This is a genomic window from Micrococcus sp. KRD070 (genome assembly GCF_017168435.1).
GTDB lineage: Bacteria > Actinomycetota > Actinomycetes > Actinomycetales > Micrococcaceae > Micrococcus > Micrococcus luteus.
This window is the reverse complement of record NZ_JABFNH010000021.1, coordinates 54,166-100,181: the sequence shown is the minus strand read 5'-3', so window position 1 is coordinate 100,181 and position 46,016 is coordinate 54,166. Positions and strand designations below refer to the sequence as shown.

General features: G+C 72.5%; 43 protein-coding genes. 17 read left to right on the top strand and 26 right to left on the bottom strand.

Translation table 11 applies throughout. The features are described 5' to 3' along the window. Nucleotides 1-196: 196 nt before the first annotated feature. The 4 genes from J1M38_RS07545 (at nucleotide 197) to adhP (ending at nucleotide 4,783) form a co-directional block, all read left to right on the top strand. On the top strand, nucleotides 197-628 hold the full coding sequence (locus J1M38_RS07545; protein WP_145015940.1) for a DUF779 domain-containing protein: 432 nt from the start codon (nucleotides 197-199) through the stop codon (nucleotides 626-628). Beyond that, nucleotides 625-2,052 carry a helix-turn-helix domain-containing protein gene (locus J1M38_RS07540; RefSeq protein WP_036316757.1) on the top strand — a complete coding sequence of 476 codons (1,428 nt, stop codon included), beginning with the start codon at nucleotides 625-627 and terminating at the stop codon, nucleotides 2,050-2,052. The genes J1M38_RS07545 and J1M38_RS07540 overlap by 4 nt, the downstream gene beginning before the upstream one ends. A 121-nt stretch (nucleotides 2,053-2,173) precedes the next feature. Continuing rightward, nucleotides 2,174-3,697 (top strand): aldehyde dehydrogenase family protein, encoded by a 1,524-nt coding sequence (locus J1M38_RS07535; RefSeq protein WP_036316755.1) that lies wholly within the window; start codon nucleotides 2,174-2,176, stop codon nucleotides 3,695-3,697. A 54-nt stretch (nucleotides 3,698-3,751) separates the two neighbouring features. Continuing rightward, nucleotides 3,752-4,783 carry an alcohol dehydrogenase AdhP gene (adhP, locus tag J1M38_RS07530; protein ID WP_206481690.1) on the top strand — a complete coding sequence of 344 codons (1,032 nt, stop codon included), beginning with the start codon at nucleotides 3,752-3,754 and terminating at the stop codon, nucleotides 4,781-4,783. 154 nt (nucleotides 4,784-4,937) lie between these two features. On the opposite strand, the gene J1M38_RS07525 is transcribed toward adhP, so the two are convergent. Then, entirely contained in the window at nucleotides 4,938-5,843 is a 906-nt protein-coding gene (locus J1M38_RS07525; RefSeq protein WP_206481692.1) for an alpha/beta fold hydrolase, read from the bottom strand. 61 nt (nucleotides 5,844-5,904) lie between these two features. Between J1M38_RS07525 and J1M38_RS07520 the strand changes: the two genes are divergently transcribed. Then, a complete protein-coding gene (locus tag J1M38_RS07520; protein WP_098094116.1) occupies nucleotides 5,905-6,345 on the top strand; it encodes a hotdog fold thioesterase in 441 nt (146 codons plus the stop codon). Next, nucleotides 6,342-6,659 (top strand): putative quinol monooxygenase, encoded by a 318-nt coding sequence (locus J1M38_RS07515; protein ID WP_061866781.1) that lies wholly within the window; start codon nucleotides 6,342-6,344, stop codon nucleotides 6,657-6,659. The genes J1M38_RS07520 and J1M38_RS07515 overlap by 4 nt, the downstream gene beginning before the upstream one ends. A gap of 149 nt (nucleotides 6,660-6,808) precedes the next feature. Here J1M38_RS07515 and J1M38_RS07510 read toward each other — a convergent pair whose 3' ends face one another. Next, complete coding sequence (locus J1M38_RS07510; protein ID WP_036339559.1) at nucleotides 6,809-7,363, bottom strand: SRPBCC family protein; 555 nt, start codon at nucleotides 7,361-7,363, stop codon at nucleotides 6,809-6,811. A gap of 110 nt (nucleotides 7,364-7,473) precedes the next feature. Here J1M38_RS07510 and J1M38_RS07505 point away from each other — a divergent pair, with 110 nt between their 5' ends. After that, nucleotides 7,474-7,887 (top strand): DUF4259 domain-containing protein, encoded by a 414-nt coding sequence (locus J1M38_RS07505; RefSeq protein ID WP_036339561.1) that lies wholly within the window; start codon nucleotides 7,474-7,476, stop codon nucleotides 7,885-7,887. 48 nt (nucleotides 7,888-7,935) lie between these two features. Here the strand turns inward: J1M38_RS07505 and J1M38_RS07500 are convergent, their stop codons facing one another. Genes J1M38_RS07500 through J1M38_RS07485 form a run of 4 tightly spaced genes read right to left on the bottom strand, consistent with a single transcriptional unit; the run spans nucleotide 7,936 to nucleotide 11,847 of the window. Continuing rightward, nucleotides 7,936-10,395 (bottom strand): cation-translocating P-type ATPase, encoded by a 2,460-nt coding sequence (locus J1M38_RS07500; RefSeq protein WP_206501213.1) that lies wholly within the window; start codon nucleotides 10,393-10,395, stop codon nucleotides 7,936-7,938. 4 nt (nucleotides 10,396-10,399) lie between these two features. Further along, the gene (locus J1M38_RS07495) at nucleotides 10,400-10,618 is read right to left on the bottom strand and encodes a heavy-metal-associated domain-containing protein (protein ID WP_206481413.1); all 219 of its coding nucleotides are present in this window, start codon (nucleotides 10,616-10,618) and stop codon (nucleotides 10,400-10,402) included. A gap of 41 nt (nucleotides 10,619-10,659) precedes the next feature. Continuing rightward, on the bottom strand, nucleotides 10,660-11,040 hold the full coding sequence (locus J1M38_RS07490; protein ID WP_002856860.1) for a metal-sensitive transcriptional regulator: 381 nt from the start codon (nucleotides 11,038-11,040) through the stop codon (nucleotides 10,660-10,662). 39 nt (nucleotides 11,041-11,079) lie between these two features. Further along, a complete protein-coding gene (locus J1M38_RS07485) occupies nucleotides 11,080-11,847 on the bottom strand; it encodes a low molecular weight phosphatase family protein (RefSeq protein WP_206481414.1) in 768 nt (255 codons plus the stop codon). 198 nt (nucleotides 11,848-12,045) lie between these two features. On the opposite strand from J1M38_RS07485, the gene J1M38_RS07480 reads away from it, so the two are divergent. Continuing rightward, complete coding sequence (locus tag J1M38_RS07480) at nucleotides 12,046-13,290, top strand: isochorismate synthase MenF (protein WP_206481415.1); 1,245 nt, start codon at nucleotides 12,046-12,048, stop codon at nucleotides 13,288-13,290. Nucleotides 13,291-13,567: 277 nt separating this feature from the next. Here J1M38_RS07480 and J1M38_RS07475 read toward each other — a convergent pair whose 3' ends face one another. Beyond that, a complete protein-coding gene (locus J1M38_RS07475; protein ID WP_227448856.1) occupies nucleotides 13,568-13,840 on the bottom strand; it encodes a three-helix bundle dimerization domain-containing protein in 273 nt (90 codons plus the stop codon). A gap of 345 nt (nucleotides 13,841-14,185) precedes the next feature. Here J1M38_RS07475 and J1M38_RS07470 point away from each other — a divergent pair, with 345 nt between their 5' ends. Then, nucleotides 14,186-15,058 carry an oxygenase MpaB family protein gene (locus J1M38_RS07470; RefSeq protein WP_044659291.1) on the top strand — a complete coding sequence of 291 codons (873 nt, stop codon included), beginning with the start codon at nucleotides 14,186-14,188 and terminating at the stop codon, nucleotides 15,056-15,058. Next, complete coding sequence (gene rlmN / locus J1M38_RS07465) at nucleotides 15,051-16,448, top strand: 23S rRNA (adenine(2503)-C(2))-methyltransferase RlmN (RefSeq protein WP_036384305.1); 1,398 nt, start codon at nucleotides 15,051-15,053, stop codon at nucleotides 16,446-16,448. Before J1M38_RS07470 ends, rlmN begins: the two co-directional genes overlap by 8 nt. Nucleotides 16,449-16,523: 75 nt before the next feature. On the opposite strand, the gene J1M38_RS07460 is transcribed toward rlmN, so the two are convergent. Together J1M38_RS07460 and aroQ are read right to left on the bottom strand one after the other, a co-directional pair. After that, a complete protein-coding gene (locus J1M38_RS07460) occupies nucleotides 16,524-17,006 on the bottom strand; it encodes a pyridoxamine 5'-phosphate oxidase family protein (protein WP_044659290.1) in 483 nt (160 codons plus the stop codon). A gap of 96 nt (nucleotides 17,007-17,102) precedes the next feature. Further along, a complete protein-coding gene (gene aroQ / locus J1M38_RS07455) occupies nucleotides 17,103-17,555 on the bottom strand; it encodes a type II 3-dehydroquinate dehydratase (protein ID WP_044659289.1) in 453 nt (150 codons plus the stop codon). A gap of 212 nt (nucleotides 17,556-17,767) precedes the next feature. On the opposite strand from aroQ, the gene trxA reads away from it, so the two are divergent. Continuing rightward, nucleotides 17,768-18,208, top strand: coding sequence for a thioredoxin (trxA, locus tag J1M38_RS07450; protein ID WP_049145764.1), 441 nt, complete (start codon nucleotides 17,768-17,770; stop codon nucleotides 18,206-18,208). A 30-nt stretch (nucleotides 18,209-18,238) separates the two neighbouring features. On the opposite strand, the gene idi is transcribed toward trxA, so the two are convergent. Continuing rightward, nucleotides 18,239-18,808 (bottom strand): isopentenyl-diphosphate Delta-isomerase, encoded by a 570-nt coding sequence (idi, locus tag J1M38_RS07445; protein ID WP_206481416.1) that lies wholly within the window; start codon nucleotides 18,806-18,808, stop codon nucleotides 18,239-18,241. A 192-nt stretch (nucleotides 18,809-19,000) separates the two neighbouring features. On the opposite strand from idi, the gene J1M38_RS07440 reads away from it, so the two are divergent. After that, nucleotides 19,001-20,617 (top strand): SDR family oxidoreductase, encoded by a 1,617-nt coding sequence (locus J1M38_RS07440; protein ID WP_241246551.1) that lies wholly within the window; start codon nucleotides 19,001-19,003, stop codon nucleotides 20,615-20,617. On the opposite strand, the gene crtX is transcribed toward J1M38_RS07440, so the two are convergent. The 9 genes from crtX to J1M38_RS07395 all read right to left on the bottom strand — a co-directional run bounded on the left by crtX (nucleotide 20,602) and on the right by J1M38_RS07395 (nucleotide 27,917). Further along, nucleotides 20,602-21,393: a C50 carotenoid glucosyltransferase CrtX gene (gene crtX / locus J1M38_RS07435; protein ID WP_036384352.1), complete on the bottom strand. Its 792-nt coding sequence runs from the start codon at nucleotides 21,391-21,393 to the stop codon at nucleotides 20,602-20,604. The genes J1M38_RS07440 and crtX overlap by 16 nt on opposite strands. After that, on the bottom strand, nucleotides 21,390-21,941 hold the full coding sequence (locus J1M38_RS07430; protein ID WP_180949560.1) for a hypothetical protein: 552 nt from the start codon (nucleotides 21,939-21,941) through the stop codon (nucleotides 21,390-21,392). Before J1M38_RS07430 ends, crtX begins: the two co-directional genes overlap by 4 nt. A 1-nt stretch (nucleotide 21,942) precedes the next feature. Then, nucleotides 21,943-22,299 carry a C50 carotenoid gamma-cyclase subunit beta CrtYh gene (gene crtYh, locus J1M38_RS07425; RefSeq protein ID WP_036384348.1) on the bottom strand — a complete coding sequence of 119 codons (357 nt, stop codon included), beginning with the start codon at nucleotides 22,297-22,299 and terminating at the stop codon, nucleotides 21,943-21,945. Beyond that, nucleotides 22,296-22,685, bottom strand: a complete 390-nt coding sequence (gene crtYg / locus J1M38_RS07420) for a C50 carotenoid gamma-cyclase subunit alpha CrtYg (protein ID WP_036314902.1) — start codon at nucleotides 22,683-22,685, stop codon at nucleotides 22,296-22,298. The genes crtYh and crtYg overlap by 4 nt, the downstream gene beginning before the upstream one ends. Then, complete coding sequence (locus J1M38_RS07415; protein ID WP_036384345.1) at nucleotides 22,655-23,539, bottom strand: prenyltransferase; 885 nt, start codon at nucleotides 23,537-23,539, stop codon at nucleotides 22,655-22,657. The genes crtYg and J1M38_RS07415 overlap by 31 nt, the downstream gene beginning before the upstream one ends. Continuing rightward, nucleotides 23,536-25,236: a phytoene desaturase family protein gene (gene crtI / locus J1M38_RS07410; protein WP_206481651.1), complete on the bottom strand. Its 1,701-nt coding sequence runs from the start codon at nucleotides 25,234-25,236 to the stop codon at nucleotides 23,536-23,538. Before crtI ends, J1M38_RS07415 begins: the two co-directional genes overlap by 4 nt. Next, the gene (locus J1M38_RS07405; protein ID WP_113914447.1) at nucleotides 25,233-26,129 is read right to left on the bottom strand and encodes a squalene/phytoene synthase family protein; all 897 of its coding nucleotides are present in this window, start codon (nucleotides 26,127-26,129) and stop codon (nucleotides 25,233-25,235) included. The genes crtI and J1M38_RS07405 overlap by 4 nt, the downstream gene beginning before the upstream one ends. Before the next feature lies 1 nt (nucleotide 26,130). Beyond that, nucleotides 26,131-27,207: a polyprenyl synthetase family protein gene (locus tag J1M38_RS07400; protein WP_010079993.1), complete on the bottom strand. Its 1,077-nt coding sequence runs from the start codon at nucleotides 27,205-27,207 to the stop codon at nucleotides 26,131-26,133. Between the two features lie 161 nt (nucleotides 27,208-27,368). After that, complete coding sequence (locus tag J1M38_RS07395; protein ID WP_020626537.1) at nucleotides 27,369-27,917, bottom strand: hypothetical protein; 549 nt, start codon at nucleotides 27,915-27,917, stop codon at nucleotides 27,369-27,371. A gap of 349 nt (nucleotides 27,918-28,266) precedes the next feature. Between J1M38_RS07395 and J1M38_RS07390 the strand changes: the two genes are divergently transcribed. The 3 genes from J1M38_RS07390 to J1M38_RS07380 all read left to right on the top strand — a co-directional run bounded on the left by J1M38_RS07390 (nucleotide 28,267) and on the right by J1M38_RS07380 (nucleotide 31,802). Next, on the top strand, nucleotides 28,267-29,616 hold the full coding sequence (locus J1M38_RS07390; protein WP_206481402.1) for an AMP-binding protein: 1,350 nt from the start codon (nucleotides 28,267-28,269) through the stop codon (nucleotides 29,614-29,616). An 85-nt stretch (nucleotides 29,617-29,701) separates the two neighbouring features. Continuing rightward, nucleotides 29,702-30,796 (top strand): S66 peptidase family protein, encoded by a 1,095-nt coding sequence (locus J1M38_RS07385; protein ID WP_206481403.1) that lies wholly within the window; start codon nucleotides 29,702-29,704, stop codon nucleotides 30,794-30,796. A 64-nt stretch (nucleotides 30,797-30,860) separates the two neighbouring features. Then, complete coding sequence (locus tag J1M38_RS07380) at nucleotides 30,861-31,802, top strand: HNH endonuclease (RefSeq protein ID WP_206481404.1); 942 nt, start codon at nucleotides 30,861-30,863, stop codon at nucleotides 31,800-31,802. Between the two features lie 161 nt (nucleotides 31,803-31,963). On the opposite strand, the gene J1M38_RS07375 is transcribed toward J1M38_RS07380, so the two are convergent. The 6 genes from J1M38_RS07375 to J1M38_RS07350 form a co-directional block, all read right to left on the bottom strand. After that, nucleotides 31,964-34,108, bottom strand: a complete 2,145-nt coding sequence (locus J1M38_RS07375; RefSeq protein ID WP_206481405.1) for an RNA-binding domain-containing protein — start codon at nucleotides 34,106-34,108, stop codon at nucleotides 31,964-31,966. Nucleotides 34,109-34,201: 93 nt separating this feature from the next. Continuing rightward, nucleotides 34,202-35,758, bottom strand: a complete 1,557-nt coding sequence (locus J1M38_RS07370; RefSeq protein WP_041102565.1) for a DUF1846 domain-containing protein — start codon at nucleotides 35,756-35,758, stop codon at nucleotides 34,202-34,204. Nucleotides 35,759-35,825: 67 nt separating this feature from the next. Then, the gene (locus tag J1M38_RS07365; RefSeq protein ID WP_041102567.1) at nucleotides 35,826-36,839 is read right to left on the bottom strand and encodes a trimeric intracellular cation channel family protein; all 1,014 of its coding nucleotides are present in this window, start codon (nucleotides 36,837-36,839) and stop codon (nucleotides 35,826-35,828) included. Nucleotides 36,840-36,911: 72 nt separating this feature from the next. Next, nucleotides 36,912-37,811: a trimeric intracellular cation channel family protein gene (locus J1M38_RS07360; RefSeq protein WP_041102569.1), complete on the bottom strand. Its 900-nt coding sequence runs from the start codon at nucleotides 37,809-37,811 to the stop codon at nucleotides 36,912-36,914. A gap of 31 nt (nucleotides 37,812-37,842) precedes the next feature. After that, nucleotides 37,843-39,282 (bottom strand): adenylosuccinate lyase, encoded by a 1,440-nt coding sequence (purB, locus tag J1M38_RS07355; protein WP_041102571.1) that lies wholly within the window; start codon nucleotides 39,280-39,282, stop codon nucleotides 37,843-37,845. A gap of 58 nt (nucleotides 39,283-39,340) precedes the next feature. Further along, the gene (locus J1M38_RS07350; protein WP_010080080.1) at nucleotides 39,341-39,955 is read right to left on the bottom strand and encodes a GNAT family N-acetyltransferase; all 615 of its coding nucleotides are present in this window, start codon (nucleotides 39,953-39,955) and stop codon (nucleotides 39,341-39,343) included. A 141-nt stretch (nucleotides 39,956-40,096) separates the two neighbouring features. Between J1M38_RS07350 and J1M38_RS07345 the strand changes: the two genes are divergently transcribed. Next, entirely contained in the window at nucleotides 40,097-41,677 is a 1,581-nt protein-coding gene (locus J1M38_RS07345; protein WP_073116975.1) for an AMP-binding protein, read from the top strand. Between the two features lies 1 nt (nucleotide 41,678). Here the strand turns inward: J1M38_RS07345 and J1M38_RS07340 are convergent, their stop codons facing one another. Next, the gene (locus J1M38_RS07340) at nucleotides 41,679-45,269 is read right to left on the bottom strand and encodes a TM0106 family RecB-like putative nuclease (RefSeq protein WP_113914359.1); all 3,591 of its coding nucleotides are present in this window, start codon (nucleotides 45,267-45,269) and stop codon (nucleotides 41,679-41,681) included. Between the two features lie 216 nt (nucleotides 45,270-45,485). Here J1M38_RS07340 and J1M38_RS07335 point away from each other — a divergent pair, with 216 nt between their 5' ends. After that, on the top strand, nucleotides 45,486-45,902 hold the full coding sequence (locus J1M38_RS07335; protein WP_020624995.1) for a PaaI family thioesterase: 417 nt from the start codon (nucleotides 45,486-45,488) through the stop codon (nucleotides 45,900-45,902). Nucleotides 45,903-46,016: the final 114 nt, after the last annotated feature.

The following is a 46,016-nucleotide window of genomic DNA, read 5'->3' as shown; positions in this document are numbered from 1 at the left end:
TCTCCACCCCCGCGCCACCCCCGCGCCGTGAGCCAGACGTTTCGGTCGTGATCAGCCCCTGATTGCAGCCGAAACGTCTGGCTCGCGGCACAGCCCCCGGGCCGCCGCGCCCCCCACGACACGAGCAGGGGTGACGTGGATCACGTTCGAGGCTAGGGTGTGGGGACCGACGATCGCCCATCCCCAGGAGGTCGCGATGACCGTGCCGTCCTCGTCGGCGGAGCATGCGCTCGACGCTCGCCCCGAGCTGCCGGGCGAAACCGTGTCCCGCGTCGCCATGACGCCCGCGGCGCTCGAGCTGATCCGCCGACTCCTCCCGATCCACGGCCCGCTCATGTTCCACCAGTCCGGCGGCTGCTGCGACGGCTCCGCGCCCATGTGCTATCCCGCCGGCGACTTCACGACCGGCGCCGCCGACGTCCTGCTGGGCACCTTCGCGCTGCCGGCCGAGGGGGACCAGGCCGCCGTGGAGATCCCGTTCTGGATGTCCGCCGCCCAGTTCGAATACTGGAAGCACACCCACCTCACCCTGGACGTGGTGGACGGGTGCGGCTCCGGCTTCTCCGTCGAGGCCCCCGAGGGCAAGCGGTTCCTGATCCGCTCGCGGTTGATGGCAGGCTCGGGATGAGCTCGACCCTCGCCACCGGCGCCTACCGACGCGCCGTGGACCGGGCCCACGAGTCCCTCGCCGCGGTCCGCCTGTCGCTCGCGCCGTCGTCGCCCACCGCTCCGGCCGGCGCAGACCAGGGCCTGCGCGCCGCCCTGCAGGGGCTGCGGCGAGAGGTCCGTGAGTCCTGGCTGCGCTCCCTCGGCGCCCTCACCCCCGCGGTACCCGGCCAGACCGACCCGGCCACCCTCTCCGACGACGACCTCGCCGCCGCCCGCCGAGACCAGCGCCTCGCCGTGGCCCTGCCGGTGGTCCGCCGCATGCTCATCCACCCCGCGGCCGAGGCCGGGATGCTCGCCGCGATCGGCAACGCGCGCGGCCACCTGCTGTGGGTCGAGGGCGACCGGACCGCGGTGCGCCACGCCGAGACCATGGGCTTCGTGGCGGGCGCCGACTGGTCCGAGGCGTCCATGGGCACCTCCGCCCCCGGCATCGTCCTCGCGACCGGCGCCCCCACGCAGGTCAGCCGCGGCGAGCACCTGAGCCCGCGCGTGCACCCGTGGAGCTGTTCGGCCGTCCCGCTCACGGACCCGGCCACCGGGCGGCTCGTCGGGGTCCTGGACCTCACGGGCGGGGAGGACGCCGTCAGCCACCTCGCCCTGCCGCTGCTCCAGGCCACCGTGGACGCCGTGCACGCCGCCTGGCGGGACCTGCCCGCCCCGTCCCGGGGCCGTCCCCGCGGCACCGCCCCGACGCCGGGCCCCTCGGCTCCGCCGTCCGCCTCGCCGGGGCCGAGCCCCGCCGCCGCGCCGCACCGCCACGACGCCGCCGCGGGCCTGTTGCGCGTCACCGGCCACCTGCCGCCCACGCTGGACGGGGTCGAGCTCACCGGCCGGCACGCCGAGATCCTCACCCTCCTCGCGTGGCACGGCCCGGGCCTGACCGGCGCCGAGCTCGAGGTCGCGCTGTATCCGGAGGAGACCGCCGGGCCCCGGCCCGCGCCGGGCGATTCCCCCGCCCGCGCCATCTCGCTGCGCGCCGAGGTGCATCGACTCCGCCGGGCGCTGCGGGACGTGGGGGCGCCGGTGGCACTGCTGTCCCGGCCGTACCGGCTCGTGGGGGAGGTGCACGCGGACCTGCTGTGCGCGCGGGAGGCGCTGCGCGCCGGGGATCTGGACCGTGCGCTGCACGCGGCGGCCGGGCCGGTGCTGCCGCGGTCGGCGTCCCCCGGTGTCGCCTCGATCCGCGCGGAGCTGGGGGAGGCGCTGCGCGAGGCCGTCGCCCAGGACGCGGATGTCGAACAGCTCTGGGCCTACCTGGGCCGCCCCGAGGCCCGCGACGACGTCGAGCTCTGGGGCGCCGCCCTGCGTCTGCTGCCGGCGGACTCGCCGCGGCGGGCGCTCGCCGTGGCCACGCTCGAGCGGATCGAGCGGGACCTGGCCTGACCCGGCCCGCCCCTCACCCGCGCCCGGCTGCAACCTCCGTGCAACCTCCTTGTGACTAGGGTCACAGCCACGGCAGGGCGCCACCGGCGCCGAGGCAACCGCAGGCAAAGGAGCCAGCACCATGACCGTCTACGCATTCCCCGGCACCGAGGGCGCCAAGGTCGAGTTCAAGTCCCGCTACGAGCACTTCATCGGAGGAGAGTGGACACCCCCGGTCAAGGGCCAGTACTTCGAGAACGTCACGCCCGTGACGGGCAAGGTGTTCTGCGAGGTCGCCCGCGGCACGGCCGAGGACATCGACGTCGCCCTCGACGCCGCCTGGAAGGCCGCCCCGGCCTGGGGCGCCACCTCGGCGGCCGAGCGTGCGCTCGTGCTGCACCGCATCGCGGACCGCATGGAGGAGAACCTCGAGATGCTGGCGGTCGCGGAGACCTGGGACAACGGCAAGGCCGTCCGGGAGACCCTCAACGCGGACCTGCCGCTGGCCATCGACCACTTCCGGTACTTCGCCGGCGCGATCCGCGCGCAGGAGGGCGGCCTGTCCCAGGTGGACGAGGACACCGTCGCCTACCACTTCCACGAGCCGCTCGGCGTGGTCGGCCAGATCATCCCGTGGAACTTCCCGCTGCTGATGGGGGTGTGGAAGCTGGCGCCCGCGCTGGCCGCGGGCAACGCCGTCGTGATCAAGCCCGCCGAGCAGACGCCGGCCTCGGTCATGGTGTTCATCGAGCTGATCGCGGACCTGCTGCCGGCCGGCGTCGTCAACGTGGTCAACGGCTTCGGCCTCGAGGCCGGCAAGCCGCTCGCGCAGTCGCCGCGCATCCGCAAGATCGCGTTCACGGGTGAGACGACGACGGGCCGGCTGATCATGCAGTACGCCTCGGAGAACATCATCCCGGTGACCCTGGAGCTGGGCGGCAAGTCGCCCAACGTCTTCTTCGAGGACGTCATGGCGGCCGACGACGCCTACTGGGACAAGGCGCAGGAGGGCTTCACCCTGTTCGCGCTGAACCAGGGCGAGGTCTGCACGTGCCCGTCGCGGGCGCTCGTGCAGGAGTCGATCGCGGAGAAGTTCCTCGACGCCGTCGTGGAGCGGACCTCGCGCATCGTGACCGGCAACCCCCTCGACACGGACGTGATGATGGGCGCCCAGGCCTCCAACGACCAGCTCGAGAAGATCACGTCCTACCTGGACATCGGCCGTCAGGAGGGCGCCGAGGTGCTGATCGGTGGCGCCCGCGCCGAGATGGAGGGCGAACTGGCCGGCGGCTACTACGTGCAGCCCACGATCTTCCGCGGGGACAACTCGATGCGCATCTTCCAGGAGGAGATCTTCGGGCCGGTGGTCTCGACGACCACGTTCACCGACTTCGACGACGCCATGCGGATCGCCAACGACACGCTCTACGGGCTCGGCGCCGGCGTGTGGTCCCGGAACGGCAACACCGCCTACCGCGCGGGCCGGGCGATCCAGGCCGGCCGCGTGTGGGTGAACAACTACCACGCCTACCCGGCCCACGCCGCGTTCGGCGGGTACAAGTCCTCCGGCATCGGCCGCGAGAACCACCTGATGATGCTCGACCACTACCAGCAGACCAAGAACCTGCTCGTCTCCTACTCCGAGGACAAGCTCGGGTTCTTCTGAGCCGACGCCGGCACCGCACGACCCCCCCTCCCCACTCCACGAAAGGTGATCCCCATGACCACGATGAAGGCAGCCGTCGTCACCCAGTTCGGCACAGAGGCCGACGTCACGGAGGTCGAGCGCCCGACGCCCGGCCAGCACCATGCGCTCGTGAAGCTCATCTCCTCGGGCGTCTGCCACACGGACCTGCACGCGATGGAGGGCGACTGGCCGGTGAAGCCGACCCCGCCGTTCATCCCGGGCCACGAGGGCGTGGGCATCGTCGAGGAGGTCGGACCCGACGTCGAGAACCTCAAGGTCGGGGACATGGTCGGCAACGCGTGGCTGTGGCGAGCGTGCGGCCACTGCCAGTACTGCCGCACCGGGTGGGAGACGCTGTGCGAGGAGCAGGTCAACGGCGGCTACTCCGTGGACGGCTCGTTCGGTGAGTACATGCTCGTGGACGCCCGCTACGCGCCCGTGATCCCCGAGGGCGCGGACCCGATGGAGGTCGGCCCGATCCTGTGCGCCGGCGTCACGGTGTACAAGGGGCTGAAGCAGACCGAGGTGCGGCCCGGGCAGTGGGTCGTGATCTCCGGCATCGGCGGCCTGGGGCACATCGCGGTGCAGTACGCCGTGGCGATGGGCATGCGCGTGGTGGCCGTGGACGTCGCGGACGACAAGCTGGCGCTCGCCTCCCGGCACGGCGCGGAGCTGACCGTGAACGCGAACGTCGCGGACCCCTCCGTGGAGATCCAGGAGAAGATCGGCGGCGCCCACGGCGTGCTCGTCACGGCCGTGCACCCGCAGGCGTTCGGCCAGGCCATCGCGATGACCCGCCGCGGCGGCACCATCGTGTTCAACGGCCTGCCCCCGGGCGACTTCCCCGCGCCGATCTTCGACATCGTCCTCAAGGGCCTGACCATCCGCGGCTCGATCGTGGGCACCCGGCAGGACATGGTCGAGGCGCTCGAGTTCTACGCGGCCGGGAAGATCCACCCGACGTTCCACACCCGCCCGCTCACCGAGATCAACGACGTGTTCGAGGAGATGCGCCACGGCAAGATCGAGGGCCGCGTCGTCATCGACTACGCGATGCAGGACTGACGTGCCGCCTGGGCATCCGCTGGGCGCGGGGTAGTATCGACACATCACACGCACCAGTGCGACGGCGGTCGTCCCGCCCGGAGATCCGGGCCGGGGCGGCCGCCGTCGTCGTCGCGGGGACGGGACGGGCCGCAGCGATTCCGGTGCGCGAGCCTCAGCGGGCCGCGGCCGGGGCGACGCCGTCGCGCAGCCACTCCAGCGTGGCCGGCCAGAAGGCCGGCGCGAACCGAGCGTGGAACAGTCCGAAGTGCCCGATCTCCGCCACACCGAGCTCCTCCGGCCGCACCCGCCAGCGCACCGTCCGTCGGCCCGGCGAGTAGGCGTCCGCGCGGTCGAGGGCGGCGCCGGTGCCGAAGTCATCGTCGACAGGCGCCACGATCAGCGCGTCCGCCGTGAACGCGGCCAGACGACGGCGCAGCTCGTCCCGGTCGGCGGCGGTGCGGGCGCTCGCGGTGAAGTCGCGGCGGCTGCGCGCCCAGTCCAGGGCGACCCCGCGCGGCAGGTCCTCGAGCCAGCCGAGCCGCCGCCCCGGGAAGTGCCCGCGGGCCAGCGTGATCACCGGCATCGCCACGTGCCAGCGCGCCCACATCCGCGCCCTCCCCGGCCGCGCCCGGTAGTCCCGCCAGTGGGCGTGCTGCCCGCCGACGGCCACGTGCCGGGCCACGTGACGCGCCTCGTCCGCGAGCCCGATGCCGAACCCGCCGTAGCTGTGGCCCACCGTCAGGAGGGGGCCGGGCAGGTGCGTCCGGGCCCAGGCGAGCACGGCGTCCGCGTCGAGGGCGCCCCAGTCCGCCCAGCGCGCCCGCCGGGCCGCGGCGAACGGCTCACGGGACTCCCCGACGCCCCGGTAGTCGAACGTGACCGCGTGGAACCCGTGGCCGGCGAGGAACTCCGCGTAGCGCCGGTAGTACGTGGCCTTCACCCCGGTCGCCGAGGCGATCACCACCGCGCCGGCGGGCCGGGCCGGGGGCGTCGTCGTCGTGGGGGCGAAGTGGCGGGCCGCGAGCACGAAGCCGTCGCGGGCGCGGAGGCGCACGGGGGTGGAGGTGGTCTGCGTCACGCCGCCACCCTAGGCGCGGGGCGGCGCGACCTGCGACACAGACCTGCGACACAATGGGCCCATGACTGAGACCCCCCAGAGCTCGTCCGGCCAGAGCCGGGACGAGATCCTCGCCCGCCTCGAGGAGATCTACGCGAACGACCCCGCGGTGCGGGAGCACGGCGTCACCCTCGGCGAGGTGGCCGAGGGGCGCGTGGTGCTGCACCGCGACGTCACCGCGGACATGGTGAACTCCCACGAGATCTGCCACGGCGGCTTCCTGTTCCACCTCGCGGACTCGGCGCTGGCGTACTGCGTGGCGACCTTCGGCGCCGCCCCCGTCACCCGGCGCGCCGAGATCACCTACGTGGCGCCCGCCAGGCTCGGCGCGCACCTCGTGGCGACCGCCCGCCAGTCGGTGGAGTTCGGCCGCGACCGCATGATCGAGGTCGGCATCGAGGCGGACGGCCAGCTCGTCGCCTGGTTCACCGGCCACTCCACGAGCCCGCGGGCGCGCGCGTGAGCGCCGGGCAGGACGCGACGACGGCCGGGCCGGTCGTCGAGTCGGTGGAGCTGCACGTGGCCGCGGGGGCGGAGGCGGCGTTCGAGGCGGCCGTCGCCGAGGCCGAGCCGCTGTTCCGGGACGGGGGCGCGACGTCCTTCGCACTGTCCCGGCAGGTGGAGGACCCGGCGCACTACCGGCTGCTGATCGGCTGGCGCACGCTCGAGGACCACACCGTGGCCTTCCGCGAGTCCGACGCGTTCCTCGCGTGGCGTGCGCTCGTCACCCCGCACCTGGCGCAGCCGCCGGCCGCGACCCACTGGTCCGCCGTCTGACCCCCGCACCCCCCGCTTTCGTTCGGGAAACGGCGGTCGTCAGCGCGTTTTCGTTCGAGAAACGGCGCGAGGGCCGACCGTTTCCCGAACGAAAGTGCCCGACACGCCGCCGTTTCCCGAACGAAAGTGCGGACGGAGACGGGGTCGGTTCAGAGGTGACGGCCGGCCAACCGCGTGAGGCTCGACTGGATGCCCCTCCCGTTGTCCGCCGGCACCCGCAGCAGCTCGTACGCACGGCGCACGGCCGGCCGGGCCCACGAGTAGTCGAAGGTCTCGGTGACCTCGGTGGTGCCGTCCCCGTTGTCCTGGAACGCCCAGCGCCACCGGTGTCCGCCCGGGTGGGCCCACTCCACGAGCTCGTCCTCGTCCACGGCGGTGGCGGTCAGCGTCATCGTGTACGGCACCCCGTACTTCCGCATGGCCACGCGGAACCGGTCGCCCACGGCCAGCCGGTGCGGCCCGCTCACCTTCGGCCGCACGGTCCCGGACCCGTCCGCCTCGTGATGGCGGTGCGGGTCCGCGAGCATCGCCCACAGCTCGTGCGCCGGCGCGGCCACGGTGGCCCGGTAGGACACCTGGTGCTCGCCGGTCTCCACGCGCTCGGGCCACGCCGCCTGCGGGGCGGCCTGCGGCAGCCCGGACGACGACGGCGCGGCGGACTCGGTCTCGGGGGTGGCGGACGAGGGGGTCGGCTCGGTGCTCATGTCGCCCATTCTAGGAACTGCCGCGGACACCGGAAGCGGAGGCGACGGCACCCCTCGGCGGGACACCACAGCACTCTTGCCGGGGCCCACCCCGGGCCTAGGGTCAGGTCATGGGCGCATGGGGCAGAAACGTCTTCCAGAACGACACGGCGCTGGACATCGTGGACGAGGTCCTCGACGGTACCTTCGACCTCGACGAGTTCCGCAGGAACTTCCGTCGCGACGAGGACGAGGGCTACCTGACCGCGAGCCAGGGCGCCGCACTCCTCACCCTCGGGGCGCTCGTGCGGATCGCTCGGAACGAGGACCACGCGGACCTCGAGGCCCTGCTCGAGCACGCGGAGGCGGACGAGGTGGACCTCACCGCCTTCATCGGCCAGTTCTCGGACGAGGACATCGAGACCCTGCGCGAGCTGATCGGCGTGGTCATCCGCGAGCCCTCCTGCTCCGAGCTCTACCAGCTCTGGGAGGAGTCCGGGGAGCTCGAGCAGTGGCTCGAGTACTCCCGCGAATGCCTGCCCTGACCGGCCGGCCGGCCGGGGTGGACCCGGCTCGGCCGGCCCCGCCCCGGCTCACCGCGCGTAGCGGGTGAGCCGCAGCGAGTTCAGCACCACGAGCACGCTCGAGGCCGCCATCGCGCCGCCGGCGATCATCGGGTTGAGCAGGCCCAGGGCCGCGACCGGGATGCCGAGCACGTTGTAGGCGAACGCCCAGAACAGGTTCATCCGGATGATCCCCAGCGTGCGGCGGCTCAGGTCGAGCGCCTGGACCACCTGGTGCAGGTCGTCGCCCATCACGGTGATCTGCGCGGCCTCGCGGGCCACGTCCGTGCCGGAGCCCATCGCGATGCCCATGTCCGCGGCAGCCAGGGCCGGGGCGTCGTTGACGCCGTCGCCGACCATGGCCACCACGTGACCCTCGGACTGGAGCCGGCGGACCACGTCCACCTTGTCCTCGGGGCGCACGCCGGCCACCACGTCCTCGGCCGGGATCCCGACGGCGGCCGCCACCTGGGTGGCGACGGCGGCGTTGTCCCCGGTCACCAGCAGCGGGCGCAGGCCGAGCTCCTTGAGCCGGGCGATGGCGTCCGCCGAGGTCTCCTTCACGGTGTCCCGCACGGACAGGACGCCCGCCACGCGGCCGCCGACCGCGACCCACACGGCCGTGGCGCCGGCCTGCTCCGCCGCCTCGAACGCGGCACGGTGCTCGGCGGGGATGCCGCCGTCGAGGGCGGTCTCGAGGACGGAGCCGCGGCCGACGGCCACGCGGACCGGATCCGGGCCGGCGGCGCCGTGCGCGCCGGAGCCGAGGGCGCCGTCGTCGTGGGGGAGGGCGACCAGCCCGGACACGCCGCCGCCGGCCGTGGAGGCGAAGTCCGCCACGCCGGGCACGGTCAGGCCACGCTCCTCGGCGCCGGCCACGATCGCGCGGGCGATCGGGTGCTCGGACCCGCGCTCGACGGCGGCCGCCAGGGTCAGCAGGACGTCGGCGGCCTGGTCCGGCGCCGTTTCGTCAACGAAAGCGCTCCGGGAGGCGCCCGTTTCGGCCACGAAAGCGGGGTCGAGGACGAGCACGTCCGCCAGCGCCATGCGGCCCTCGGTCACGGTGCCGGTCTTGTCCAGCACGATCGTGTCCACGGTGCGCGAGTCCTCGAGCACCTCGGGGCCGCGGATGAGGATGCCCAGCTGCGCGGCGCGGCCGGTGCCGGCCAGCAGGCCGACCGGGGTCGCCAGGCCGAGGGCGCACGGGCACGCGATCACGAGCACGGCCACGCCGGCGCGCAGCGCGGACGGCAGGTCGCCGGTCACGATCATCCACACCGCGAAGGTCAGCACGGCGATCCCGAGCACGATCGGCACGAACACGGCGGAGATGCGGTCGGCCAACCGGGCCACGCGCGCCTTGCCGGTCTGCGCCTCGGAGACGAGCCGCCCCATCTGGGCGAGCGTCGTGTCCGAGCCGACCCGCGTCGCGCGGGCCACGAGCCGGCCCGAGGTGTTCAGGGTGGCGCCGGTGAGGGCGTCCCCGGGGCCGACCTCCACGGGCACGGACTCGCCGGTGAGCAGGGAAGCGTCCACGGCCGAGGTGCCCTCGAGCACCTCGGCGTCCGTGGGCACCTTCTCGCCGGGGCGGATCAGCACGACGTCGCCCGGCGCGAGGGACTCGGCGGGCACCGTGCGCTCGTCGTGGGTCTCGGGGTCGTAGAGGGTGGCCTGGGCCGCGCCCAGGTCCAGGAGGGCCCGCAGCGCGGCGCCGGCCTCCCGCTTGGCGCGGGCCTCGAGCCAGCGGCCCAGCAGCAGGAACGTGGTGATGACCGCGGCCGTCTCGAAGTACAGGCTGTGGTGGGCCATCTCCGCCATGGTCCCGCCCACGTGGGCGGTCATGTCCGGCGCCAGGATCAGCTCCACGGCCGAGAAGGAGAAGGAGACGAGCACGCCCAGGGACACGAGGGTGTCCATCGTGGACGAGCCGTGCCGGGCCGCGCGGAACGCCGCCGAGTGGAACGGCCACGCCGCCCACAGCGCCACGGGCGCCGCCAGGGCGAACGCGACCCAGCCCCAGTGCGGGAACTGCAGCGCCGGGACCATGGAGATCAGCACGAGCGGCACCGTCAGCACCGCCGCGCCGATCAGGCGCGGTGTGAGCACGTCCTCACTCGGACCGTGGGCCATGTGGTCGTGGTGGTCCACGCCGTCATGGTCCGCGGCATGCTCCTCGCCGTGCTCGGAGGTGTGCGCGTGCCCGGCGTGTCCGGCGTGTCCGGCCGGCGGGGCGGGACGGCGCACGGTGGCGCCGTACCCGGCCTTCTCGACGGCGGCCACGAGCTCCTCGTCCGAGACGCCGGCGGGCGCGGTGACGGTCGCCTGTTCGAGCGGCAGGTTCACGGACGCCGTGACGCCCTCGAGCTTGCCCAGCTTGCGCTCGACGCGGCCCACGCACGAGGCGCAGGTCATGCCGGTGACGTCCAGGTCGACGCGGCGGGTGGTCTCGGACTGCGGGCCGGCCGGGGTGGAGGAGGCGGGGTGGGTCATGGGGTCAGGCCTCCACCAGCGTGTAGCCGGCCTCCTCGACGGCGGCGCGCGCGGCGGCGGGGTCGAGGGGGCCCTCGGAGGTGACGGTGGCGGTGGACACGCCCCCGGCGTTCAGGTCCACGTCCACGGCGGAGACGCCGCCGATCTCGCCGAGCTCCTCCCGGACGGAGGCGGCGCAGTGGCCGCAGGTCATGCCGGTGATCTTCAGGTCGGTGGTGGTCATCTCGTGCTCCTCGTGCGGTGGTGGGTGGGCGACGGCGCCGGTCAGCGCAGCAGGCGGCCGAGGGCGGCCGTCGCCTCGGCGACCTTCTCGTCGATGAGCTCGGTGCGGCCTTCCGCCTCGGCCTGCACCGCGGCCTCCGCCACGCAGTGACGCAGGTGCTCCGAGGTGAGATTCAGGCTGAGGGACTGCAGCGCCTTCGTGACGGCGGCGACCTGCGTGAGGACGTCGATGCAGTACACGTCCTCGTCCACCATGCGGTGGAGGCCGCGCACCTGCCCCTCGATGCGGCGCAGTCGCGCCAGGTGCTTCGCCTTGTCCCGGTGGACCTCGTGCGGGGGCCGGTGGCCGTCGCAGGCATCCGCCGCGGCGGACGGAAGGGGCGAGGCGGCGGCGGGCGCCGTCGTCGTGCTGTCCGTGCTCATACCCCCGTTCTATACCCCAGGGGGGTATAGGTCAAGGGGTCAGCCGGTGCGGGTGTCCGCGTCCGGCAGCGGGGCGGCGGGGGCTTCCCCCAGATCGGCGATCAGGCCGCGGACCTCCAGGTCCAGGGCGTCGCGCACGCCGCGCACCTGCTCGAGGCTCATGCCGCGGATCGACGGCACGGACCACTTCTGCACCTGCGCGCCCTCGGGGATCTCGAACGGATCCGCGCCGTCGAAGAGCACCACGATCTCGGCGGCCCGGAGCACGTCCGGGTCCAGGCCCTTGGTGTACGTGTGGTGCAGCGGGATGCCGATCTCGTTCATCGCCTCGAACGCGGTGGAGATGACCTCGCCGGCGGGCTCCGTGCCGGCCGAGCGGGCCCTGACCTCGCCGTGGGTGCGGTTCTCGAGCAGGGCCGCGGCCATCTGCGAGCGGCCGGCGTTGCCGTGGCAGACGAACAGCACACGCGGGTGGCGGGACTCGATGCTGCCCTGGTTGATCGCCCTGGCGCGCAGGCGCGAGGCGGCATGCTGCACCGAGATGGTCGGCAGCATCTCCGGGTGGCGGCTCGTCTCGGCGAGCTCGGCGTAGGAGTCGAACAGGAGCTGACGCACCGTCGCCTCGTCGGCCACGCCGGGGAAGCGCGCCATCAGCGGCCCGACCTCCCGCTCCAGCACGTGCGCGGCCATCCCGTGCGGCACGGGGTCCACCGCGGCGAGGGTGTCCGGCGCGGCCGTCGTGTCCAGCGGCATGTCGTCCACCGCCGGTGCGTGATCGGCGTGCGGGTCCGGGGGGATGGGGGCCATGGTGCGAGTCCTCCGGGGAAGGCGGTCGGTTGAACGCGAGGTGAACGGGTGCCCCCACCCTGCGACGTCGGGTGTGCCGGCGCAAGCCTTGACGGGATCCCACCGCGCCCGACGACGCCGCTCGCCGCCGTCGTCGGGGCGGCGGCCGAGGCCCGGGCCCGGAGCGGGGGTCCGCCGAGGTGGGAGAGAATGGGGGCCATGTCTGTCCGCTCCCTGCTCCCGGACCTCGGCGCCCCCGCGACCGGGGCCCCCGAGGCCGCCGTCCCCCCGTTCGCCCGGGCGGTGCTGTGGGCGCACGGGGACGACGCGTGGCGGGGCGAGGGCGGCTGGACCGTGCTCCTGGACGGCACCGACCGGCTCCGCCGGCTCTCCGTGCTGTGGCAGGCCGCCGTCGCCGGGCGACCGGACGCGACGGCCCCGCTGCGGGGCTGGATCTCCTCGACCTTCGCCGACGACTCGCCCGAGCCCGCGGTCCTGCGCATCCCCGCGGATCTGCGCCGCGCCACGCCGTCCGGCGTGCGGGACGTGGCCCAGCACGTGGACGCGGACGCGCTCGCAGCCGCCGTCGCCGCGGACCGCGGAGCCCGGCTGCTGGCCGACGGTGCGGTGCCCCTGCCCGCCGGCGTCGCCGACCGTGCCTGGGACGACGCCGGCTACGCGGCCGGGGTGCGCGAGCTGCTGACGCGGATGGCCGACTCGGGCGGGGAGCTGGCGAAGGTCGTGATCAGCCGCACGATGACCGTCCCCGCGGACGACGCCGACCTGTGGCGGGCGATCGGGGAGCTGCGCCGCGAGTACCCGCAGACCTGGGTGTTCGCCGTCGGCGGGCTGCTGGGCGCCACGCCCGAGGTCCTTGCCACGCGGCACGCGGGGCTCGTGGGCTCGCGGGTGCTGGCGGGGTCCATGCCGCGCGGCGTGGACGCGGAGGAGGACGCCGCGCTGCGGGAGCGTCTGGCCTCTGATCCGCGGCTGGCGGAGGAGCATCGCTGGGCCGCGCGGTCGGTGCTGGACGCGCTGGCGCCCGTCGTCGACCTCGCCGACGACGACCCCGCGCCCACCGTCCTGACCCTGCCGAACGTGCACCACCTGGCCACGTCCGTGCGCGGCCGGCTGCGGGATGGGCGGGGGACCGTGCTGGACGTGGTGGCCGCGCTGCATCCGACGGCGGCCGTCGGCGGGACCCCCACGCCGGACGCGGTGCGGGTGATCGCGGAGGTCGAGCCCGTGGACCGCGGCCGCTACGCCGGGCCGGTCGGGTGGCTGGATCAGGACGGCGACGGCGAGATCGCCCTGGCACTGCGCTGCGGCCAGCAGGTGCCCGGCGGGGTGCGGCTGCAGGCCGGGGGCGGGATGGTCCCGGGAGCGGTGCCCGAGGAGGAGGTCACGGAGATCCGGGCCAAGTTCCTGCCGATGCGCCGAGCGCTGGGCGTCGCCGCGGACTGAGGCCTCCCGTGCCGTGCCCCCCCCCGTTCGCGTCACCCACGCTTTCGTGTAGGAAACGGCGGCGTGTCGCGGTGCTTTCGTGTGAGAAACGGCGCCGCACCTCGGAGTCGCGTGGGCGGCGGGGGAACGGCGCCCCGGAGCGTTCACACCGTTTCTCGAACGAAAGCGTCCTGGGGCCCGCCGTTTCCCGAACGAAAGCGTCCGGGGAGGCGAGAAGACCCGCCGGCCACGGCCCCTCGCGGGGCGGGCCGACGGGTCGTCGCGTCGGTATGGGGGATCAGGCGGCGACGGCCATGGCCTCGTGGGCCGGCGTCGCGGCCTGGAGGCGGCGGGTGGCCTCGCGCTCGGCGAGGGCCGGCAGGAAGGTGGTGATGCGGGCGCCGCGCTTGAGGTCGGCGACGACCTCGCGGACGACCGAGCGGACGGTCTCGGCGGTGACGGTGCCCTCGAAGCGGCGGAGGAGGGTCTCCTCGACGCGCTGGAGCACGTGGCGTTGCATGAGGGGGCTCGGGGCGGTGGGCAGGTGGTGGCTGGTCGTGTTGATGCTCACGGTGAGCACCTCCTTTGGTTGCCGGACCACGAGTCCGGCGGATCGTCGCGGCGGGGCCGCGGGTGATGAGTTCGGTGGAGTCCCGACCTCGCGTTCCGTAAACGCTAGGTGAACTGCTTGTGAACAAGTTTACAGATTTCCTCCCGGAGTGCAACTCCGTGTTCACCAACGTGACCTGTGACACCCTGTCGCGCATGCCTGCATGGCGCGAAATCAGCGCAATCATGCGGTTCTCGGATCGAGGTGCCACGAGCGGCAGGCGAACAGCAAGATGAACAGAAGGTGAACGGCACCGTTCATCTCGGCCCCCTGCCCCTCCGCCCGGCCCGGTGCGAGGCTGGGACCATGCGCCCCGACTGCCACTCCGCCCCGACCTCCGCGGCCGCCCTCGCCCGCGAGGCCGTGATCCTCGCCGGTGCCGGTGCGGCGATCCTGCTCCAGGTGGCGCACCGGCCGGTGGGGGCCGGCGTCGCCGTCCACTCCCGGTTCACCGAGGACCCGATGCGCCGGCTCCGCCACACGCTCGCCTACATCTACGCGGTCACCCTCCCCGAGGCCGCGCCGTTGCGCGACGCGGTCGTCGACCGGGTGCGGGCGGCGCACCGCCCGGTCCGCGGGCTCGACGCCGGAGGCCACCCCTACGACGCCGCCGACCCGGACGCCCAGCTCTGGGTGGCCGCCACCCTCTATGCGATGGGGGAGCAGGTGCGCCGCCGGATGTGGGGCGCCCTCGACGCCGAGGACGCCGACCGCCTCTACCGCGGGTACGCCCCGCTCGCCACGAGCCTCGAGGTCCCCGCCTCCGCCTGGCCGGTCGACCGCGCGGCGTTTGCGGACTACTGGGACGACCGGGTGGCCCGGCTCGAGGTCACGGACGACGCGCGGCGGGTCGCCGCCGACCTGTTCTCCGGCCAGGGCGTCCCCGCGCCGCTGCGGGCGGCTATGCCCCTGGCCCGGTTCGTCACCGCCGGTCTCCTCCCAGGCCGCGTGCGCGCCGGCCTCGGCTGGTCCTGGACTGGGCGGGACTCCGTCCGGGAGGCACGCCTCTGGGGGCTGGCGCGCACCCTGTACCGGCCGCTGCCGGCGACGGTGCGCGGCGTCGTCGTCCGCTGGGTCCTGCGGGGGCTGCCCCGGACGCGAAAGCCGCGCGGCGCCGTCGACGTGGAGGCGACCCGCCGCGAAGTCCGCCCCGTCTGGGAGAATGGTGCCGATGTCTGACTACCAGCCCCGCCGCCCCGGATCGAAGCCCACCCCGAACCGCCAGAGGGACCGCGCCGGCAAGCCGGCCCTCGGCCGCCCCGAGCGCGGCCTGATCGACGAGTCCGAGGCGCGCCAGCTCGCCGAGGACCGAGAGCGCATGCGCCGCGCCGGCGTCGGCCACCAGCTCTCCGCGCCCAAGCGCCGCGAGGCCGCCACCGCCGAGCGCCCCCAGGTGATGCCGAAGACCGAGGGCTGGACCCAGCCGATGGGCCCGGACGGCCGACCGCAGCTGCAGTTCAAGCAGCCGCGCGTCTCCCAGCCGCCCACCCACCTGGCCGACCTCACGCTGAAGGAACGGCAGGAGAAGGCCAAGGAGATCGGGCTGCCGGCGTTCCGCGCCAAGCAGCTCTCGGTGCACTACTTCGAGCACTACACCACCGATCCGGAGCAGATGACGGACCTGCCCAAGGACAAGCGGGAGGCGATCGCGGAGGCGTTCTTCCCGCCGCTGCTCACCGAGGTCCGGCGCATGGAGACCGACCGCGGGGACACCGTCAAGTTCCTGTGGCGGCTGTTCGACGGCGCTCTCGTGGAGTCCGTGCTGATGCGGTATCCCGGCCGCGTGACGCTGTGCGTGTCCAGCCAGGCCGGCTGCGGGATGAACTGCCCGTTCTGCGCCACGGGCCAGGCCGGGCTGACCCGCAACATGTCCACGGCGGAGATCGTGGAGCAGATCGTGCTGGCCAACCAGGTGATCGCCCAGGGCGGACTGGGCGGCAAGCGCAAGGATGGCGGGCACGACGCCGACCGCGTCACCAACGTCGTGTTCATGGGCATGGGTGAGCCCCTGGCCAACTACAAGCGCGTGATGGCCGCCGTGCACCGCATGGTGGACCCCTCGCCTGAGGGCCTGGGCATGTCCGCGCGGAACATCACGCTGTCCACCGTCGGCCTGGTGCCGGCCATCCGGAAGCTGGCCGAGGAGGGCGTGCCGCTGACGTTCGCGCTGTCCCTGCACGCGCCGGACGACGAGCTGCGCGACGAGCTGATCCCCGTGAACTCACGCTGGAAGGCGGACGAGGCGATCGACGCCGCGTACGACTACTTCGTGGCCACCGGGCGCAGGGTGTCCATCGAGTACGCGCTCATCAAGGACATGAATGACCACGCGTGGCGCGCCGACCTGCTGGCCAAGAAGCTCAACGCCCGGGGCAAGGGCTGGGTGCACGTGAACCCGATCCCGCTGAACCCGACGCCGGGCTCCATCTGGACCGCCTCGGAGAAGGACGTGACGCGCGAGTTCGTGGACCGGCTCAACGCCGCCGGCATCCCCACCACCCTGCGCGACACCCGCGGCAAGGAGATCGACGGCGCGTGCGGCCAGCTGGCGGCCGAGGACGTCGACTGACCTGCCGAGGCCCCGCGCGCGGCGCCCACCGGCCCGTCCTCGGGCAAGCCGCGGGGCCGGCGTCGGGGAGCGCCGTCAGAAGCGGACGGTCTCGCTGTCGCCCGGCTCGGCGGTCCCGCCGGTGACCTTGGCCTTGACCAGCTCGACGGCGGTGGCCACCGCGCCCGGGGACTCCCAGAACTGGGCGGTCTGCACGTCCACGCGCACGAGCACGATCTGCGGATCCTCGGGGCTCGAGCCCTCACCGAAGAAGGCCTCGGTGGCCGGGTTCCAGAACTCCTTCTTGCGCGCGTCGTCGCGGACGAGCTGACCGTGGCCCGCGAGGGAGGCCCAGAAGTCCTTGTCCTGCACGGCGACGTTGACCGGGCGCTGCGGAGCGTCCGCGGCGACGTCGGAGGTGGCGCGCGTGAGGAACCAGAGCGTGCCGCCGTCCTCGGCCTGTTGCAGGCCCATCGGGCGGGTGACGAGCGTGCCGTCCCGCTCAGCGGTGGTCAGCATGCAGACGTTCACCTTCGCGAGCTTCTCGAGCAGACGGGCGCGGGGATCCTGGGTGCCCATGGCGTGACTCCTTCGTCGTCGGGTGCCGGCGCCCTGATGTGGCCACCGGCTCGTACCACCGACCCTAGGCACGGCCAGGCGGGTCCTGACCAGCGCTCAGCGGCGCACAGCCGCGGCGAGCCAGTCGACGGCGAGGGCGTAGCCCTGGACGCCCGCCCCGGCGATCACGACGTCGGCGACGGCGGAGACGTGCGAGTGGTGCCGGAACGCCTCGCGCCGGTGGACGTTGGAGATGTGCACCTCGGCGATCGGCCGGTCGACGGCGGCGAGGGCGTCGCGGATCGCGATGGAGGTGTGCGAGTACGCGGCGGGGTTGATGAGGACGCCAGCGTGGGAGGTGCGGGCCTCCTGGATCCAGTCGATGAGCTCGCCCTCGTGGTTGGACTGTCGGAAGTCCACGGTCAGCCCGTGCTCGGCCGCGCGGGCCTCGGTGAGCGCACGGACGTCGTCGAGGGTGGCCGTGCCGTAGACCTCGGGCTCGCGGGTGCCGAGCAGGTTCAGGTTGGGGCCGTTGAGCACGAGCAGGGGCAGGGCGGTAGTGGCGGTCATGCGGTCAGTCTAGGAAGCGACGACGACGGCTCCCGTCTCGGCCACGACAGTGCGTGGAAGGCGCCCGTTTCCCGAACGAAAGTGCCGGGACACGCCGCCGTTTCCCGAACGAAAGTGGGGTGGGGCGGAATAGGTGCGGCGGGGTGTCCGTTGTGGTCGGCAGGACGATCGCCGGCGTGAACGCGTCGGCCCCGCTGACGAAAGGACCCACCGTGGCCACCAAGGACCTGACCCTCGAGGAGTTCGGCTCCACCGTCGCCGAGAACGACACCGTGCTCGTGGACTTCTGGGCCGGCTGGTGCGGCCCGTGCCGCCAGTTCGCCCCCGTGTTCGAGGCCGCCTCGGAGAAGCACGAGGACGTCGTGTTCGCCAAGGTCGACACGGAGGACCAGCAGCAGCTGGCGGCGATGGCCGGCATCACCTCCATCCCCACGCTCATGGCCTTCCGCGGCGGCGTGCTCGTGTTCTCCCAGGCCGGCGCCCTGCCGGGCACCGCGCTCGAGCAGCTGCTCGACCAGGTCAAGGGCCTCGACGTCGCGGAGGTCCGCCGCATGGCCGAGGAGCAGCAGGGCCAGCAGGGCGACGCCGAGCCGGCGCAGGACGAGGCCGTGCAGTCCACCGCCGCCCACCTCGACGACGTCAACGGCCGCTGACGGCCCGCGCGGCGTCGCCGCGCCGGCCGCTCACCGCGGGTCGAACGCCCCCTGCTGCCACTGCTCCACGAGCCACGGGCTGAACGCCCGGGGGACGGCGGCCAGGGCGGCGGCCAGATCGGCCGGCTCCACCCAGCACCACTCCGCGACCTCGTCCCGCTCCGGGGCGGGGTCGCCGTGCATCCGGGCCCGGAACACGGGGCAGATCTCGTGCTCCTCCATGCCGGAGGCGTCTGCGGCCCGGTAGCGGAAGTCGGGGAGCACCTCGACGACGTCGGACACCTCCACGCCCAGCTCCTGCGGGGCGCGGCGCAGCACGGCCTCCGCGGGGGACTCGCCGGGGCCGGGGTGCCCGCAGAACCCGTTGGTCCACACCCCGGGGAACGCCGCCTTGCCCAGCGCCCGGCGGGTGAGCAGGAACCGGCCGGCCTCGTCGTACACGTGACAGGAGAAGGCCAGGTGCAGGGGCGTGCCGCCGTCCTCGGTGCGGCGGTGGACCGCGGCCTTGGGCTCCGTGCCCACGGCCTCGCCCGCCGGGGACAGCAGGACCACGCGCTCAACGTCGTCGGGGCCGGCGACCGGGACGTCCGAGGCCGCCATCCACGGTCTGTCTCTTATACCCATCTCCGAGCCCACGAGACGCGTAGTAATCAACAAATGCTTGTACTTCTTCATTCTTAGTAGGAGTAATATAAAGGTATTCAGTACCAGCTTTTTTAGTATAAGTGTATCGTTTTTTTTCAAGCAGAAGACGGCATACGAGTTTACTACGCGGCTCGTGGGCTCGGAGATTTGTATAAGAGACAGGGCCGGGGCCGTCGCGTCCTCGTCACCGGTGCCACCGGGTACGTGGGCGGGCGCCTCATCCCCGAGCTGCTCGCCGCCGGCTTCGACGTCCGGGCCGGCGCCCGGAACCCCTCCGACCTCGCGGACCGACCGTGGTCGGACAGCATCGAGGCGGTGGAGCTCGACCTCACCGAGGTGGACCTCGTGGAAGCCGCCATGCAGGACGTGCACACCGTGCTCTACCTCGTGCACTCCATGGGCGGGGGCGGCGACTTCGTGGCCCAGGAGCAGCGGATCGCGGACATCGTGGGCACCGCCGCGGACACGGCCGGCGTGGCCCAGCTCGTCTATCTCTCCGGCCTGCACCCGGACACGGTCCCCGTCGCGGAGCTGTCCGACCACATGCGCTCCCGCGCCCTCGTGGCCGAGCGTCTCGAGCGGGCGGCGACCCCGGCACTGACGTTCGAGGCCGGGGTGATCATCGGCTCGGGCTCCACCTCGTTCGAGATGATCCGCCACCTCGCCGAGCGGCTGCCCGTGATGCCCGGCCCGTCCTGGCTGAGGAACCGGGTGGAGCCGCTGGCCATCCGCGACGTCCTGTACTACCTCCTGCAGGCCTGCGCCCTCCCGGAGCCCGTGCAGCTGCGGGCCCAGATCGGCAACGGGCACCCCCAGCCGTTCGCGAGCGTGCTGGTGGACTACGCCAAGGCCGCCGGCCTGTCCCGGCGCATCGTGATCCCCACCCCGTTGCCCTTGAAGACCCTGGCGGGCTTCTGGATCGGCATGGTGACACCCATCCCGGTCGCGGTGGCCCTGCCCCTGGCCGCATCCCTCGCCGAGGAGGCGGTCGTGGAGGACCGCTCGGTCCGCGACCTCATCCCGGACCCGCCGGGCGGGCTGACCTCCTACATGGACGCCGTGCGGCTGGCGCTGAAGCGGGAGAAGGAGGGCCCCCTGGACGTCACCTTCGACGCGGACCTCCAGAGCTCCGCGGACCCGGCCGCCCCCCTGCCCTCGGATCCCGAGTGGGCCGGCACCACGGTCTACACGGACGAGCGCGAGCGCGAGTCCGACCTGCCCGCGCAGGAGGTGTGGCCGGTGATCGAGTCGGTGGGCGGCGCCAACGGTTGGTATTCGACCCCGCTGCTGTGGAAGATCCGCGGGCTGATGGACAAGTTGGCCGGCGGGCCCGGCCTGACCCGCGGCCGGCGGGACCCGAACCACCTGCGACGCGGCGACGCCGTGGACTGGTGGCGGGTGGAGGACGTGGAGCCGGGGCGGCGGCTGACCCTGCGGGCGGAGATGAAGGCCGGCGGGCGGGCCTGGCTGCAGCTGAGCACCGAGCCGCGGGAGGGCGGAGGCTCCGTCTACCGCCAGCGGGCGGTCTTCATGCCGGACGGCCTGCTCGGACGCGCCTACTGGACCGCCATCCTGCCCTTCCACGCCGTGGTGTTCCCGGAGATGGCCGCGAACATCCTGGCCGAGGCCAGGCGCCGGCACGACGGCGGCGAGCGTCCCCGCACCCGCGGCCTGCTGCGGCCGCTGGTGGACCGGCTGCCCCTGCGTCGCAACCCGTTGGACAGGCGAGCCCGCGGCGCCGGCGGGGCTCAGTCGCGGGACTGACCGTCGGGGCCACGCCCCCAGTGGGGCCGGGGGCGTGACCGGGCCGCCCGGCGCAGCCACCGCCGCCCGGGGGACAGCCGGGCCCAGTTGACCTGCAGGGTGGTGACCGCCATCCGGCCCTGCCGCACCCGCTGGCGCAGGGAGTGGAAGATGCGCCCGGCGACCTCCACCCGCAGGTCCGGATCGAACCGGATCCGGCGGCCGGCCAAGGCCAGCTGGAAGGACAGGTCCAGGTCATCGTGCACGTCCCCGCGCTCGCGGTGGACGCGGGTCCGCACAGCCTGCCACGCCTCGGCGCGCAGGGCGCAGTTGGAGCCCCAGACGGGGGTGGCCGCCACCGCGGCGCCCGCCCCCCAGCGGTACGCGCCGGTGTAGAGCGCCGCCCGCACCTGTCCCCGGAGGCCGGGCTGGTCGTGGAAGGTCCCCGGCCCGGTGAGGGCGTCGAGCCCGGGGTCGGCGTCGAACCGGGCCACGATCCGTTCGAGCCAGTCCGCGGGCATCCGCGTGTCGGCGTCGCAGCGCACCAGCAGCTCCCCGACCGCGGCGTCCAGGCCGGCGGCCGCCGCGGCCGGGACCCCGCGGCGCGGCTCGTGCACCACCCGCGCGCCGGCGGCGCGGGCGAGCACCGCCGAGTCGTCCACGCAGCCGTTGTCCACCACCACCACCTCCAGCGCCGGCCGGCTCTGGGCGGCCAGCAGGGCGAGGCACACGCGCAGGTGCTCGGCGTCGTCGAGCACCGGGACGACCACGGAGACCGTGGGGCGGGCCGGGGTCACCGGGTGCGCTCCCGGCGCACGGCGAGGGCGGCGCCGATCCCGGCGCCGACGAGATCGGCGGCGAGGTCGCCGATGGTGTCCGTGTAGCCCACACCGATCTCGGGGGTCACCGCCGTGTGCCCCCACCATTCGGCCAGCTCCCACACCACGCCCAGGGCCACGGCGGCGGCCGCGATCCCCAGCCCGGCCAGGCCCGGGCCGAGCAGCGCCACGGTCTGCCCGGCCTCGGTCCCCCGACGCCGGAGCCATGCCCCCACCACCAGTGCCGTCAGGCAGGCGACCACGGCGGAGGCGGCGGCGTGCACGAGCAGGTCCAGCCACGGCACCCGTGGGTAGAGGCCGATGACGCTCAGCCACCCGGCCAGCAGCAGGACCGCCTGCGCGGCCCAGTCCAGGGCACCGCCCGGGGCGAGCCAGCGGGTGAGCCACTGGGAGCCGAACACGAGCAGCATCGCCGCCGCGGACGGCCATCCGGCGTGCACCGCCGCGACCGGGACGAGGATCAGGCCGAGCGCGCGCAGCAGGTCTGCGGGGATCAGCGGCAGCATGTCAGCGATCGTCCGGGTGGGGGCGGCGTCCCGGCCGAGGGCCGCGCCGACCGGCACGACCACGGCTCGTCAGCAGCAGCCAGAGCGCCGGCAGCAGCAGGGCGGAGCCGAGCGGGTAGGCGAAGTCCTCCACGGGCGCCTGGCCCACGTAGGCACCCACCAGCAGCTCACGGCCGTAGTCGAAGAGCCCCGCGGCGATCATCACGTTGTCGAAGACCGCCGTGAGGGCCCACAGGGCCACCAGGGTGGCCGCCACGGCCCGCAGGTGCTCGCCCCGCACGCGGCCGACGAGGGCGGCGCCCACGAGCACGGCCAGGGCGAAGCCCACGAAGACGAGGACGAGGTCGAGGAAGGTCACCGGCTGCCCCCGTCGGTCGGATCGGCCGGCGTCGCGGCACGGGCGTCACCTCGCCGGCCGCGCAGCAGGCGCAGCGCCCCGGTGAACAGCACCATCGTGATCTGGCTGAGGAAGAGCAGGAAGAACCCCTCCTCCAGGGGCAGCTGGGGGGCGAGCATCACCCCGGTCATGTAGGGCGACTGCCGGTGCAGGAACACGCCTTCGGCGATCCCCCACAGGTCCCAGGCGAAGAAGTAGGCCACCCCGGCGGCCAGCACCAGCAGCGCCGGGAGCGGGCGATGCCACAGGAACAGCTCGAAGCGCCGGTCCACCAGCAGCATGCAGCCGATGACACCCAGCAGGGCCAGCAGGTAGATCATGCCGCCGCCCCCCGGGTCAGCGCCCACCCGATCAGCAGCAGGGTCACGAGGAAGCCGGTCACGTAGTTCAGGGGGAGGAACAGCTGCCAGCCGCGGTGGGCCGCGCCCGAGGTGGCGTCCGTGACGCGGCGGAAGCGCAGGGTGTTCACCACGTAGGGCACGGCCAGCAGCGCCGCGAGCGGGCCCGGCGGGTCGGTGGCCAGCAGCAGCAGGCCCGCCGCCGCGTACAGGCCGGCGGCGAGCAGGACGGTGCGCCGAGCGCCCAGCACGGTGGCCACCGAGGCCAGGCCCCCCTCCCGGTCCGGCACCACGTCCTGCACCGCCCCGAACATCTGCGAGGCCATGCCCCACAGGAAGAACGCCCCCAGCAGCGCCGCCAGGGCGGGCGTGGGGGTCGCCCCGGCGAGCACGAGGCCGTAGACCGCGGGGGAGACGAAGTGGGTGGCGGAGGTCGCGGCGTCCAGGAAGGGCCGCTCCTTGAACCGCAGCCCCGCCCAGGAGTACGCCACCACCGCGAACAGGCTCACCGCCAGCACCAGCACGGCGGCCCACTCGCCCCGCACGGCGGACCAGCCCGCGAGCACGGCCACGAACGGCACGGGCAGCAGCACCGACCACGCCAGCACCCGGCGGCGCACCGCGGGGTCGCCCAGCACGGAGCCCTCCACGCCCCCCTTGCGGGGGTTGCGCAGGTCCGAGGCGAAATCGAACACGTCATTGATGCCGTACATGGCCAGGTTGTAGGGCACGAGGAAGAACACGACGCCCAGGACCACCAGCCACGCGGGCAGCCCCCCGGTCAGGATCGCGGCGGCGGCGAACGGGTAGGCCGTGTTCACCCAGCTGACCGGCCGGGACGCCCAGAAGAGGGTGCGGATCATGCGCCGCTCCCCCCGGGGCCCGCGGGCCGGGCCCTGCGCGCGTCGTGGCGCAGTTCGTCCCGGACCACTTCGGCGGAGATCAGGCACATGGGCACCCCGATGCCCGGGCGCACCGAGGAGCCCGCGTACATCAGGCCGGCCACGTCCGCGTCCCGCACCGAGGGACGGAACATGGCCGACTGCGCCAGCGTGTGCCCGGGGCCCAGCAGCGAACCCCGCCAGGCGTGCACGTCCGCGGCGAAGTCACCGGGCCCGTAGGTGCGCCGCACCACGATGCGCTCGGCCAGGTCCGGGATCCCGGCCCATCGGGCCAGCTGGTCGAGGGCCCGGTCCGCCACGGCCTCCACCTGGGCGTCCCCGGCGCGGTCCACCCGCCAGCCCTGGCCGTCACGGACCCGGATGCCGCCGCGCCCCCACCCCGGTTCGGCGGGGGCCGGGACGAGGATGAAGAGGTTCTCGTCGCCCTCCGGGGCCACGCCCGGGTCCGTGGCGGAGGTGCGCGAGACGTAGATCGACGTGTCCGCGGCGAGGTCCTCTCCCCGTTCGATGCGCCCGAAGTTGTCCTCCCAGTCCGCCGTGAACAGCAGGGTGTGGTGGGCCAGCTGGGGCAGGGATCCGCGCACGCCCACGCACACGAGCACGCCGGAGGGGCCGGGGTCGCGCCGGTCCCACGTGGACTCCGCGACGCGCCGGCCGGGAGGCAGCAGACGGGTCTGCACGTGGTGCAGGTCCGCGGCGGCCACCACCACATCGGCGTCGAGGCGTCCCGCGGCGCCGTCGTCGGACCGCCAGGCGACGCCGGTCGCCTGGCCCGGGCGGCGACGTCGGCCCTCGTCCCCGCGGGCTGCTCCCGGCCTGGGCAGGCGGGCGGCCAGGCGTCCGAGGCGGCCGGCGGGGGCGGGACGGTCCGCGACCTCCACGGCGGTCGCCTCGACCCCGGTGCGGATCTCCACGCCGGCCTCGCGCACGACCTCCGCCATGGCGTCCACGAGGGCCGCGAACCCGCCGAGGGGGTACTGCATGCCGTCGGCGAGGTCCAGATGGGACATCAGGTGGTACATGGCGGGGGCACGATCGGGGGACGTGCCGAGGAAGACCGCCGGGTAGCCCAGGATCTGGCGCAGCCGGGGGTCCTGGAAGCGGGCCGCCACGTGGGAGCGCAGGCCCCCCAGCAGCTGGGGCCCGAGGGCCGGCAGGGCGCGCAGGACGTCCGGGTGGGCCAGGGCGGCCGGCCGGCGGAAGTCCGTGTAGAGGAAGTGGTCCTTGGCGAGCCCGTAGATCCGGGACGCGGAGTCGAGGTAGGCCCGCAGCCGGCGCCCGGCGCCGGGCTCGAGGGACTCGAACAGCGTCTCCGCGTGGCCGGTGCGCACGTCCACGGGAGGCTCCTGGAGGTGCCCCTCGAAGTACACCCGGTAGCCGGGGTCCAGGCGGCGCAGGTCCAGCCGTTCGGCGGCGGAGGTCCCCATGAGGCGGAACCAGCGGTCGATCACCTCGGGCATCAGGTACCAGGAGGGCCCGGTGTCGAAGGTGAACCCCGCCTCGGACCAGCGTCCGGCACGGCCGCCCAGGACGGCGCCGCGCTCCAGCAGCGTCACCCGGTGCCCGTCGCGGGCCAGCAGGCCCGCCGTGGCCAGTCCGGCGAACCCGCCGCCCACCACCACGGTGCGCGGGCCGAGAGCGGTGTCCCGGGCGCTCATCGGCGGCCTCCCCGGCGGCCCCGTGCCAGGACGCGGGCGGCGATCCGGGCCTTCTGGCGGTCCGGCACCCGGACACGGCGGTGGGCCAGCTCGGCCGCCGGGGTCGCCTCGATCCGGTCCGCCAGGGCCGCGAACAGTCCGTGCGCCAGGGCCACGGCGCGCCCGGCCCCGGGGTCCAGGGCACGGATGCCGGGAAGGGCGGCGTCGAGGTCGGCGCGGACCTCGGCCACGAGCTCGGCCTTGCGGGCCTCGGTGAGCACGCCCGGTGCGGCACCGGGCAGGTAGGTGCGGCCCAGCTCGTGGTGGTCCGCGGCCAGGTCCCTGAGGAAGTTGACCTTCTGGAACGCCGCCCCCAGCCGGGAGGCCTGCGCGCGCAGCTCCTGCCGCTGGCCCGGGGTCCGGGCCCGCGTGCCGGGGAGGGAGAGGAAGACCTGCAGGCACATCAGTCCCACCACCTCGGCCGAGCCGTGGATGTAGGCGTCCAGGGATTCGGCGCCGTGCTCGCGGATCCCCAGGTCCGCGCGCATGGAGGCGAAGAAGGGACGGGTCAGCTCCGGGGTGATGCCGTGGCGACGGGCCACGTCGGCGAAGGCGTGCAGGACCGGGTCGGTGGCGAAGCCCGACGCCATCGCGGCCTCACATGCCCGCTCGTAGTCGTCCAGGGCGGCGCGGACCCCGGCCTCGTCGAGCCCGGCGGCCACCGCGACGCCGTCGACCACCTCGTCGGCGACGCGGACCATGGCGTAGATCGTCGCCACGTCCTGGCGTGCCTGCCGGGGCAGGGTGCGGCAGGCCCAGGAGAAGGACGTGGAGTAACGGCGGATCACCTGGGCCGCTGCGGCGTGGGCCGTCCGCGTGTACAGCGCGGCAGGGATCGGGGCGGGCGCGGCCATCTCAGGACCTCCGGGTCAGCACGGCGTGGCAGGCGTCGGCGAACTCCGCCCGGACCGTCTCGTCCAGGGGCAGGGCCGCGATGCGCTCGCGGGCGCGGACGGTGAGCTCGGCGGCGACGTCGAGGGCGTGCTCCCGGGCACCGGCCGCCTCGAGGGCGCGGCGGGCGGCCTCGATGTCCGCGGGGGTGGCCGGGCCCGCGTCGAGCAGGGCGCGGACGGCGGGGATGCGGCGGCCGTGGGCGGTGAGCACGGTGGCCTTGCCCTCGCGCAGGTCGCCGTCGGCGGACTTGCCGGTCTCCCCGGGATCGCCGAACACGCCGAGGACGTCGTCGATCACCTGGTAGGCGGCGCCGAGGTCGGCGCCGGCCTCGCCCATCGCCCGGGCGAGGTCGGGATCCGCCCCGGCCAGGAGGGCGCCGGCGCGCAGGGGCGCGCCGACCGTGTAGTGCGCCGTCTTGAGCCGTTGCATGGCGAGGATGCGGTCGGGATCGGGCTCCTCACCGGTGTGGCGGGACAGCCCCAGGAGCACGTCCTCGAGCTCGCCGGCGGCAGTCACGGCGGCGGCGTCGAAGACGACGGCGGCGGCCTCGGCGGCACGGGCGGTGTCGGCGGCACAGGTGGCGGCGAGCCGGAACGCCTGGGTGAGCAGGACGTCCCCCGCGATGAGGGCGACGGCGACCCCGGCGTGGGCGGCGTCCGCAGCGGGCACCCCGCGGGCCTCGAGGCGGTGCCGGGCGGAGGCGTGCACGGCGGGTTGGCCGCGCCGCAGCACGTCCCGATCGATGACGTCGTCGTGGACGAGCAGCGCGGTGTGCAGCAGTTCGAAGGCGGCCCCGAGTCGGTCGACGGCAGCGCGGCCGGACGGAGGGACCGGGTCGGCGGTCGCCAGGCGCCAGCCGAGCTCGACGAGACGGGGGCGGATGAGCTTGCCGGCGCCCACATGGACGTGGAGCGAGTCGAGCAGCTCGGCGAAGGCGGCGGATCCGGGTGCCTGGGCCGCGGCATGTCGGAGCGCGGCGTCCAGCTCGGCGGTCACCCCGGAGAGCGCGGCCTCGCCGCCAGTCCTCGCTTCACCCATGGCGCCTCCTCGGTGGCGGACACGACGCGGCACCGACCGCCGCATCTGTTCGACCGTCTAACTTCTGGACGCAGAAGACACTACGGGCCGCGCCGGTCCCGCGTCCATCCGCGGCGGTCCCGAGCGGCGCGATCTCACGACGCACGGGGCCGCCGGCGGGATCAGGCGTCGGCGGACGCCGTCTCCAGGGTGATCTCCGGGTCCACGATCTGACCCTCCCACTCACCGGAGACCCCGTACACGACGCAGTGCTTCTCGTCGGTGCCGTAGTTGCCCAGCTCGGAGGAGGTCAGGACGGCCCCGTTCAGCTGGTCCTCCTTCTCCTCGCTCAGGCGCTGGGCCTGGGCGGTGCAGGTCTGGGCGGCGGCCGGGTCGGCCTCCTCACCCTCGGCCACGGCCGGCACGGCCCAGAGGTACTCCGCGGTGTGGGCGCCCTCGCAGTCGGTGGTCTCGAAGGAGGACAGGTCACGGGCGCCGAGCGGGGCGGTGAAGCACGTGCCGGCCTCGTAGTCGGCCGGGGCCGCGGACAGCGACGACGCCGAGGCGGACGACGACTCCGCACCCTGCGCGGACGCGGAGGCGGGCGCCGTCGTCGAGGCGGACGCGTCGGCGTCGGACGAGTCCTGACCGCCGCACGCGGTGAGGGCCAGCAGCGCGGCAGCGGACAGGCCGGCAAGACGGGCGGAACGGGACAGGGCGGCGAAGGCCATGGGGTGCTCTCCTCGAGTGACGTGGGACGCGCCGGGGTGTGGCGCCGACCTCAGCACTCTAGCCACGCCCGGCCGCCGGGATCGGGTCGAGGTGACGTGGCCCACATCCGGTGGGCGGCCCGGCTCGCCTGCCACACTGAGAGGCATGCAGACCCCGGCCACGCCCTCCCCGCAGGCGGGGTGAGCTCGCGGGGTGAGCGCCGGCGGACCTGGAACGCGTGCGGTCGCTCTGAGCCTGCAAAGTGCGCCCATACCGAGCGCAGGCGTTCCCGGAACGGGCGGGCCGGCGTCGTCGGCCTGCCGGACGAGATGCACGACGTTCTCGCGGTCGGAGGCGATCCGGTGCCAGATGTTGCCCAACGTCCCGGCCTTCGTGGCGGTCTACGAGGCGCTCATGCGTCTGGGCGCGGTGATGGTGCCGCTCAACCCGCTGTTCACCGCCCGTGAGCTGGAGTACTTCCTCGAGGACTCCGGGGCGCGCATGCTCTGGGCCATGCCCGGGCTGCCGGCCGTGGACGAGGCGGCCGGGAACGTCGACGTCGAGGTGGTCACCCTGGACCTCGAAGCGGTCGGGCGGGAGTGCGCCGCCGAGGGCATCGCCCCGGTCACGGAGATCACCCTGCGGGACCCCGACGACGACGCCGTCCTGCTCTACACCTCGGGCACTACGGGGCGGCCCAAGGGTGCCCGGCTGACGCACACGAACCTGCGTTCCAACGCCATGGCGACGGCGACCGGCCTGGGCCGGCTCGGCCCGGACGACGTCGTGTTCGCGGCGCTGCCGATGTTCCACGTGTTCGGGCTCTCGGTGGTGCTCAACGGCGCGGTGTTCGCCGGGTCCACCCTGTCCCTGATGCCGCGGTTCGTGCCGGAGGCCGCCTACGACCAGCTGCAGGACCACGGCATCACGTTCCTGCCCGGCGTGCCCACCATGCACGGGGCGTTCCTCTCCGTGGCCCGGGCCCGCCGTGAGGCCGGGGCTGAGCCGGCGGACTTCTCGAGGCTGCGCATGCCCCTCTCCGGCGGTGCGAGCCTGCCGGTGGAGACGCTGCGCGCGGCGGAGAAGCTGTTCGGCGTGCCCGTGTTGGAGGGCTACGGGCTGTCCGAGAACGCGGGTGCGTGCTTCTTCAACCCCGTGGACGCGCCGACCCGCCCGGGCACCGTGGGCCGGCCGGTGGACGGCTTCGAGTTCCGGATCGTCGCGATGGACGGCGCCGAGGTGCCCGAGGAGGACCTCGAGACCTCCGGTGAGCTGCGCATCCGGGGCGAGGGCATCATGGCCGGCTACTGGGGCCGCCCGGAGGACACGGAGGCGGCGTTCGACGAGGACGGCTGGTTCCGCACCGGGGACATCGCCCGCCGGGACGAGGCCGGGTACGTGATGATCGTGGACCGGCTCAAGGACGTGATCATCCGCGGCGGCATGAACGTGTACCCCCGCGAGGTGGAGGAGGTCCTCTACGAGCACCCGGACGTGGTCGAGGCCGCCGTGGTGGGCGTGCCGGACGAGCGGCTGGGCGAGGAGATCGCCGCCTTCGTCTCGCTGGCCCCGGGCAGCGCCGTCACGGGGGAGGCACTCCAGGCGTTCGCGGCCGAGCGGCTGGCCCGCTACAAGCAGCCGCGGGAGGTGACCGTCCTGGACGGGCTGCCGAAGAACGCCACGGGCAAGATCCTGCGCCGCGAGCTGCGTCAGGGGTGAGGGGCGTGCCGGGCGGTCTGGGCGCGGGCCGTCTGGTCTGCGTGAGACGAACGACGGACAGGTGGCCTCTCGTTACGCTCCCGGTATGACTCAGCCGCTCGTCCACCCGCCCAAGGCCCAGCCGGGCGACGGGATCGCCGTCGTCTCGCCGTCGTTCGCGGCTCCCGGTTTCGCGCCCGCGGTGCACGAGCAGGCGATGCGCCGCCTGGCCGAGGTGACCGGACTGGTGCCGGTCGAGTACCCCACCACCCGGCAGCTCGGGGCGAGTCCCGAGGACCGGGCGCGGGACCTGAACGCGGCGTTCGCGGACCCGCAGATCCGGGCGGTGATCGCCACGGTGGGCGGGGAGGACCAGATCACTGTGATCGGCCACCTGGACGCGGACGCAGTGCGCGCGGACCCCAAGCCGTTCCTCGGCTACAGCGACAACACCAACCTGCACCAGTGGCTGTGGGCGAACGGCGTGGCGAGCTTCTACGGCGGCTCCACCCAGGTGCACCTGGGGCCGGGACCGGCTGTGGATGAGGTGCACGCCGCGTCCCTGCGGGCCGCCCTACTGACGGGAGGGCGGCTGGAGATCACGGAGCCGGGGGAGTCGGAGGACCACGGCGTCGACTGGCTGGACCCGCGGGCGCTCACCGAGTTCGGGACGCGCGAGCCGGTGCCGGGCGCCCATGACGACGACGGCGGCGCGCCCGGCGCGGGCGCCTCACCGTGGCGCTGGGCCGGGCCGCAGCGCGCGGTGACCGGCCGGACGTGGGGCGGGTGCCTGGAGGTGCTGCCGTGGGTGATGGCGGCCGGCCGCGGACCCTGTGATCTGGGCGCGCTGGAGGGTGGCGTGCTGCTGATCGAGACGAGCGAGGAGCTGCCGTCGGTGGGGGAAGTGCGGCGGTTGCTGCGGATCCTGGGCGAGCGCGGGGTGCTCGGCGCCGTGGACGCCGTGCTGGCAGCCCGGCCGCCGGCGAGCTCCTTCGAGGTGCCGCGCAGCCCGGAGGAGCGGGCGCGGTTGCGCGCCGAGCAGGCCGACGTGGTGGTGGAGACCGTCGCGCAGTACAACCCGGACGCGGTGGTGTGCGTGGGCGTGCCGTTCGGCCACACGCGGCCGCAGTGGATCCTGCCGCACGGGGGCGTGATGACCGTGGACGGCGTGGAGAAGCGGGTGTGGGCGGGGTTCGGGTGAACTGTTGGTAACCTGCGGCTCAGACGGTGGCCGTCAACGAGGCCCCATTCACGAGGGGGTTTCCATGGCTGAACCGGAAGGCCTACGACATGCGGCGATAGCGTGGCTCGAGCAGCGCACCTTTGACCGTCAGATTTCCCTCACCCGTGACGAGATCGCGGACTTTGAGTGGAACGGCCAGCCGTTCCGTCTGATCCCCTCCCAGCAGGGCATCTGGAAGCCGCGCGGATTCGAGGCGACCCTTTCCATCGTGACTACGTACCGCTCGCCGGGCCAGAAACGTCCGTACGAGGACGAGGTCGGCGCCGACGGGCTCATCCGATACAAGTGGCGTGGGGACGACCCTCAGCACCCTGAGAACGTCGGGCTGCGCCAGGCTATGCAGTTGCGGCAGCCGATCATCTGGTTTATCGGCATCGGGGGCAAGCCCCCGGAGTACCAGGTGGTGGCTCCAGTCTATCTTGTCCGGGAGGAGCCGGACCTGCAGCAGTTCGTCATGGCGCCGCTGGCGGAAGAGGACTTCGCCGTCGAGGAGCTCGACGAGGGGTTCGCGGTGCCCGCGCTGAAGCGTTATCTCATGCGGGAGACGAAGGTGCGTCTGCACCAACCCGTCTTCCGCTCAACGGTGCTGATGGCGTACGAGAATCACTGCGCGGTATGCAATCTTGCGCATCCGGAGCTACTGGATGCGGCCCACATTGTGGATGACAGCCATGAACTGGGCACGCCGACCGTCGGGAACGGGATGGCGCTGTGCAAAATCCACCACGCTGCTTTCGATCGGCGATTCCTTGGCATTCGGCCGACGCCGGACGTGCCCGTTGTCGAAATTCGTCAGGACCTCCTCGAAGAGGTGGACGGGCCCATGCTGCGCCACGGCTTGCAGGACCTGCATGGCAAACCGCTAATGATGCTGCCCAGGGTCAAAGCCAATCGCCCGGACCGCGACAAGCTGATGTGGGCCTACGACCGGTTCCAAAGCGCGACCATAGTTAACGTGGCTTAACCCCCTGCTGATTTTGATGAATGTTAAACCAATTCGACCGAGTCGGAGCCTTGCGTTCTGAGCAGAAATAGCAAGATCAATGCGAATTGACAATCCCTGCAAGGATCTAAGTACCACTGTGACCAGTAGGAGAGGCGGCCCAATAATGCTGAATTCAAGACTCAAATCCGCTGTGCCAAAAATTCCTCGAGTTGTCGATCGATCAGTCTTGTCGACTGATTTCCCAGCCGCTGATAAACGGGATTATCTGCCGTGCGCGCAACACCCGGGAAGCTCTTGACCTCTACCACTAGAACATTACGTTTTCGAAGCTTCCTTACCGCAATTCTCACGTATCCAGAAACTGCGGGTTGACCCAAGTCGCGCACAAGTAAATCTTTAGCGAGCCAACGCTCTAGCCTATCGATGTCGTTCTCGAACAGTTGCAGATCTCGTGACAGTCCAGAAGGTCGTCCGTCGTCATTTACACCGATCAGCAGTACCCCACCATCGGCGTGAAGGAACGCCGAAACCGTTTTCACTACCTCGTGTTCAATGGCCTTACTTTTTTTCCCCTGTCGGATATCCCAGCGGCAAGTCTCTTTAAATTCGACGGTGTGAGACTCGCCAGATTCAAGCATTGACTCTAGGTCGCTAACACTGTGGACTAGCTCTGCTGAGGTTTCGGGGACCGGCCGTGAAGTAGGTCGATTCAGCAACTCGAGGGATTTAAGTGATTCCGTGAATGCAAACTTCCCATCGCTTTTCTGCTGGAACAGCCCTAGTTTGCAAAGAGTCAGCGCAGCTGCCTCAATTTCCGGGTCTTCCTCGGCCCATTCATTTACCCAGACTTCCGTTGGGTTATCCTGAAGGAGCAAATACACGTTTGGATGATGCGATTGCAGCATGCCAACAATGCCAGTCCAGATCTTCCTGGCGCGGGGCGCCCACGCGGGGATGGCGGTCCTGACATCCTCTGCATTGATTTTCACCGTTTCAGAAGTAAGCCGCGCACCGCCCTCTTGCTGCTCCATTAGCATAGTTCTCGTAGTTGAAGCCAACTCGCGAGCCAGATAGGGAATACCGCCGCAGGCAGCGTGCACTTCGTCCACTGCCTCATCGCTCCATGTGACCAACATTGCCAAACCCAAGCCACGAAGCATATCGGCAGTCTCTTGGAGGGTGAACGGAGTAATGTAAAGCGGCTCGATCTGACCAAAGATCGGATTATCTACGTCGTCACTGGTACCGATGAGACTATCATCGAATACTTGGTTCACTACGCCGGCCAGGATCAGAGTGACATTGGCCCGTGCCTGGGCGGCCGAGCGAACTGACCCTAAAATTTCTCCAACGATTGCAGGAGAAGAAGAACTGAACTTCAGTAACGTCTCTATTTCGTCCAAAACGAGCACGAATGTGACGTCAGGATTTCTTGAGGCCAGGCGTTTAATCTTCTGAGGAAGTTTTGCTAATGGCAAGTCATCAGCGCTTTGATCGGCTGAAGTGCCAAGACGTACCTCAGGTCGACTTTTTTGGAGGGTGCGAAGCTTATCGATCAAATCTGAGTATAGATTTTCGGCAAAGTACTCCAGAGATGATTCGCGCATGGCCTGGAAGTCAACTGAGGCGACTACAGTTCCTTTTTGCTGGTATAGTGTCCCGAGCTGGCGAACGATTGAGGTCTTCCCTAAGCGCCGAAGCCCTAGGATCGCCACATACTGCCGTCTAGCAATGTAGGCTTCCAGTTGCGCTAGAGCGGATTGGCGTCCATAAAAGTCGAGGCCGTGCACGGGGTCACTGGTCTTGTACAGGTCGCGATCTTGCAAGAATCTCGCTAAAGCTGACGCGATTGCTTCGAATGCCCCCCGGTCCCCGAATTCTCCGGTCCAGAGCGGAATCACGAGCGTGCCGGTTGTTTCTTCCCTATTCCATTGCGAGCATTTGCCTACAACATCTTTATGATCCGAGACAATGAAGACAACTTTTCGGGAAGGTGTGAATCGAGTATTGGTGAAGACTTCACGCTGGGCTGAGTCGCTAATCTCCGTATGTCGCTGGGCAACGGCATTATAAGTACTTCTGTGAAGGTCGGACCAGGGTGTGAAAAAGAAGGAAACTTCACCCTGGATATCGAACCGCGCCTCTAATATAGGTCCAAGGCGGCCCAGTGCCATATCCGCCCCCTCGATGTCCGTGGACTTATCCACTATCCGGTGGAAAAAGAATAGCGGGGTAGGGTTTTCTGCGCTACGAAGCCCGACGTCTAATAGCTCCGCATTTCCGTGGCGCCGAAAGAAGGTCTGACGCTGCTGGGAGAGGTTCATGGTGACGCTCCGTGTCATGGATGAGTGCGACGCATCGCGTGCATACGGAAAGTAGGGATTGCGACCTAGGTCTCAGTCTAGGTTCTTATCACCTCACCGCTTCCGGTACAGCCCCTTCTTCTGGAACTTCGGCTCGCTCGTCACGAGCATCCCCAGGGACCGGAAGATGCCCTCGTCCACGGAGCCGAGGATCGTCGTCGTGTGCACGTCGCAGCCCTCGAGGCTGGCCAGCTGCTCGACGGCCGCCTTCGCGTTCTCGTCGGTCGCCGCGGACACGGACAGCGCGATCAGCACCTCGTCCGTGTGCAGCCGCGGGTTCTTGGAGCCCAGGTGCACGGTCTTGAGCGTCTGGATCGGCTCGATCGAGGCGGGGGAGAGCAGGTGCACGTCGTCCTCGATGCCGGCCAGCACCTTGAGGGCGTTGAGCAGCACCGCGGCGGAGCAGCCCAGCAGCTCCGAGGTCTTGCCGGTCACCAGGGTGCCGTCCGCCAGCTGCACGGCCGCGCCGGGCTCACCGGTGCGCTCGGCCACCAACTGCGCGGCACCCACCACCGGGCGGTCCTCCGAGCTCAGGCCCAGCTTGGACATCACCAGGGCCACGCGCTCGGACTCGGTGTCGTCCGCGCCCTCCAGCGCCTCGTTGACTTGAGCCTTGTAGTAGCGCCGGATGATCTCCTGCTTTGCGGCCTCCTGGCACACCTCGTCGTCCACGATCGCCGCGCCGGCCATGTTCACGCCCATGTCCGTGGGGGACTTGTACGGGGTGGTGCCCGTGACCTTCTCCAGCAGCGCGGACAGCAGCGGGAACACCTCGACGTCGCGGTTGTAGCTCGTCACCCGCTCGCCGTACTCGGCCAGGTGGAACGGGTCGATCAGGTTGATGTCGTCCAGGTCCACGGTGGCGGCCTCGTAGGCGGCGTTCACCGGGTGCTCGAGCGGCAGGTTCCAGATGGGGAACGTCTCGAACTTCGCGTAGCCGGCCGGGATGCCCCGCTGCCGATCGTTGTACACCTGGCTCAGGCACGTCGCCAGCTTGCCGGAGCCCGGGCCGGGGGCCGTCACGACGACGAGGTCCCGCGTGGTCTCGGACCACTCGTTGGCACCGAAGCCCTGCTCCGAGACGATCGTGGACATGGCGTGCGGGTAGCCGGGGATCACGCGGTGGCGGGCCACCTTCAGGCCGAGGCGCTCGAGCTTCTCGAGGAACGCCAGTGCACGGTGGTTGGCGTCCTCCAGCTGCGTGACCACCACGTGCTCCACCAGGAACCCGCGCTCCCGGAACACGTCCACGAGGCGCAGGACGTCGTCCTCGTACGTGATGCCCAGGTCCGCGCGGACCTTGTTCCGCCCGAGGTCCTTGGCGTTGAAGCACACCAGGATCTCGGTCTCGTCCTTGATGCGGTCCAGCATCGCGATCTTGTTGTCCGGGGTGAAGCCGGGCAGGACGCGGGAGGCGTGCAGGTCGTCGAAGAGCTTGCCGCCCATCTCCAGGTACAGCTTCCCGCCGATCTGGCGGCGGCGTTCCTGGATGTGCTGGGACTGGAGTTCGATGTACTTCGCGCGGTCGAATCCGACGCGGTGGAGGGGGCCGGAGGCCGCGGCCTCCGTGGTCGTGCTGGCGGGGCGGGCGGTCTCATGCGTGCCGGTCATGGACTCTCAGCATAGACCCGTCCGCGGGGTGCGCGTGCGCGGCCCGGCGTCGGGCTCACCGCATCCCTCAGTCCCTCGGGTCCGCCGGGTCGTCCGCGATCCAGTCGTGCTCGGGGTCGTCGAAGCTGCGCGTGCGCCCGGTGCGCAGGTCGGTGACGTCCATGACGCCGGTGCCGCGGTCCAGGCGCACCTGCTGGTGTGAGGCGGGGTCGACGACGGTGATCGTCTGGGTCTGCGGGTCGTAGTCGTCCACCCGCACCTGGTCCTCGTACTCCTGCCGCGGGCCGTAGGACCCGTGCGTGTCGTCGTCGGGGAAGGCGGGGGCGCCGGGGGAGCGCAGCCGGCGCTCGAGGGTGCGCTCCACCCGGCGGGCGGCCGCCTCCTGCGCCTGCGTGGCCAGGCGCCGCAGACGTTCGAGGGACTCCTTGTCCTGGGAGATCTCCGCGCCGAAGAACCGCCACTGGTAGCGGTAGGCGATCATCCGCACCGCGAAGATCAGGAACGCGATGAGGAAGCCGGTGTACCCGTTGAGCGCGCCGTTCATGGCCACCACGGTCGCCAGCACCGCGCCCAGGAACGTGGGGAGGACGTAGACGCCGCGGGGGTCGAAGATGGACGGGACCTCGTTGGCGACGATGTCCCGCAGCACGCCGCCGCCCAGCGCCGTGACCATCGCGATCACCACCGTGGACACCGGGTGCACGCCCATCGAGTGCGCCAGCAGCACGCCGGACACCGTGAACAGGGCGAGACCGGCGGCGTCGAACAGGGTGATGGTCAGGTTCAGGCGATTCGGGTGGATCACCTTGACGTACACGAGCAGGGACACCAGCAGGGGCGGGGCCAGATAGACCGGGTTCTCCAGGGACGCGGGCAGACCCCGGTCCAGCAGGATGTCCCGTGTGAAGCCGCCGCCCAGGCCCGCCAGCAGGGACAGCGCCATCGAGCCCACCAGGTCGAACTGCTTGCGGGCCGCCAGCAGCGCCCCCGAGGTGGCGAAGAAGAAGATCCCGATCAGGTCCAGGGTCGTGAGCAGCCACGGGACGTCGGTGAGGGTGGCGAAGAACTGCTGCACGTCCACGGCGGCTCCTTCCGTTGGGTCCGGGGATTCACCGGCCATTGTCCCGTGCGGCCCGCGCAGTGGCTCGTTTGTTCACCCGGGTGTCCCCCGAGGTGTGACGTCTTCGTCGGCGCCGGGTGTCTCCTCGTTCGCCGGGGGGCCGTCCTCGCCGGGGGCGGCGGGCGGCCCGTCCCTGCCCTTGCGGTCGCGGATGTCCGGCACGGGCGGCTCGTCATGCGGATCCATGCGCTGGCGCTGGGTCTCCCCCGAGATCTCGGCCCCCGGGGCGAGCCACTCCCTGCGCAGCGACACCACGCGCAGCACGAGCACGAGCACCATCACCGCCGCCGAGGTCAGCGGGTTCAGGACCTCCGCCTGGCCGAGGGCCGCCGTCGTGCCCGCGCCGAGGATGGCCGGCAGCGCGTACCAGCCGCGCCCGCCGAACACGGCGGGCGGTTCCCCGGCGACGACGTCGCGCAGGATGCCGCCGCCGACGGCGGTCACCAGGCCCAGCACTGCGGCGGCGACCGGGCTCAGGCCGGCGAGCAGGGCGATGCGCGTGCCCACCACGCAGTACACGGCCAGGCCGATGGCGTCGAAGGCCATGACGGCGTGGTGGCCGCGCTCGCCGTCGAAGATCCGGAGGAACACCGCTAGCGACGCGACCGCCGGCAGGATCAGGTACCAGGGGTTGTCGAAGGCCGCGGGCACGTCCCGGCCGACCACGAGGTCCCGGACGACGCCGCCGCCCGTGCCCACCATGAGGGCCAGCAGCAGGGAGCCGACGATGTCGTAGCCCTTGCGCACGGCGAGGACGGCACCCGAGATCGCGAAGAAGAACACGCCCACGAGGTCCACGGCGGTGATCGCCGCGGTGACCGCGTCGGCGAGCTCGCCGTGGGCGTCGATCGGCTCGGGCACGTCCCGTTCGAGTTCGGCGGGGTCCTTGGGGGCGGCGGACAGCAGCCACACGGGGAGAAGTGGAAGCAGCACCCGCCCATCGTCCCCCGTCAGGCGGCCCGGGTCAGTCCTGCGCCGGCCCGAACTCCTTGGCCAGCTCCGACGCCACGCCGGTGTACCCGGCCGGGGTCAGCTCCAGCAGGCGCGCCTGAGCGCCCTCGGACAGGCCGAGGCCCTGCACGAACTCGCGCATGCGCGCACCGTCCACGCGGTGGCCGCGGGTCAGCTCCTTGAGGCGCTCGTAGGGGTTGTCCATGCCCTCGACGCCGGCGATCGCCTCGGCGCGCATCACGGTCTGGACGGCCTCGCCGAGCACCTCCCAGTTCGTGTCGAGGTCCTCGGCCAGCACGGGATCGGCCACCTGGAGCTGGCCCATGCCCTTGGTGACGTTGGTCAGGGCGAGCACTGAGTGGCCGAGGGCCACGCCGATGTTGCGCTGCGACGTCGAGTCCGTGAGGTCGCGCTGCCAACGGGACTCCACGAGGGTGGCGCCCAGCGAGTCGAGCAGGGCGCAGGAGAGCTCGAGGTTGGCCTCCGCGTTCTCGAAGCGGATCGGGTTCACCTTGTGCGGCATCGTGGAGGAGCCGGTCGCGCCGGCCACGGGGATCTGCGCGAAGTAGCCGATGGAGATGTAGCTCCATACGTCCACGCAGAAGCCGTGGAGGATCCGGTTGAAGCGCGCGACGTCGGCGTACAGCTCCGCCTGCCAGTCGTGGGACTCGATCTGGGTGGTCAGCGGGTTCCAGGTGAGGCCGAGGTGTTCCACGAAGGACCGGGACAGGGCCGGCCAGTCCGCGTCCGGGGCGGCGGCGAGGTGGGCGGCGTAGGTGCCGGTGGCGCCGTTGATCTTGCCCAGGTACTCCTGGCCGGCGATGCGCCGGGTCTGACGGGTCAGACGGTGCACGAACACGGCCATCTCCTTGCCCAGCGTGGTGGGCGTGGCCGGCTGGCCGTGCGTGCGGGAGAGCATGGGGGTCTCGGCGGCCTCGGCGGCCATCGCGGAGACGGTGGCCACGGCGGCGCGGGCGGCCGGCAGCCAGACCTGCTCGACGGCGTCGCGCACGCCCACCGCGTAGGCCAGGTTGTTGATGTCCTCGGAGGTGCACGCGAAGTGCACGAGCGGCTTCAGCCGACCCAGGCCCAGCCCCTCGAGGCGGTCGGCGATGAAGTACTCGACGGCCTTCACGTCGTGCACCGTGACCTTCTCGGTAGCCGCCAGCTCGGCCACGGACTCCGCGTCGAAGTCCGTGACGATCGCCCGCAGGCCCGCCTGCTGCTCGGCCGTGAGCGGCTCGAGACCCGGCAGCACGCGGTGCTCGGCCAGGTGGATGAACCACTCGACCTCCACGTGGATGCGGTTGCGGTTCAGCGCCGCCTCGGACAGGTGCTCCACGAGCGGCTCCACCGCCGCACGGTAGCGGCCGTCCAGGGGGCCGAGGGCGATGCCGGCCTCGGCGAGGGGACGGCGGTGGGCGGTGGACGCGGGCGCGGGCTGCGAGGTCATGGCCCCCATTCTGGCAGGCGCCGCGGACGCCCGACGAAGGCGAGGGCCGGGTCCGTCCTCAGCCGTCCGTCGACGCCGGCCACCAGTCTCGCCGCAGCACCGCGAGTTGCACCGAGTCCCATCGCCGGCCCTCCCAGGAGCGCGCCTCGGGGATGCGGGCGACCTCGGTGTACCCGACGCGGACCGCCGACGCGATCATCCGCGCGTTGCCGGACCACGTGACCAGGCTCAGCAGGTGCGCGTCCGTCTCCGCGAACGACGCGTCCGACCACAGCGTGAGCGCCGCCCGCCCGACGCCGCGGCCCCACGTGGTCGGGTCGAACAACAGGATGCCGAGCTCCCACCAGCCCGCGCCCGCCGGATGCTGCTCCGTGCGGGTCACGAGACCGACGGGGGTGCCGTCCACCGTGACGACCCGGACGTCAGGGTCGCCGACGCGCCGGCGCGCGTGGTCGGCGTCGAAGTCCGCGCGGCTCGGCGGGGCGGCCGTGTCCGCGGCGTGGAAGTAGGGGGCGTCCCACGACTTCCACTCGGGGTCCTCGGCGCCGTGGATCCAGGTCCACAGGAAGTCGGCGTCGTCGGCGGCCACCGGGCGCAGCGCGACGTCGGTCCGGGGCGGGGCGTCCGCGCGCGTCCCTGAGGGGCGAGGGGTGGCGGGATCGAGATCAGTCATGGCGCCATCCTGCCCTCAGCCGCGACGGGGTGGCGAGTGCAACATGCGGACGCGCCCGGTGGCCCGGGGCGCGGTGGACCTACCGTGGCTGACGTCGCCGTCGCCCGGCGTCGGCATGCCGAGAGGGATGAGGAGACCGAGATGACGGAACGGACCGGGCAGGCCCACGAGGCCGGGACGATCGACCGGCTGATGGCCGGGTGGGTCGCCGACGTCGAGACCCCGGACGCCTGCGCCGCCCACCTGCTCTGCGACCGCTGGCCGGCCGACGCGGTGGCGTTCCGGTTCGTGGCGGAGGACATGTCCGCCGTCGACCTCACCTTCGGCGAGCTGGCCGACCGCTCGCGCCGCCTCGCCACCGGCCTCGCCGCCCGCGGCGTCACGCGCGGCGACCGGGTCCCCGTGATGATGTCCAAACGGGAGGAGCTCGTCATCACGCTGCTGGCCCTGTGGCGGCTCGGCGCTGTGCACGTGCCGCTGTTCACCGCGTTCGCCGCGGGCGCCGCCCGGATGCGCATCGAGGGCGCGGCGGCGCGGCTTGTCGTCGCCGAACCCCGTCAGGCCGAGAAGCTCACGGACATCCCCGGCATCGAGATCATCCGCACCGGCCCGGAGTGGGACGCGCTCGCGGACTCCGCGCCGCTGGGCGAGGACGTCGCCGTCGGCGGGGACGGGCCGATCGCCCTGCTGTTCACCTCCGGCACCACCGGCCGCCCCAAGGGGGTGCCCGTGCCGCTGCGCGCGGCCGCCGCGTTCGCCGTCTACCTCACGTGCGCGGTGGACCTGCGCCCCGAGGACCTGTTCTGGAACGCGGCCGACCACGGCTGGGCGTACGGGCTGTACTACGGGATCGTCGGCACGCTGGTGCTCGGGGCGACCTCGGTGCAGTACCGCGGCGCCTTCTCCCCGGCGACCATGGTCGAGGTGATCCGCTCGCAGGGCATCACGAACCTCGCCGGCGCCCCCACGATGTTCCGCGCGCTGGCCAAGGCCGGGGAGGTCACCGAGGACGCCCCGCTGCGGCTGCGGCGCGTGTCCACGGCGGGGGAGCCGCTGCCGCCGTCCGTGCTCGAGTGGGGCCGGACGGCCCTCGGCACGGAGATCCGCGACCACTACGGCCAGACCGAGCTGGGCATGGTCATCTGCACCCTCGCGCACCCCGAGCTGGCCGCGCCGCCCCGCCCGGGTTCGATGGGTGTGCCCCTGCCGGGGATCGCCGCCGAGATCCGGGACGGGCAGATCGCGATCGACGCGGCCTCGCCCCTGTTCTGGTTCCCCGGCTACCTCGGGGAGCCGGAGAAGACCGCGGAGCGTTTCACCCCGGACGGGCGCTGGTACCTGACCGGGGACACCGCCCGGCAGGACGACGACGGCTGGTTCTTCTTCTCCTCCCGGGACGACGACGTGATCCTCGCCGCCGGGTACCGGATCGGCCCGTTCGACGTGGAGTCCGTGCTCATCGACCACCCGCGGGTGCAGGAGGTCGCCGTCGTCGGCCTGCCGGACCCGGAGGGGGTGCGCGGCGAGGAGGTCGTGGCGTTCGTGGTGCCCGCCGGGGCCGTCGCGGACCCGGACGCCCTGGCGGCCGAGCTGCAGGCCAAGGTCCGCGACGAGTACTCCAAGCACGCCTACCCGCGCCGGGTGCACTTCGTGGACCGGCTGCCCAAGACCCCCTCCGGCAAGCTGCAGCGGTTCCTGCTGCGCCAGGGCGCCGCCGGCTGACTCAACGGTGCACGAGCCGCAGGAACGCGCCGATCATCGGCAGGTCCTCGGGGCTGGTGGGCAGCGCGTCCGCGAGGGCGGGGGAGTGGACGAGGTAGGCGGCCCACTGTCCGCGCGAGATCGACACGTTGAGCCGGTTCCGGTTCAGGAGGAAGTCCAGCCCGCGCGGCACCTCCTGCGGTGAGGACGCCGCCATCGTCAGGATCGCGACGGCGGCCTCCCGGCCCTGGAACTTGTCCACGGTGCCGACGGTGGTGCCCTCGAGACCGGCGGCGTCGAGCGTCTCCCGGACCGTGGCGACCTGCGCGTTGTACGGGGCCACCACGATCACGTCGGACGGCTCGAGCGGTCGGCCGGGATCGTCCGGGCCGGTGGACCAGGTGCGGCCGAGCAGTGACCGGATGATCTCGACGACGGCCGCGGCCTCCTCCGGCGAGGAGACCGCGTTGCCCGTGTGGGAGACCGGCCACGGGTGCAGTCCGGGCTCCACGCCGTCGAGCCGGCGGGCGTCCGTGACCTCCTCCCGCGCGCCGAGCCGGCCGGCGTAGGAGAGCTCGGAGACCGCGCGGGTGAGCGCCGAGTGCATGCGCCACGAGGTGTCCAGGAAGAAGCCGCGCTCGGCGCGGAGCACGGGGGCGCCCTCCGCGATCCAGGTCAGGGCCGCGTCGCCGATGGGCTGGGGGTGCTCGCCCCTGCTGACCTGGGGGAGCTGCTGCGGGTCACCCAGCAGCAGCACCGTCTCGGCCAGGGCGCTCGCGCCCAGGAGGTGCGCGAGGGAGAGCTGCCCTGCCTCGTCCACCACCAGGAGGTCGACCGGCTGGGCCGCGGCGTTCGCGAAGGTCCACGCGGTGCCGCCCAGGACCCGGCCCGGTGCCAGGAAGGCATGGACCTCCGATGAGCCCAGGGACGTCCAGCGGTGCGGTCCGTCCGGGTCCTTGGGCTCCTTGCCCACGCGGTCGGGGTCCACACCGACCCCGATCAGCTGGTCGAGGAAGTTCTCCACCACCGCGTGGGACTGGGCGGTGACGCCGACCGTCCAGCCCCGGTCCAGGAGTTCCTTCACCGCGCGGCTGCCCACGTACGTCTTGCCGGTGCCGGGAGGGCCCTGCACGGCCACGTAGGAGCCGCGTGCGGACTCGACCGCCTCGACCAGGCCCCCGACGCCGTCCCGCCGGCCGTCTCGTACGTCCGCCCCGATCGCGGCGAGGGTCCGGCCCGTGGTGCGCGGGGCACGGCGCGCCAGGATGTCGAACACCGCTCCGTCCGGCAGTCGGCCGCGGCGGGCGGCCTCGGCGGCCTGCTCCCGGATGCGTTCGAGGAGGCCACCGGGCCGGACGTAGTTGAGGTGGAAGACCGCCATGGGCACCTCCGCGTGCGGTTCCGGCTCGTACTTGGTGCTGAGGCGCTGCAGCAGGCTGACTCGGAACCGGCCCGGTGCGATCTCCTCCACCTCGGTCACGTCCACGGGCGATCGGCTCTGCCAGCGGACGGCGTTGGGGGCCAGCTCCGCCCAGCGCGGCGGCTGCTCGTACAGGGCGTTGAGCTTGAACCTCTCCTGGCTGTTCCGACGCGGCCGGACCTCGGTGCCCGGCTCGAGGCGCCCGGTCACGGTCAGCGTCCGGGCGGGGTTGCTCCGCGGGGTGGGACGTTCCCACGCACTCACCGACTCGACGGTGTCGAACACCAGGTTCGCGCGCGGCTCCTGCCACTCGTCCGGGGCGGACACGGCCCGATCGAACATGGCCCACCACAGCGGCTTGTTCTCCCTGGCGAAGTAGCCCAGGCCCGCGGCCAGCAGGGCGATACCGCGCCGCCCGCCGTCGAGCTCCGCCTCCGGGGCCCGCGTCCCGCCCGCCTCGTCCCTCTCGGCGCCCGCCAGCGCCTGAAGCGAGGCGGCGAGGGCCGCGTCCTGCTCCTGGAGCGACGGCGCGGCCTCGACCAGCGGTTCGTTCCCGGTCGCGGCGTCGTCGACGGGACGGTCCGCGACGGCGGCCTCCTCGGGCTCGACCTGCGCCCGCAGCCAGTCCCGCAGCCGCGCCGTGGAGACGCAGTCGTACCGGTTGTAGTCCTCGATGTCGGCGCGGATCGCCTTCGCGACCTCGGTGTCCCCGGCCTCCATCGCGGCGACGTACCGGTGGTATTCGGTGACGCTGTCCGCCGCCGTCGTGACGCCGTCCTCCGCCCGGTGCTCCGCCCCCATGTAGAGGGGCTCCAGCTTCTTGATGGAGTAGCTCGGCACACCGGCCCGCAGGGCGGCGCGGACCGTGGAGTAGAGGTCCACGAACAGCCCCGCGCGCAGCCAGTCGTCCAGCTCGCGCTCGCCCACGCCGTGCCGCACGGTCAGGCGTTTCAGCGCGGTGACCTCGTACGCGGCGTAGTGGTAGATCCGCATCCCCGGGTGGGTCGCGCGTCGGGCCTCCACGAACGCCACGAACTGCTCGAGCGCCGCCCGCTCGGCGGCACGGGTGTCCGCCCACAGACCCGTGAACCGGAAGTCGGCCGAGGCGGTGCGCGCGGTGTCCCCGCCCGGCGCCTCGACCCAGCCCCACAGGTACTCGAGACCCTCCATGCTCCCGTCCGCGGAGACCCACAGCGGGTCCCCCTCGAAGTCGAAGAAGACGTCTCCGGCGTCCGGCGCCGGCAGCCCCGTCACGGCGCGCGGGTCCACGATCCGATGCGGCGGCAGCCCGTCCGCCCCGGCCGGCTCCAGCTGGATCGCCGCCTGTTCCCGCAGCGCCTCCCACGTGCGGCGGGCCATGCCCTCCGGCGGTGCGACGGACACCGCGAGCTGCTCGATGGTCGTGATGCCGGCCTCGCGCAGCCGGGTGCGCTGCAACCGCGTGGCCCCCGCCGTGAGCAGCACGTCCCGGTGCTCGGCGACGGCCTCCTCGCACGCCTCGCATGCGCCGCAGACGCTCAGGCGGTCGTCGCCCCAGCGAGTGGGCTCCCCGGCGGCCACGTGATCCTGCAGCAGCGCCTCCAGCCGGGCGCGCTGGTGCCGGTACACCGGGATCACCTCGTCCAGGTCCGCGACGTGCCGGGAACCGTCCCCGAGCCACAGGCTGCCCTGCCGCGCCCGCGGCACGCCCATGCCGTCCAGCAGGTCCGCGTACGCGGCGATCTGCAGCAGCGCCGTCACCCGCGCATGCCGGGCCAGCTTCGTGTCCACCACCTCGTACGCGCCCTCGGGGTGCTCCTCGTCCGTGCGGAGCACGAGGAAGTCGGCCAGGCCGCCGAACGCGCCGTCGTGCAGCATCCCCTGGAACACGACGGCGGGACGCGCGGCCAACGCCGCCGCGGTGCGCTCGCGGGCGGCCCGCACGCCCTCGGGCGTGTAGCGCTCCGGGCGGGCGAGCCGGACCACCTGGTCCGCGCCGTGCTCCGCCTCGAGGCGCGCGAGCACGCGGGACTCGTGCTCGTCCCCGAGGCGGGAGACCCGCTCGAGGAACGCGTCCGCCACGCCGATCCGCGGGGCACGCCCGAGCTTGGGATCCACCGTCCCGCGCAGCCACCCATAGGTACACGTGGCGGCGGCGGTGATGTCCGAGGGGCTGAGCATGAAGGAGGCGCGGTCCGGCGCGAAGGTCACCATGCGGTCACCCTAGACAGGCGCCGCGGACACGATAGGCGGGGGCCGCGCACAGGTCCCCCGGTGTGCCCCGCTCCCACGGCATGACGGCGGGGGCGGCGAGCGTCACACACCGGACCGGACTTGACGTGAGTCACATCCAGGGAGTTACCTAATGATCGTTCAGTAATTCTCTGCGCCGCCGCGCCGGCGCGCCCGTGCCGGCAGGGAGGCCCGCCCATGACCGAGACCGCCCACCACCCCATGCTCGCGGAGGACCGCGTGGCACGGTGGCTCGGCGTCACCCTCGAGGCCGCCGAGAAGGACCACGCGCGCATCCGGATGACGCTCACCGAGGACCAGCACAATGGCTTCGGCCTGGCCCACGGCGGCGCCGTCTTCGCGTTCGCGGACACGTGCTTCGCGCTGACCTGCAACGACCCCGCCTCGGACGGCTCCACCCTCACCGTGGCCTCCGGCGTGGACGTCAACTTCCTCGCGGCCACCCGCGCCGGGCAGACCCTCGTCGCGGAGGGCCGCCTGGTCGCCGCCGCCGGCCGCTCGGCCGTCTACGACATCACCGTCACCACCGACGACGGCACCCCGGTGGCCGCCTTCCGCGGCCGCTCCCGCACCATCCCCGCCCCCGGACGCTGACCGACGGGCGCACCCGCCGATGCGCCGCCGTCGTCGACCGCCGCCCGACCCCGCATCCCCAGGAGAACGCCATGCTTGAGGCCTCGATCCCCAACCCGTACACGCCGGCACCCC

What these genes read in the sequence shown, in the direction of transcription:
- J1M38_RS07545 (WP_145015940.1), top strand. Translation starts at nt 197, where the DNA reads ATGACCGTGCCGTCCTCGTCGGCGGAGCATGCGCTCGACGCTCGCCCC.
- J1M38_RS07540 (WP_036316757.1), top strand. Translation starts at nt 625, where the DNA reads ATGAGCTCGACCCTCGCCACCGGCGCCTACCGACGCGCCGTGGACCGG.
- J1M38_RS07535 (WP_036316755.1), top strand. Translation starts at nt 2,174, where the DNA reads ATGACCGTCTACGCATTCCCCGGCACCGAGGGCGCCAAGGTCGAGTTC.
- adhP (WP_206481690.1), top strand. Translation starts at nt 3,752, where the DNA reads ATGACCACGATGAAGGCAGCCGTCGTCACCCAGTTCGGCACAGAGGCC.
- J1M38_RS07520 (WP_098094116.1), top strand. Translation starts at nt 5,905, where the DNA reads ATGACTGAGACCCCCCAGAGCTCGTCCGGCCAGAGCCGGGACGAGATC.
- J1M38_RS07510 (WP_036339559.1), bottom strand. Translation starts at nt 7,363, where the DNA reads ATGAGCACCGAGCCGACCCCCTCGTCCGCCACCCCCGAGACCGAGTCC.
- J1M38_RS07505 (WP_036339561.1), top strand. Translation starts at nt 7,474, where the DNA reads ATGGGCGCATGGGGCAGAAACGTCTTCCAGAACGACACGGCGCTGGAC.
- J1M38_RS07500 (WP_206501213.1), bottom strand. Translation starts at nt 10,395, where the DNA reads ATGACCCACCCCGCCTCCTCCACCCCGGCCGGCCCGCAGTCCGAGACC.
- J1M38_RS07495 (WP_206481413.1), bottom strand. Translation starts at nt 10,618, where the DNA reads ATGACCACCACCGACCTGAAGATCACCGGCATGACCTGCGGCCACTGC.
- J1M38_RS07490 (WP_002856860.1), bottom strand. Translation starts at nt 11,040, where the DNA reads ATGAGCACGGACAGCACGACGACGGCGCCCGCCGCCGCCTCGCCCCTT.
- J1M38_RS07485 (WP_206481414.1), bottom strand. Translation starts at nt 11,847, where the DNA reads ATGGCCCCCATCCCCCCGGACCCGCACGCCGATCACGCACCGGCGGTG.
- J1M38_RS07480 (WP_206481415.1), top strand. Translation starts at nt 12,046, where the DNA reads ATGTCTGTCCGCTCCCTGCTCCCGGACCTCGGCGCCCCCGCGACCGGG.
- J1M38_RS07470 (WP_044659291.1), top strand. Translation starts at nt 14,186, where the DNA reads ATGCGCCCCGACTGCCACTCCGCCCCGACCTCCGCGGCCGCCCTCGCC.
- rlmN (WP_036384305.1), top strand. Translation starts at nt 15,051, where the DNA reads ATGTCTGACTACCAGCCCCGCCGCCCCGGATCGAAGCCCACCCCGAAC.
- J1M38_RS07460 (WP_044659290.1), bottom strand. Translation starts at nt 17,006, where the DNA reads ATGGGCACCCAGGATCCCCGCGCCCGTCTGCTCGAGAAGCTCGCGAAG.
- aroQ (WP_044659289.1), bottom strand. Translation starts at nt 17,555, where the DNA reads ATGACCGCCACTACCGCCCTGCCCCTGCTCGTGCTCAACGGCCCCAAC.
- idi (WP_206481416.1), bottom strand. Translation starts at nt 18,808, where the DNA reads ATGGCGGCCTCGGACGTCCCGGTCGCCGGCCCCGACGACGTTGAGCGC.
- J1M38_RS07430 (WP_180949560.1), bottom strand. Translation starts at nt 21,941, where the DNA reads ATGCTGCCGCTGATCCCCGCAGACCTGCTGCGCGCGCTCGGCCTGATC.
- J1M38_RS07415 (WP_036384345.1), bottom strand. Translation starts at nt 23,539, where the DNA reads ATGATCCGCACCCTCTTCTGGGCGTCCCGGCCGGTCAGCTGGGTGAAC.
- crtI (WP_206481651.1), bottom strand. Translation starts at nt 25,236, where the DNA reads ATGAGCGCCCGGGACACCGCTCTCGGCCCGCGCACCGTGGTGGTGGGC.
- J1M38_RS07405 (WP_113914447.1), bottom strand. Translation starts at nt 26,129, where the DNA reads ATGGCCGCGCCCGCCCCGATCCCTGCCGCGCTGTACACGCGGACGGCC.
- J1M38_RS07400 (WP_010079993.1), bottom strand. Translation starts at nt 27,207, where the DNA reads ATGGGTGAAGCGAGGACTGGCGGCGAGGCCGCGCTCTCCGGGGTGACC.
- J1M38_RS07395 (WP_020626537.1), bottom strand. Translation starts at nt 27,917, where the DNA reads ATGGCCTTCGCCGCCCTGTCCCGTTCCGCCCGTCTTGCCGGCCTGTCC.
- J1M38_RS07390 (WP_206481402.1), top strand. Translation starts at nt 28,267, where the DNA reads ATGTTGCCCAACGTCCCGGCCTTCGTGGCGGTCTACGAGGCGCTCATG.
- J1M38_RS07385 (WP_206481403.1), top strand. Translation starts at nt 29,702, where the DNA reads ATGACTCAGCCGCTCGTCCACCCGCCCAAGGCCCAGCCGGGCGACGGG.
- J1M38_RS07380 (WP_206481404.1), top strand. Translation starts at nt 30,861, where the DNA reads ATGGCTGAACCGGAAGGCCTACGACATGCGGCGATAGCGTGGCTCGAG.
- J1M38_RS07375 (WP_206481405.1), bottom strand. Translation starts at nt 34,108, where the DNA reads ATGAACCTCTCCCAGCAGCGTCAGACCTTCTTTCGGCGCCACGGAAAT.
- J1M38_RS07370 (WP_041102565.1), bottom strand. Translation starts at nt 35,758, where the DNA reads ATGACCGGCACGCATGAGACCGCCCGCCCCGCCAGCACGACCACGGAG.
- purB (WP_041102571.1), bottom strand. Translation starts at nt 39,282, where the DNA reads ATGACCTCGCAGCCCGCGCCCGCGTCCACCGCCCACCGCCGTCCCCTC.
- J1M38_RS07350 (WP_010080080.1), bottom strand. Translation starts at nt 39,955, where the DNA reads ATGACTGATCTCGATCCCGCCACCCCTCGCCCCTCAGGGACGCGCGCG.
- J1M38_RS07345 (WP_073116975.1), top strand. Translation starts at nt 40,097, where the DNA reads ATGACGGAACGGACCGGGCAGGCCCACGAGGCCGGGACGATCGACCGG.
- J1M38_RS07340 (WP_113914359.1), bottom strand. Translation starts at nt 45,269, where the DNA reads ATGGTGACCTTCGCGCCGGACCGCGCCTCCTTCATGCTCAGCCCCTCG.
- J1M38_RS07335 (WP_020624995.1), top strand. Translation starts at nt 45,486, where the DNA reads ATGACCGAGACCGCCCACCACCCCATGCTCGCGGAGGACCGCGTGGCA.